The 56,076-nt window shown below is 72.2% G+C and carries 40 protein-coding genes and 1 pseudogene (1 of these 41 only partly in view); 17 read left to right on the forward strand and 24 right to left on the reverse strand.

The window, feature by feature from the left end; translation table 11 throughout:
* Positions 1–675, reverse strand: partial view of a von Willebrand factor type A domain-containing protein gene (locus ABZ945_RS12260; protein WP_361267377.1) — the 5' end (the start) only. 915 nt of this gene lie to the left of the window's left edge; the window shows 675 of its 1,590 coding nt (coding positions 1–675); its start codon is at positions 673–675; its stop codon lies beyond the left edge, outside the window.
* Positions 676–1,146: 471 nt separating this feature from the next.
* Here ABZ945_RS12260 and ABZ945_RS12265 point away from each other — a divergent pair, with 471 nt between their 5' ends.
* The gene (locus tag ABZ945_RS12265; protein WP_361267379.1) at positions 1,147–1,860 is read left to right on the forward strand and encodes a DNA-binding response regulator; all 714 of its coding nucleotides are present in this window, start codon (positions 1,147–1,149) and stop codon (positions 1,858–1,860) included.
* A 38-nt stretch (positions 1,861–1,898) separates the two neighbouring features.
* On the opposite strand, the gene ABZ945_RS12270 is transcribed toward ABZ945_RS12265, so the two are convergent.
* Both ABZ945_RS12270 and ABZ945_RS12275 read right to left on the reverse strand, forming a co-directional pair.
* Positions 1,899–2,711 carry an ABC transporter permease gene (locus ABZ945_RS12270; protein ID WP_361267478.1) on the reverse strand — a complete coding sequence of 271 codons (813 nt, stop codon included), beginning with the start codon at positions 2,709–2,711 and terminating at the stop codon, positions 1,899–1,901.
* Positions 2,712–2,896: 185 nt separating this feature from the next.
* Entirely contained in the window at positions 2,897–5,881 is a 2,985-nt protein-coding gene (locus ABZ945_RS12275) for an alpha/beta fold hydrolase (RefSeq protein ID WP_361267381.1), read from the reverse strand.
* A gap of 139 nt (positions 5,882–6,020) precedes the next feature.
* Here ABZ945_RS12275 and ABZ945_RS12280 point away from each other — a divergent pair, with 139 nt between their 5' ends.
* Entirely contained in the window at positions 6,021–6,446 is a 426-nt protein-coding gene (locus ABZ945_RS12280; RefSeq protein WP_361267383.1) for a GNAT family N-acetyltransferase, read from the forward strand.
* Here ABZ945_RS12280 and ABZ945_RS12285 read toward each other — a convergent pair.
* Positions 6,368–7,090: a DUF4291 domain-containing protein gene (locus tag ABZ945_RS12285; protein ID WP_361267385.1), complete on the reverse strand. Its 723-nt coding sequence runs from the start codon at positions 7,088–7,090 to the stop codon at positions 6,368–6,370. The two genes, ABZ945_RS12280 and ABZ945_RS12285, sit on opposite strands and share 79 nt — an antisense overlap.
* 146 nt (positions 7,091–7,236) lie before the next feature.
* On the opposite strand from ABZ945_RS12285, the gene ABZ945_RS12290 reads away from it, so the two are divergent.
* Positions 7,237–7,623: a hypothetical protein gene (locus tag ABZ945_RS12290; protein ID WP_361267387.1), complete on the forward strand. Its 387-nt coding sequence runs from the start codon at positions 7,237–7,239 to the stop codon at positions 7,621–7,623.
* Between the two features lie 15 nt (positions 7,624–7,638).
* Positions 7,639–11,082: a hypothetical protein gene (locus tag ABZ945_RS12295; RefSeq protein ID WP_361267389.1), complete on the forward strand. Its 3,444-nt coding sequence runs from the start codon at positions 7,639–7,641 to the stop codon at positions 11,080–11,082.
* 44 nt (positions 11,083–11,126) lie between these two features.
* On the opposite strand, the gene ABZ945_RS12300 is transcribed toward ABZ945_RS12295, so the two are convergent.
* The 4 genes from ABZ945_RS12300 to iolC form a co-directional block, all read right to left on the reverse strand.
* Complete coding sequence (locus ABZ945_RS12300) at positions 11,127–12,629, reverse strand: CoA-acylating methylmalonate-semialdehyde dehydrogenase (protein ID WP_361267391.1); 1,503 nt, start codon at positions 12,627–12,629, stop codon at positions 11,127–11,129.
* Between the two features lie 71 nt (positions 12,630–12,700).
* Entirely contained in the window at positions 12,701–14,605 is a 1,905-nt protein-coding gene (gene iolD, locus ABZ945_RS12305; RefSeq protein ID WP_361267393.1) for a 3D-(3,5/4)-trihydroxycyclohexane-1,2-dione acylhydrolase (decyclizing), read from the reverse strand.
* A complete protein-coding gene (iolB, locus tag ABZ945_RS12310) occupies positions 14,602–15,495 on the reverse strand; it encodes a 5-deoxy-glucuronate isomerase (protein ID WP_361267395.1) in 894 nt (297 codons plus the stop codon). Before iolB ends, iolD begins: the two co-directional genes overlap by 4 nt.
* Positions 15,496–15,552: 57 nt before the next feature.
* A complete protein-coding gene (gene iolC / locus ABZ945_RS12315) occupies positions 15,553–16,557 on the reverse strand; it encodes a 5-dehydro-2-deoxygluconokinase (RefSeq protein WP_361267397.1) in 1,005 nt (334 codons plus the stop codon).
* A gap of 182 nt (positions 16,558–16,739) precedes the next feature.
* Here iolC and ABZ945_RS12320 point away from each other — a divergent pair, with 182 nt between their 5' ends.
* The 3 genes from ABZ945_RS12320 (at position 16,740) to ABZ945_RS12330 (ending at position 18,886) form a co-directional block, all read left to right on the forward strand.
* Complete coding sequence (locus ABZ945_RS12320; RefSeq protein WP_361267399.1) at positions 16,740–17,717, forward strand: sugar phosphate isomerase/epimerase; 978 nt, start codon at positions 16,740–16,742, stop codon at positions 17,715–17,717.
* 279 nt (positions 17,718–17,996) lie between these two features.
* Positions 17,997–18,194, forward strand: coding sequence for a MerR family transcriptional regulator (locus tag ABZ945_RS12325; RefSeq protein ID WP_248631721.1), 198 nt, complete (start codon positions 17,997–17,999; stop codon positions 18,192–18,194).
* Positions 18,195–18,562: 368 nt separating this feature from the next.
* Positions 18,563–18,886, forward strand: coding sequence for a heavy-metal-associated domain-containing protein (locus ABZ945_RS12330; RefSeq protein ID WP_361267402.1), 324 nt, complete (start codon positions 18,563–18,565; stop codon positions 18,884–18,886).
* Positions 18,887–19,675: 789 nt separating this feature from the next.
* Here ABZ945_RS12330 and ABZ945_RS12335 read toward each other — a convergent pair.
* A complete protein-coding gene (locus ABZ945_RS12335; protein WP_361267404.1) occupies positions 19,676–20,965 on the reverse strand; it encodes a citrate synthase in 1,290 nt (429 codons plus the stop codon).
* Between the two features lie 187 nt (positions 20,966–21,152).
* Positions 21,153–23,462 carry an ATP-dependent RecD-like DNA helicase gene (locus tag ABZ945_RS12340; RefSeq protein ID WP_361267406.1) on the reverse strand — a complete coding sequence of 770 codons (2,310 nt, stop codon included), beginning with the start codon at positions 23,460–23,462 and terminating at the stop codon, positions 21,153–21,155.
* A 263-nt stretch (positions 23,463–23,725) separates the two neighbouring features.
* Here ABZ945_RS12340 and ABZ945_RS12345 point away from each other — a divergent pair, with 263 nt between their 5' ends.
* The 5 genes from ABZ945_RS12345 to ABZ945_RS12365 all read left to right on the forward strand — a co-directional run bounded on the left by ABZ945_RS12345 (position 23,726) and on the right by ABZ945_RS12365 (position 31,065).
* Complete coding sequence (locus tag ABZ945_RS12345; RefSeq protein WP_361267408.1) at positions 23,726–24,139, forward strand: SseB family protein; 414 nt, start codon at positions 23,726–23,728, stop codon at positions 24,137–24,139.
* Complete coding sequence (locus tag ABZ945_RS12350; RefSeq protein WP_361267410.1) at positions 24,136–24,783, forward strand: hypothetical protein; 648 nt, start codon at positions 24,136–24,138, stop codon at positions 24,781–24,783. Before ABZ945_RS12345 ends, ABZ945_RS12350 begins: the two co-directional genes overlap by 4 nt.
* A complete protein-coding gene (locus ABZ945_RS12355; protein WP_361267412.1) occupies positions 24,783–29,639 on the forward strand; it encodes a putative T7SS-secreted protein in 4,857 nt (1,618 codons plus the stop codon). The genes ABZ945_RS12350 and ABZ945_RS12355 overlap by 1 nt, the downstream gene beginning before the upstream one ends.
* 187 nt (positions 29,640–29,826) lie before the next feature.
* Entirely contained in the window at positions 29,827–30,240 is a 414-nt protein-coding gene (locus tag ABZ945_RS12360; protein WP_361267414.1) for a contact-dependent growth inhibition system immunity protein, read from the forward strand.
* 627 nt (positions 30,241–30,867) lie between these two features.
* Positions 30,868–31,065, forward strand: a complete 198-nt coding sequence (locus ABZ945_RS12365; RefSeq protein ID WP_361267416.1) for a hypothetical protein — start codon at positions 30,868–30,870, stop codon at positions 31,063–31,065.
* A 26-nt stretch (positions 31,066–31,091) separates the two neighbouring features.
* Here ABZ945_RS12365 and ABZ945_RS12370 read toward each other — a convergent pair whose 3' ends face one another.
* Genes ABZ945_RS12370 through ABZ945_RS12385 form a run of 4 tightly spaced genes read right to left on the reverse strand, consistent with a single transcriptional unit; the run spans position 31,092 to position 34,904 of the window.
* Positions 31,092–31,586 carry a GNAT family N-acetyltransferase gene (locus ABZ945_RS12370; protein WP_361267418.1) on the reverse strand — a complete coding sequence of 165 codons (495 nt, stop codon included), beginning with the start codon at positions 31,584–31,586 and terminating at the stop codon, positions 31,092–31,094.
* A gap of 11 nt (positions 31,587–31,597) precedes the next feature.
* A complete protein-coding gene (locus ABZ945_RS12375) occupies positions 31,598–32,431 on the reverse strand; it encodes a sugar phosphate isomerase/epimerase family protein (RefSeq protein WP_361267420.1) in 834 nt (277 codons plus the stop codon).
* Positions 32,432–32,487: 56 nt separating this feature from the next.
* Positions 32,488–33,747 carry a dihydrodipicolinate synthase family protein gene (locus tag ABZ945_RS12380; RefSeq protein ID WP_361267422.1) on the reverse strand — a complete coding sequence of 420 codons (1,260 nt, stop codon included), beginning with the start codon at positions 33,745–33,747 and terminating at the stop codon, positions 32,488–32,490.
* Positions 33,744–34,904 carry a Gfo/Idh/MocA family oxidoreductase gene (locus ABZ945_RS12385; RefSeq protein WP_361267424.1) on the reverse strand — a complete coding sequence of 387 codons (1,161 nt, stop codon included), beginning with the start codon at positions 34,902–34,904 and terminating at the stop codon, positions 33,744–33,746. The genes ABZ945_RS12380 and ABZ945_RS12385 overlap by 4 nt, the downstream gene beginning before the upstream one ends.
* Positions 34,905–35,181: 277 nt before the next feature.
* Between ABZ945_RS12385 and ABZ945_RS12390 the strand changes: the two genes are divergently transcribed.
* The 4 genes from ABZ945_RS12390 to ABZ945_RS12405 all read left to right on the forward strand — a co-directional run bounded on the left by ABZ945_RS12390 (position 35,182) and on the right by ABZ945_RS12405 (position 40,169).
* A complete protein-coding gene (locus ABZ945_RS12390; RefSeq protein WP_361267426.1) occupies positions 35,182–36,255 on the forward strand; it encodes a LacI family DNA-binding transcriptional regulator in 1,074 nt (357 codons plus the stop codon).
* Between the two features lie 61 nt (positions 36,256–36,316).
* Positions 36,317–36,886 carry a Uma2 family endonuclease gene (locus tag ABZ945_RS12395; protein ID WP_361267428.1) on the forward strand — a complete coding sequence of 190 codons (570 nt, stop codon included), beginning with the start codon at positions 36,317–36,319 and terminating at the stop codon, positions 36,884–36,886.
* A 195-nt stretch (positions 36,887–37,081) separates the two neighbouring features.
* The gene (locus ABZ945_RS12400; RefSeq protein ID WP_361267430.1) at positions 37,082–37,909 is read left to right on the forward strand and encodes a sugar phosphate isomerase/epimerase family protein; all 828 of its coding nucleotides are present in this window, start codon (positions 37,082–37,084) and stop codon (positions 37,907–37,909) included.
* A gap of 388 nt (positions 37,910–38,297) precedes the next feature.
* Positions 38,298–40,169, forward strand: a complete 1,872-nt coding sequence (locus tag ABZ945_RS12405; RefSeq protein ID WP_361267432.1) for a glycoside hydrolase family 3 N-terminal domain-containing protein — start codon at positions 38,298–38,300, stop codon at positions 40,167–40,169.
* Positions 40,170–40,330: 161 nt separating this feature from the next.
* Here the strand turns inward: ABZ945_RS12405 and ABZ945_RS12410 are convergent, their stop codons facing one another.
* From ABZ945_RS12410 to ABZ945_RS12440, 7 genes are all read right to left on the reverse strand, one after another.
* Positions 40,331–41,785, reverse strand: a complete 1,455-nt coding sequence (locus ABZ945_RS12410) for a S28 family serine protease (protein WP_361267434.1) — start codon at positions 41,783–41,785, stop codon at positions 40,331–40,333.
* Positions 41,786–41,983: 198 nt separating this feature from the next.
* Positions 41,984–42,292 carry a hypothetical protein gene (locus ABZ945_RS12415; protein ID WP_361267480.1) on the reverse strand — a complete coding sequence of 103 codons (309 nt, stop codon included), beginning with the start codon at positions 42,290–42,292 and terminating at the stop codon, positions 41,984–41,986.
* Positions 42,293–42,929: 637 nt separating this feature from the next.
* Positions 42,930–46,742, reverse strand: a complete 3,813-nt coding sequence (locus ABZ945_RS12420) for an ABC transporter ATP-binding protein (RefSeq protein ID WP_361267436.1) — start codon at positions 46,740–46,742, stop codon at positions 42,930–42,932.
* A 295-nt stretch (positions 46,743–47,037) separates the two neighbouring features.
* A complete protein-coding gene (locus ABZ945_RS12425) occupies positions 47,038–47,958 on the reverse strand; it encodes a serine hydrolase (RefSeq protein ID WP_361267482.1) in 921 nt (306 codons plus the stop codon).
* Between the two features lie 300 nt (positions 47,959–48,258).
* Positions 48,259–49,941, reverse strand: a complete 1,683-nt coding sequence (locus ABZ945_RS12430; RefSeq protein WP_361267438.1) for a thiamine pyrophosphate-binding protein — start codon at positions 49,939–49,941, stop codon at positions 48,259–48,261.
* A complete protein-coding gene (gene speB / locus ABZ945_RS12435) occupies positions 49,938–50,933 on the reverse strand; it encodes an agmatinase (protein ID WP_361267440.1) in 996 nt (331 codons plus the stop codon). The genes ABZ945_RS12430 and speB overlap by 4 nt, the downstream gene beginning before the upstream one ends.
* A gap of 144 nt (positions 50,934–51,077) precedes the next feature.
* Positions 51,078–52,556: a sodium:solute symporter gene (locus ABZ945_RS12440; RefSeq protein WP_361267442.1), complete on the reverse strand. Its 1,479-nt coding sequence runs from the start codon at positions 52,554–52,556 to the stop codon at positions 51,078–51,080.
* 181 nt (positions 52,557–52,737) lie between these two features.
* On the opposite strand from ABZ945_RS12440, the gene ABZ945_RS12445 reads away from it, so the two are divergent.
* Complete coding sequence (locus tag ABZ945_RS12445) at positions 52,738–54,195, forward strand: PucR family transcriptional regulator ligand-binding domain-containing protein (RefSeq protein ID WP_361267444.1); 1,458 nt, start codon at positions 52,738–52,740, stop codon at positions 54,193–54,195.
* 489 nt (positions 54,196–54,684) lie between these two features.
* Here ABZ945_RS12445 and ABZ945_RS12450 read toward each other — a convergent pair whose 3' ends face one another.
* From ABZ945_RS12450 to ABZ945_RS12460, 3 genes and pseudogenes are all read right to left on the reverse strand, one after another.
* Positions 54,685–55,107 (reverse strand): CPCC family cysteine-rich protein, encoded by a 423-nt coding sequence (locus tag ABZ945_RS12450; RefSeq protein WP_361267446.1) that lies wholly within the window; start codon positions 55,105–55,107, stop codon positions 54,685–54,687.
* Positions 55,091–55,360, reverse strand: coding sequence for a hypothetical protein (locus ABZ945_RS12455; RefSeq protein WP_361267448.1), 270 nt, complete (start codon positions 55,358–55,360; stop codon positions 55,091–55,093). The genes ABZ945_RS12450 and ABZ945_RS12455 overlap by 17 nt, the downstream gene beginning before the upstream one ends.
* Positions 55,361–55,398: 38 nt before the next feature.
* A pseudogene (locus ABZ945_RS12460) lies at positions 55,399–56,076 on the reverse strand (transposase family protein); the annotation flags it as partial.

Genomic DNA, 56,076 nt, shown 5'->3' on the forward strand with positions numbered 1-56,076 from the left:
GAAGGTGACCAGGGCCACGGAGTCGTCGTCGCGCAGCTGGCCGGTGAGGACGCCGAGGGAATCCTTGACCAGGTCGAGCCGGCCCGGGTCGCCCATCGAGCCGGAGACATCGACGACGAAGGTCAGGGCGGCGGGCGGCCGGGGGCCCTGCCGGTCGGCGGTGCGGGTGGCCATCCCGACCCGTACGAGTGACCAGTTGCCGGCCTTGGTGCGGGCACCGTCCACGGTCACCGTGAAACCGGACCCCTCGGGCTGCGGGTAGTCCTGGCGGAAGCTGTTGACGAACTCCTCGGGGCGGACGGTTTCCCGGTCGGGCAGCCGGCCGTCGGCGAGGACGCGCCGCGCGTAGCCGTACGAGGCGGTGTCCACGTCCAGCGCGAAGGTGGACAGCATCCCGGCGGGCGGCGCCGGACGGAACCGCTCGCCCGCTCCGCCCTCACTGCCCTTGGCGGCTTCTCCGCCCTTGCCGTCCTGGGGCGCGTTCGGGGCGGGGGGCGCGTAGGCACCGGAGCTGCCTCCCCCGCTCTTCCGCGCGGCGCGGTCCGCGGTGCCGGTGCCGCCCTGCTCACCGGAGCAGCCGCCGAGCAGCAGGGCGGCGGCGAGCAGGGGGACGGCGGCGGCTCGCGGACGCCGCCGAGCCGGCGTGGGTGTCGTGGTGCGGTGGCGTGTCGTCATCCGGGTCCCCCGTCAGTGTGGTGTCCCCGGCCACCGGGCCGGGGTGCCGGTTCTGTCTGGGAGTGTGACGGTGGCGGTCGGCCGGCGGTGCCCGCGGACCGGTTTCGGAAGCGTCTCGATGCCGCAACGGACCGTCTACGGAAGAGCCTTGCGGGTGGGGCGGGGCGGCAGGACCGAGGTGGGAGGAGAGGTGCCGGAGGGGACGGGAATGGCGAGGACTAGCCAACCCTGAGCTGGCTCTTGTCACGGTGAGCTATCACATGAGTACATGGAGTTGTGTGAGTTCCAGCCGATGCCAAGGGGATGACGGGGGTGGTCATCATGGCCAACGTTCCGGGCGCCGTACTCGGCCGGACGGATAGAAGGAGTACGGACGGAAGGAGTACAGACGGAAGGGATACGGAAGGAAGGGATACGGAGGCGGTGGTGCGGGTGTTGCCGCTCCGGTCGCCTCGGCCGTCCGGGCAGCCCGTGCTCGGCACCAGGCAGATCTGCGCGGCGCTCGCCGCGCTCGCCGAGTCGGCCCGGCGCGAGCTGCTGACCTTCGACGATCCGGTGGCGTCCCCGGCGCGCTCGCTGCCGACGTCCTTCCTCCAGTTGGCGGGAGACTGCGCGCGTACGGCGGGTGAGCGGGTCCCGACGGTGCGCCGGGTCCTGCCCCGCCACGCGCGGGACGCGCTCACCGCCCTGTGCGGGCCCTCCGGCTCGGGGCCGCCGCCCGGTCAGGCCCGGCTCACGGACTCGATCCCGTTCAAGATGATCGTGGTGGACCGGACCGTGGCCGCCGTCCCCCTCGATCTCGAACTGCTCTACAACGGCATGCTGCTGATCCGCGACCCGGTGGTGGTGCACGCCCTGGTCCGGGCCCATCAGGCCTGGTGGGAGTCGGGTGAGGAGCTGCTGACACACCGGATCCCGCTGCCGGGAGCGCGGGCACCCGGGGCGGGGGCGGGGGTGGGAGGGGAGGCGGGGCGCGCGGCGGGGTCGGAAGCGGGGGCCATGCCGGAGCATCTGAGACCGGTGCTGGACGCGCTGCTGGCCGGCCTCACCGACGAGGCGGCCGCGGCCCGGCTGGGGATATCGGGCCGCACCTACACCCGCCGGGTGGGCGAGCTGTTCGCGGCCCTCGGCACCACCAGCCGGTTCCGGGCCGGAGCGGAGGCGATGCGCCGTGGCTGGCTCTGACGGTGCCCCTGGCCGCCCCCCGGGGAGAGGCCGACCGGTCAGGACACGATGTCCTTGCGGGCGAAGCCGCGGAAGGCCAGGGCGAAGAGGACCAGGGCGTACGTCACCGAGACCGCCGCTCCCTTGACCATCCCGCCCCACTCCAGTTGCGGCTGGAGGGCGTCCGCCCAGGCGAACTGCCAGTGCGCGGGCAGCAGTTCCCGCCAGTCGCCGAGGGCAGTGACCGCGTCCAGCACATTACCGATGATCGTCAGGCCCACCGCGCCGCCGACCGCGCCGAGCGGGGCGTCGGTCCGGGTCGACAGCCAGAAGGCGAGCCCCGCCGTGACCAGTTGGGAGACGAAGACGAACGCGACGATCAGCGCCAGCCGGGGCAGTGCCTCGCCCAGGGGCAGGGACCCGCCGGTGGGGATGCGCAACGGGCCCCAGCCGTAGGCGACCGAGCCCGCCGCGAGGGCGACGGCCGGCAGCAGCACCATCGCCGCCGCGCTGAAGCCCAGCCCCACCGCCAGTTTCGACCACAGCAGCCGGGACCGGGGCACCGGTGCGGCCAGCAGATAGCGCAGCGAGGACCAGTTCGCCTCGGAGGCGACCGTGTCACCGCAGAACAGCGCCACCGGGATCACCAGGAGGAAGCCGGCGGAGACGAAAAGGCAGGTCGCGGCGAAGTTGGCGCCCGACGCGGTGGCGGTGTCCATCAGGTTGATCCGGCGCCCGCCGCCCTCGCCACCCGGGTCGCCGCCGATGGCGAAGGCGGCGATCAGGACGAACGGCAGCGCGGTCAGGATGAGACCCATCACCAGGGTGCGGCGGCGCTTCAGCTGGCGCACGGCCTCCACCCGCAGCGGCAGGGTGCGGCCGGGGCGGTAGCCGGAGGCCGGCGGGGGCGGAGTGCCGGCCCCGGGGGGTGGGGTACCGGCTCCGGGGGGCGGAGTACCGGCTCCGGGGGACGACGGTGGCGGGGTGCCGGGCGCCGATGGTGCGGGGCCGCCGGGCGGCGGCGATGCGGGGCCGCCGGGGGGCGGGGTGACGGCGGTCATGCGGAGCCTCCTCCTCCGATCAGGGTGAGGAACGCGTCCTCCAGCCGGCGGTGCGGGCCGACTCCGGTCAACGGCACATCGAGGCGGACCAGTTCGGCGATGAGGGCGGCGGGGGTGGTGCCGCCGTCCAGCCGGACGAGCATTCCGCCCTCGGTGGGCACCGCCGAACCGATACCGGGCAGCGCGGCGACCTTGCCGGCCACCGCCTCGTCCACCTCACCGTCGGTGGTGACCAGCAGGGTGTCGCTGCCGCCGGTGATCTTGGCGACCGGTCCGGCCTGGACCAGGCGCCCCCGGTCCATGACCACCAGATGCGTACAGGACTGCTCGACCTCGGAGAGGAGGTGGCTGGAGACGATGACGGTCCGTCCACCGGCCGCGTACCGGATCATCACGTCCCGCATCTCGCGGATCTGCGGCGGGTCGAGCCCGTTGGTCGGCTCGTCCAGGATGAGCAGATCGGGCAGGCCCAGCATGGCCTGGGCGATGGCGAGGCGCTGCCGCATGCCCTGCGAGTACGTGCGCACCGCGCGGGCCAGGGCGTCACCGAGGCCGGCGATCTCCAGGGCCTCGTCCATCCGGGAGTCCTCGGCGGGGCGGCCGGTGGCCTGCCAGTACAGCTCCAGGTTCTCCCGCCCGGACAGATGCGGGAGGAAGCCGGCGCCCTCCACGAAGGCGCCCACCCGGGACAGCACCGGCGCGCCGGGCCGGATGGCGTGGCCGAACACCCGGATCTCCCCCGCGTCGGGGGTGATCAGACCCATCAGCATGCGCAGGGTCGTGGTCTTGCCGGCTCCGTTGGGCCCCAGCAGGCCCAGGACCTGGCCCTTTTCCACCCGGAAGGAGAGTTCGTGTACGGCGTAGCGCACATCGGTGGAGCCCGCGTAGCGCTTGGTCAGCCCGGTGATGGTCAGCGGTACGGCGGCCAGGGCCGGGTCGGGCGCGGGGGCGGCGGTACGGCGGCGGGCGGTCAGCAGCAGGAGGGCGGCGACCACCGCACCCCCGGCCGGCATGCCCCAGACCCACCAGGGCAGTACGGCGGCCTGGCCGCGTACACCGGGAGCGGTCGGCACCGAGAGCCCGCCACCGGCCAGGGTGACGATGTAGTTCGCGGGGGCGGCCGGAGAGGCGTAGCCGAGGTCGGTGGCGGCCAGCACCAGCCGCAGCCGGTGCCCGGCCTCGACCTCGTGGTCGATGGCGGGGAGGGTGAGCTCGACGGTCCTGGCCCGACCAGGGGCCTTGTCGGAGCCGGTCCCGGCCCTACCGGTCCCGGCCCTACCGGACGCGGCGGTGTCGGACGCGGCGGTGTCGGAGGCCGCGCTCGCCTTGCCGGTCGCGGCGGTGCCGGTCCTGCCGGATCCGGGGCCGGTCTTGCCCGACTCGGCGGTGCCCGAGCCCTCGATACGCACCGGGGTGACGAGTTGCGCGGGCAGCACCTGCTGCCGCCCGTCCGGGCCGACGTCGTACACCTTGCCGAACAGCACCGCGTCGCCGCCGTCGGAGCTGACCGAGACCCGGACGGTGGGCGAGCCGGTGATCCGCAGCGGCTCGCTCAGCGGGGCCGAGTCGAAGCGGGTGTGCTGGCCGGGGAAGTCGAGCGAGAGACCGCCCACGCCGAAGGAGGACAGCTGGGAGAGTCCGCCGCCGAGACCGGGCACCGAGGAGATGGCCGGCGGGGTGCCGCCCGCCGGATTGCGGAAGGGCACGGCCGGGCCGGTGAGCGGGATGTCCCGGGTCCCGTCGCGCAGTCCGGGATAGCGGTCCGCGGTGGCGCCGCGCAGCTGGGCCTGCCCGTCGGTGGAGTCGACACCACCGGTGCGGCTGGTCCGGAAGGCGGGCCCGGTGTCGGCCGCACCATCGCCCTTCAGATAGCGGTCGAACCAGTGGGTGATCCGCTGCTCGACCCGGGCGGTCTCGCGGTCGCCTCCGTCATGGCCGCCGACGGTCCAGTCGACGGCGACCGGGGCGCCGTTGGCGCGGATCGCCTTGGCCATCGCGTCGGCGTGCGAGAGCGGGAAGAGCGAGTCGGACTTGCCCTGCACGATGAGCGCGGGGACCTTGATCCGGTCGCCGACGGCGGACGGGCTGCGCGCTTTGAGCAGTCGCCGGGCGGCCGCGTCCGGGGTGCCGCTGACGGCGACCCGCTCGTACATCTCGCACAGGACGTCCTGGAAGCGCCCGCAGGCCGCCGGGGCGGCCGCGGCGGCAGCCGCGCGTGCCGCGGCCCGGCGGTTCGCTCCCTCGGAGCCGCCCGCGTCGTCTTGCGACTGCTCACCGGCGCCTGTGCCCTGCTGCTCGCCGGTGCCGGGACCCTGGTCCTCGGTGTCCGGGCGAGCCGGGGCGGCGGCCGAGGCCGTGGTGCCGGTGGAGAAGAAGATCCCCGCCCACAGCTTCTTGAAGACACCGTCGGGGAAGAGCGCGTCCGCCAGGTTCCAGTAGGTGATCTGCGGGGCGATGGCGTCCACCCGCGGGTCGTACCCGGCCGCCAGCAGCGAGATCGCCCCTCCGTAGGAGGAGCCCGACACCCCGACGCGCGGGTCCCCGGCCTTGTCGAGCCGCACCTCCGGGCGCTTCGCCAGCCAGTCCAGCAGCCGCGAGACGTCCTTGACCTCATAGGCGGGGTCGTTGAGGCCGATCCGCCCGGTCGAGCGGCCGAAGCCGCGCGCGGACCAGGTGAGCACGGCGTACCCCTCGCGGGCCAGCGCCTCGGCCTGCGCGCGCACGTCCTCCTTGCTGCCCCCGAAGCCATGGCCGAGCAGCACCGCGGGCCGACGGCCGTCCCCGTCCTCGCTCCCCTCCCCGTCTCCGTCCCCGGCGGTGAAGTAGGAGGTGTCGATCCTGGCCCCGTCCATCGCGAGCACCTGGTCCGCGCGGTGCACGGGCGGCGGGTCGTCCGAGGCGGCGGCGGTCCAGGTGCCGGTGCCCACGAGCACCGCGAGCACGCCGGTGACCGCGGCCCACCGCGGAAGTCGGATTCGCATGACCGTCAGCCTAGACGGGGTGCTCACCGGTCCCCGGCGGCGCCGGGCGGAATGCGGAGGCAGCCTCAGGTCGTACCCGCTACCGTCGCCGTACCGCGATCGCGGTATGCCGGAGAGCCGAAGGTGGGGACGACGGGGTATGGACATCCGCCGCGCGACGACGGTCGGCGAACTCCTCGCCGCCCAGCACCTCTACGACGGACCGGCCCGGCGGGAGTGGGCCGAGCGGTTCCTCGCCGCGCCCGGGCATCTGATGCTGATCGCCTATGTGGACGGCTTCCCGGCCGGGATGGTCTCCGGCGTCGAGATGCTGCACCCGGACAAGGGCACCGAGCTGTGCCTCTACGAGCTGTCGGTGGACGAGGCCCACCGGCGGCGGGGCATCGGGCGGGCGCTGACCCAGGCGCTGGCCACCGAGGCCCGGCGGCGGGGCTGCTACGACATGTGGGTCGGCGTGGACACCGGCAACGATCCCGCCCTGGCGACCTACCGCTCCACCGGGGCGGCGGACGACGGCGAGTTCGCCATGCTGACCTGGGACTTCGGCGACATCGATCCCGAGTAGCGGTCGGCGGCGAAATCCGTGGCGCCCGTGGTGAGGTGGTCGAGCAGGCCGTCGGCCACCGGGTACGGAGGCTCCTGCGGGAGCAGCCGGGCTGCGGCCTCCATCTCGCCGGCGCGGACGAGCTCATGGACCCGGTGGGCCAGCGGGGTCACATCCCTGATGGCGACGGTCCACTCGTCCGCGTACCGCCGGGACGCCTCGCCCGCCAGGCCGAGCTGGAGCGAACGGTGGGGCAGCGGCCCCAGTCGCAGGCTCCGCTCGGGGTCCCACTGCACCCGGGCCGGGGCCTCGCGCAGCCGCCGTTGCCACCCCGCGCGGTCGCCGTGCAGCGCCGGGACGTGGTGCGAGAGGCAGGCATGGCGCAGCGCCCACTCGAAGCCGTCCCGGCGGATGTCGACGGCCAGGACCGTCTCCTGGCCGGGCTTGGTGGCCCAGCCGCAGCGGTACATCATCCAGAGGAAGGAGGGCTTGATCCAGGTCATCCGGTCCCGCTTCCAGACCTCCGGGAACCGGCCGGTGCGGGCCGCCGGGGCGCCGATCTCCGGGCCGTACGCCTGGTAGACGGTGACGGTGTCCTCGGTGTGGGCCGCCCGGATGCGGAATCGGGGCTCGGGTTCGGAGTCGGTCGGGTGGTCGTGGTCCATGGCTCCATCCTTCGCGGAGCGCTCGGGCATCGGCCACCGATTTAGCCGGCCGTTGATTCGGGCGGTTGTGGCGTGGGAGTCCGTCGGCTAACCGCCCTCCGTACGCCCGTTGAACGTATCGTTGGCACCTCGGGCGGGTGCATTCCGTGGGGGTGGGAACCGTGGTCGGTGGCCGACGGGTCGTGCTGGCGGTGACAGGACTGGCGATCGGGGTGCTCGCGGGTGTGCTGGCCTTCCTGAGCTGGGAGCGGGCCGACCAGGTGGCCGGGGTGGTCTCCGCCTTCGTCAGTCTGGCCGCATTGGGGGCCAGTGTGTACGCGGTCCTGTCCGGGTCCGGGCAGTCCGCGTCCTCGTCCTCCGGCGTCCGGGTGTCGAGGACGGGGAAGGCCACGGCCTCCGGCGGTGGCACGGCCAACACGGGCGTCGTGACACCGTCGTCCGGTGAGGCAGGCGGCCCGGTGTCCGTCGAACGCACCGGAGACGCGGAGTCGGACGGGGGAAGTGCCAACACCGGCTTCCGGCAAGGGCCGTAGCGGAGCAGGCCATGGGTGGACGAGGAGCGGTACACGATGGTCGACGGTGGGCGGACCTCGGTCAGGTCGTCCGGCGGAGCGTCCGCCCACGGGCGGCTGTCGCTCGCCAACAGCGGGGTGATCAACGGCTCCGTGCACCTCGCGGAGCGGCGCGTCGCCATGTCGGGGTATCTGACCCAGGTCGAGGCGATCTCCGCCGCCGACTTCCGAGGACGTGAGAGCGAGCTCTCGGAGATGGCCGCCTTCTGCACGGCCGCCGATGGCACCGAGGTGTCGGCCGATCCGGGTGCGGGCTACTGGCGCTGGCTGGCTCCGGCCTGGACGGGGAAGTCGGCTCTGCTGGCCCATTTCGTGCTGCACCCGCCGCCCGGGACCGATCTGGTGGCGTTCTTCATCACCTCCCGGCTGGCACGGCAGAACGACGCGGCCGCCTTCTGCGAGGTGGTCCAGCGGCAGCTGTACGCGCTGCTGGACGAGGAGGAGCCGCTGACCACTCCGTACACCCGCGACGAGCAGCTGAGACTGGCCATGAACCGGGCGGCGGAGCTGTCCGCGTCCCGGGGGCGGCGGCTGGTGCTCGTGGTGGACGGCCTGGACGAGGACCGCGGGGTGACCCCGGGCCCGGACTGCCACGGCATCGCCGCGCTGCTGCCGCGGGTCCTTCCGCACGGCATGCGTGTGGTGGTGGCCGGTCGCCCGCACCCTCCTGTCCCCGGTGACGTGCCCGGGAACCACCCGCTGCGGACCAGGGAGATCGACCACTGGCTGGAGCGGTCGGAGCACGCCCAGGCCGCGCGCTGGGACGCGGAGCAGGACCTGCTCCGGGTGCTGGACGGGGACGGACTCGGGCGGGACCTGGTGGGGCTGACGGTGGCAGCCGGCGGTGGCCTCAGCGCACCTGATCTGGCGGAGTTGACGGGGAGCAGGCAGCGGCTGGTGGAGCGCGAGCTGTCCGCGGTCACCGGGCGCAGCTTCCGGCGGCGGACCGCGCACTGGGAGGCGGCAGGACCCGGGGTGTATCTACTGGCGCACGAGGAGATCCAGCGCAGTGCGGCGGAGCTGGTCACCGACGAGGAGTTGGCGGAGTACCGGTCACGTCTGCACCGGTGGGCGCGGCGCTACCAGGAGGCGGGCTGGCCGCCGGAGACGCCCGAGTACCTGCTGCGCGGTTACACCCAGGTGCTGCGCGAGGCCGGGGAGGTCGAGCGGCTGGTGGCACTGGTCTGCGACGCCGGGCGGCAGGAGCGGTTGTGGCAGGTCACCGGGGCGGATCTGGAGGCCCTGGGCGAGATCGCGGCGGTCTTCGATCAGTTGGTGGGTGGTTCGCACAGTGCTGACCAGGGTGTCGAAGCCGCCCTGCGGCTCGCGGATGCCCGGGATCAGCTCCATGCGCGAAGTGCCGGGCTTCCCCCCGAGCTGATCGCCCTGTGGGCACGGCTCGGGCACGTCGAGCGAGCGGTGAGCATGGCGCACTCGCGGCGGGAGCGCTACGACCGGGTGCGAGCCCTGAGTGCGATCGCCGGAGTGCTCGCCGCCGCCGGCGCACCGGATGAGGGCTTCGCGCTGGCCGAGGGCTTCGACCGCCCTGGCGAGGTGGACCGATTTATGGAGGCCATCTCCATCGGACTGGCGAAATCCGGTCGGCACGATCTGGCGATCCGGACGGCACGGCGGGTGCAGGACGCGGCGTCGAGGGCGCAGGCGCTCGTCGCCGCCGTCGAGGAACATGCGAAGACCTACCCGATCGACAAGGAGAAGGACACCACCGCTCCACCCGCCGTGTCCGGTGCCACGCCGCTGGCACCGGACACGGCAGAGATCGTCGCCACTGTCGAGGAAGCGCACGATCAGATCACGGCGGCAGTCTTCTACGCGGCTCTGGCTGCCGCGCGCTCCCGGCTGGGTGACGATCGTCAGGCACGGGAGTTGCTGGAACGCGAGGGCGCCGCCCATGCCTCGCTGACGACGGCCTTCCAGCAAGCACAAGCGCGGGCGCTGGCCGCTCGGCACCTGGCCACCGCACCACGACTCGCGGTTCAGGCGTCCGACGCGGCCTTGTTGTCGGCGAAGGCGGCACTGACGCTGGACGACCCCGTCGATATGCGGTGGGTCCTCCCCATTGTCGCCCGCGGCCTGGCGGCGACGGGCCACCTCGATCGGGCGAGATCGCTGGTCGACCGTCTTCTCGGTCAGGGGGTCGACGGTGACGAGGCGATGTCCCAGATCGGCGTGGCGATCGCGGAGACGGGCGACCTCGACACTGCGGTGGTAGTCGGCGAGGAGATCAGCAGTCCGATTCGGCGGATGCGGGTGATCAATGCCGTCGGCGCGGCGGCGGCCCGGTCCGGAGACGTCTCGCGGGTTCTCGCCCAGCATCAGCAGAGCCTGTCCGCGGTCCGGAATGTGAGCGGTCCGGGTTGGCCGACGCAATTGCTGGTCGAGACAGCCGACTTCCTCCACCAAGCCGACTGTGACGACCAAGCTCTGGCCGTCGTCGCGCTGGCCACCGACCTCGCGCGCGGCTGGTCCAACGGAGTCCGGCAAGGGAACCTGGTCGAGATCGTCAGAGTCGCAGAGCTACATGGGCAACCCGACGTGGCGCAGCGACTCGTCCAGAGTCTTCATCGGATGGCAGCGGAGTTCGGACCACACGAGATCGAGACGCTCACCGCCGTCGCACAGGGCATGTACCACGTCGGACGCCGCGAGGAGGCGGAAGGGTTACTCGACGAACTCGTTCCGCGGGTTTCCGAGCACATGGATGAGGACGAGCGCTTCGACGTCCTGGCAGACATAGCCGAGTTGCTTGGGGAGATGGGCAGTGCGGAGGCAGCTCGGGAAGTAGCTCGGGACATCCTCCGGCAGGCACACGTCCTCACCAGTTCATCGCGAAGGAGCTGGGCCCGCTCCTCAGCCGCCAGGGCGTTCCTCGCGGCCGGTGATGCGGAGACCGCCATGGAAGTCACCCGCACCCTGCCTGGTCACGAGGTATCCGAGATCCACTCCTACGCCGTGGACAGACTGGTCGGTCGGGGTGAGGGGGACAGCGCTCTGCGGATCGCCGAGGCGATCGATGACACCCGCCTACGCGAGCGCGCCCTCGCCACAGTCGCCCAGGGTTTCGCCGCCGCCGGTGACGTCGGGCGGGCCCGGCAGCTACTCGACCGGGTCAGTGCCTCCGACGTGCGGGAGGCGGCCGCGCCTGCGCTGGTCGGCGCCATCTCCCGGGCGGGGGCCTACGAGGAGGCGCGCCGTGCGGCGGACGCGGTCACCGACCCCGCTCGCCGGAGCAGGACGCTGGCGGCGCTCGCCCAGTCGCTCGGTGCCACCGCGCGGGGGCGGGCACTGCTCGTGGAGGCGCTGGCCCTCGGGCCGTGGGACAGGCTCGTCGCGGAGATCGCCGATGTGGTTCCGGAGCACCTGCCCTGGATGGCAGATCCGGTCTTGGGAGAGGAATAGGCCGAGCGGCCGGGAGCGGGGAACCACCCCCGGCCACCGGGGTCTCAGTGGTTGCGGGGGAAGCCGAGGTCGACGCCGGCCGGGGCGTCGGAGGGGTCGGGCCAGCGGGTGGTGACGACCTTGCCGCGGGTGTAGAAGTGCACGCCGTCGTTGCCGTAGATGTGGTGGTCGCCGAAGAGCGAGTCCTTCCAGCCGCCGAAGGAGTGGTAGCCCACCGGGACCGGAATCGGGACGTTCACGCCGACCATGCCGGCCTGGACCTCCAGCTGGAAGCGGCGGGCGGCGCCGCCGTCGCGGGTGAAGATCGCGGTGCCGTTGCCGAACGGCGAGCCGTTGATCAGGGCGACACCGTCCTCGTAGGTCTCGGCGCGCAGCACGCACAGCACCGGGCCGAAGATCTCGTCGCGGTAGGCGTCGGAGTCGGTGGAGACCTTGTCCAGCAGGGACAGGCCGATCCAGTGGCCGTCCTCGTGGCCGTCCACGGTGTAACCGGTGCCGTCGAGGACGACCTCGGCGCCCTGGGCGGCGGCGCCGGTGACATAGGAGGCGACCTTGTCGCGGTGGGCGGCGGTGATCAGCGGGCCCATCTCGGAGGCCGGGTCGTTGCCTGGGCCGATCTTGATCTTCTCGGCGCGTTCGCGGATCTTCGCCACCAGCTCGTCGCCGATCGCGCCGACCACGACGACCGCGGAGATCGCCATGCAGCGCTCACCGGCGGAGCCGTAGGCGGCGGAGACGGCCGCGTCGGCGGCGGCGTCCAGGTCGGCGTCGGGCAGCACCAGCATGTGGTTCTTGGCGCCGCCGAGGGCCTGCACCCGCTTGCCGTTGGCGGAGGCGGTGGTGTGGATGTACCGGGCGATCGGGGTGGAGCCGACGAAGGAGACGGCGGCCACGTCCGGGTGGGCGAGCAGGGCGTCCACCGCGGTCTTGCCGCCGTGGACGACGTTGAGGACGCCGTCCGGCAGACCCGCCTCGGAGGCCAGCTCGGCGAGCAGGTTGGCGGCCGAGGGGTCCTTCTCGCTCGGCTTGAGGACGAAGGTGTTGCCGCAGGCGACGGCCAGCGGGAACATCCACATCGGCACCATGGCCGGGAAGTTGAACGGGGTGATGCCGGCGACCACACCGAGCGGCTGGCGGATCGCGGCCACATCGACCCGGTTGGACACCTGGGTGGACAGCTCGCCCTTGAGCTGGACGGTGATCCCGCAGGCCAGCTCGACGATCTCCAGGCCGCGCGCCACCTCGCCCAGGGCGTCGGAGTGCACCTTGCCGTGCTCGGCGGTGATCAGCGCGGCGATGTCGTCCCGGCGGGCGTCCAGCAGCGCCCGGTAACGGAAGAGGACGGCGGTCCGCTGCGCCAGCGAGGAGGTGCCCCAGGTGGCGTACGCGTCCTTGGCCGCCGCGACGGCCGCGCCGACCTCGTCGGTGTCCGCCAGCGCGACCCGGGTGGTCACGACCCCGGTCGCCGGGTCGGTCACCGGGCCCCACTCCCCCGACGTCCCCTCGACGGTCTTGCCCCCGATGTAGTGGTGGACGGTCTTCGTCATGTCGATCGTGCTCCTCTGCAGGGACTGCGCTCACGGGGCCGGGCGGACGGGGTGTGTCGGGGTCTGGGGATTCACAGGTGGCGGCGGCGGAGCGCCGCGTTCCGGTCGTACTCGGCACGGGCCCGGACCGCGGACGTGCGGGACGCCACCTCGGCCACGGGCACATCCCACCATGCCCCGCCGGTGGGCGGGGGCGACACTGTGTCTGCCGTTTCGGTCTCCGTGTAGACACATGTGGGAACGTCGGCGGCGCGGGCCTCGGCGAGGGCTTCCCGCAGGTCATCGAGGGTGCGGGCGCGCAGGACCCGCATCCCGAGGGAGGCGGCGTTGGCGGCCAGGTCGACCGGGAGCGGCGCCCCGGTGTACGTACCGTCGGCCGCCCGGTGGCGGTAGGCGGTGCCGAAGCGCTCGGCGCCGACCGCGTCGGAGAGGCCGCCGATGGAGGCGTACCCGTGGTTCTGGAGGATGACGACCTTGATGGGGATCCGCTCCTGGACGGCGGTGACCAGCTCGGTGGGGTTCATCAGGTACGTGCCGTCGCCGACCAGCGCCCAGACCGGGCGGCCGGGCGCGGCGAGCGCGGTGCCGAGGGCGGCGGGGATCTCGTAGCCCATGCAGGAGTAGCCGTACTCCACGTGGTACTGGTCGGTGGAGCGGGGCCGCCAGAGCCGGTGCAGGTCGCCGGGGAGCGAACCGGCCGCGTTGATGAGGATGTCCTCGCCGGTGACGATCGCGTCGAGTGCGCCGAGGACCTGGATTTGGGTGGGACGGCCGGTGGGGGGCTGGGTGGGGGCGTACGCGGCGGTGACCTGGTCCTCCCAGCGGTCGCGGTCGGTGCGGTAGCCGTCGGCGTACGCCGGGGGGACCCGGTGGCCGTGGAGCGCGTCCCGCAGGGCGCGCAGGCCCTCCCGGGCGTCGGCGACGAGGGGGTGCGCGGCCAGCTTGTGGGCGTCGAAGCCGGTGATGTTGAGGTTGACGAAGCGGACGCCCGGGTGGGCGAAGAGGGTGCCGGAGGCGGTGGTGAAGTCGGTGTAGCGGGTGCCCACACCGATGATCAGGTCGGCCTCGCGGGCGAGCGCGTTGGCGGGGGCGGTCCCGGTGTGCCCGACGCCGCCCACGTTCGCCGGATGGTCGTGGCGCAGGGTGCCCTTGCCGGCCTGGGTGCAGGCGACCGGGATGCCGGTGGCCTCGGCAAGGGCGGCGAGTTCCGGTTCGGCCGCGCTGTGCCGGACGCCGCCCCCGGCGATCAGCAGCGGGCGCCGGGAGGCCCGTACCGCCGCCGCGGCCGCGTCGAGTTCGGCGGTGTCGGGGCGGGGGCGGCGTACCCGCCAGGTCCGCTCGGCGAAGAACTCCGCCGGCCAGTCGTACGCCTCGGCCTGTACGTCCTGCGGCAGGGCCAGGGTGACGGCGCCGGTGGCGGCCGGGTCGGTGAGCACCCGCATCGCGGCGAGCGCGGCCGGGATCAGGGCCTCGGGGCGGGTCACCCGGTCGAAGTACGCGGAGACCGGGCGCAGGGTGTCGTTGACGGAGACGTCCCCGGCGTACGGGACTTCGAGCTGCTGGAGCACCGGATCGGCGGGGCGGGTGGCGAAGGTGTCGCCGGGCAGGAGGAGGACCGGCAGCCGGTTGACGGTGGCGAGCGCGGCGCCGGTGACCAGGTTGGTGGCCCCGGGGCCGATGGAGGTGGTCACGGCATGCGCGGCGAGGCGGCCGGACTGCCGGGCGAAGCCCACGGCGGCGTGCACCATGGACTGCTCGTTGCGCCCCTGGAGGAACGGCATCCGGTCGGCGTACTCGACCAGGGCCTGGCCGAGGCCGGCGACATTGCCGTGGCCGAAGATCCCCCAGGTGGCGGCGATCAAACGCTGCCGCCGCCCGTCGCGCTCGGTGTACTGGCGGGCCAGGAAGGCGACGAGCGCCTGGGCGGTGGTGAGCCGCCTTCCTTTTCCCGCCATACCGCCGCTACCGCCGCTCATCGGTATCCCTCCTCGCGGTGGTCGGGGTGGAAGGTGATCTTCCAGTCTCGATCGGCGCCGGAGCCGGGGCCGGCCATGACGTTGAGGTAGTAGAGCGGATGCTCGGGCGGGGCGATGGCGGGCCCGTGCCAGCCGTCCGGGACCAGGACCGCGTCGCCGGAGCGCACCTCGGTGAGCAGCTCGGCGCCCCCGGGCCGGGACGGGGAGATCCGCTGGTAGCCGGCACGGCCGCGCTCGGTCTCGAAGTAGTAGATCTCCTCCAGCCGCGCCTCGCGCCCCGGTACGTCCTCGTCGTGCTTGTGCGGCGGGTAGGAGGACCAGTGCCCGGCGGGGGTGATCACCTCCACGGCGATCAGCCGGTCGCAGTCGAAGGTTCCGGCGGCCGCGAAGTTGCGCACCTCGCGGGCGCAGACCCCGCTGCCCCGCGCCTCGACCGGGACCTCGGAGGCGGAGCCGTAGCGGGCGGGGAGCCGGCGCTCGCACCTCGCTCCGGCCAGGGCGAAGCGGCCCCCCGCGCCGGAGGCGATCTGGGCATGGGCGTCTCGCGGCAGATAGGCGAAGTCACTGGCCTCGGCGAACACGCTCTTCCGGCCCTGGAGCTCGATGATCTCGCCCGCCAGGTGGACGGTGCATCCTCCGGTGAGCGGCAGCAGGATCCACTCGCTGCCCCCGGTGGCCAGCGGGTGCAGGCCGCCGGGCGGCAGTTCGAGGACCCGGAGGGAGGAGTAGCTCCAGCCCGCGCCCGCCGGGTCCACGCTGAGGGCGTACGGCTCCTCGGCGGCCCCGCCGGCCGGCAGATACAGCCGCGACCGGTTTCCGTCGCCGGTGTCCTGGCCTGGGGAGATGGTGGTGGGGCGGCCGCCCCGTGCTTCGGTGCTCGGATGGTCCATGGCCGTCCCCTACCCCGTTCGGAAGCCTCCGGCCCAAGCCAAGCCCGCCCCGGCGCCCTATCCCCCGCCCTTCTCCCCGCCCTTCTCCAGCAGCGCGTCGATCTCCTCCGGGCGCGGCATGGCGGACGAGCAGGCGAGCCGGGAGGCGACCAGCGCGCCCGCGCCGCCGGCGTACCGCAGCACCCGCTCCAGTTCCCAGCCGGCCAGCAGCCCATGGCAGAGCGCCCCGCCGAAGGCGTCGCCCGCACCCAGGCCGTTGACCACCTCGACCGGGACGGGCGGCACCTCGGCGATCCGCCCGTCGGCGGCCATCGCGAGCACGCCTTCGGGCCCCTGCTTGACCACCGCCAGTTCGACCCCGGCGGCGAGCAGGGCGCGGGCCGCGGCGTACGGCTCGCGCTCTCCGGTGGCGACCTCGCACTCCTCCCGGTTGCCCACGGCCACGGTGGCGTGCCGCAGCGCCTCCCGGTACAGCGGCCGGGCGCTCTCCCGGTCGGGCCAGAACATCGGCCGCCAGTCGAGGTCGAAGACGGTCACCGGCCGCCGGGAGCGGTGCGCGAGCGCGGTGAGCGTGGCCGTACGGCTCGGCTTCTCCGACAGCCCGGTGCCGGTCACCCAGAAGACCCGGGCGGCGGCGATGGCGGGCAGGTCCAGTTCCTCCGGACGGATCTCCAGGTCGGGCGCCTTGGGGCGGCGGTAGAAGTAGAGCGGGAAGTCGTCGGGCGGGAACATCTCGCAGAAGGTGAGGGGCGTCTGGTACGCGGCGACGGGCGTCACCCACCGGTCGTCCACCCCGAACGCCCGCAGCTCCTCGTGGAGGTACGCCCCGAAGGGGTCGTCGCCCGTCCGCGACACCAGCGCCGTACGGCGGCCGAGCCGCGCGGCGGCGACCGCGACATTGGCCGCCGACCCGCCGAGGAACCGCCCGAAGGTCTCCACCTCCGCCAGCGGGACGCCGGTTTGGAGCGGGTACAGGTCGACGCCCAGCCGTCCCATGACGACGAGGTCGTACGCCTCCGCGCCCCCTTCGCCCCCGTGCGGGGCTTCCCGCCGCTCCTCCATCTGTGCCCCTTCACCTCGTCGTGGCCGGGCGTCCGTGCACCCCGCTCCCCGTGGCGGTGATCCGTACCCGGCGTCCGCCCCGCCATGTGGCGGTACGCCCGTCCCACCTGTCCGTCCGTACGGTTCCCCGTCCGCGCGGGTGTCCTTGACGGTCTGTCCGGGGCGTGGTCAAGCTGGCCCGCATGACGCCGTCGCCGCAGCCGCCGCCACTGCCGCCGTCCCACCGGTCGAGTCCGGAACTCCCCGGCCCCGGTCCTGGGGCGGGCGCGCTCTCCCGTATCCGGGTCGGCTCGGCGCCCGACTCCTGGGGGGTGTGGTTCGCCGACGATCCCCGCCAGGTGGACTGGCGGCGGTTCCTGGACGAGGTGGCGCGGGCCGGTTACGAGTGGATCGAGCTCGGCCCGTACGGCTATCTGCCCACCGATCCGGACCGGCTCGCCGAGGAGACCGGACGCCGCGGGCTGAAGGTGTCCGCGGGCACCGTCTTCACCGGGCTGCACCACGGTGCGGCGGTCTGGGAGCGGACCTGGGCGCATGTCGCCGACAACGCCGCACTGGCCCAGGCCATGGGCGCGCGGCACCTGGTGGTCATCCCGGCGTTCTGGCGGGACGACCGCACCGGCGCGGTACGGGAGGACCGCGAGCTGACCGCAGAGCAGTGGCGGGACCTGACCCGGCTGACCGAACGGCTCGGGCGCGCGGTGCAGGATCGTTTCGGGCTGCGGATCGTCGTCCATCCGCACGCGGACACCCATATCGACGGCGAGGAGAACGTGGCCCGGTTCCTCGACGCCACCGATCCCGAGCTGGTCGCGCTCTGCCTGGACACCGGCCACTACGCGTACTGCGGCGGCGACAGCGTCAAACTGATCGAGACCTACGGGGAGCGGATCGGCTACCTGCATCTGAAGCAGGTGGACCCGGAGATCCTCGCGGGGGTGGTGGCGGAGGGCACGCCGTTCGGACCCGCCGTCGCGCGCGGCGTGATGTGCGAGCCGCCCTCCGGGGTGCCCGCGCTCGAACCGGTGCTGGCCGCGGCCCAGGCGCTGGACGTGGACCTGTTCGCCATCGTGGAGCAGGACATGTACCCGTGCCCGCCGGACCGCCCGTACCCGATCGCCGAGCGGACCCGCCGCTTCCTGCGTTCCTGCGGCGCCTGAGCCCGCCCCGCAGCCCGGACGACTGCCGGGTATGCATAAGTGGCGGACCGTTTCTGCACGTCAGAGGCGTGTATCCGCACCAGATAGGTCACCGGAGTCACCTCACGGTCACACATGTCTCCATTACGCGGGTCTTCCGTCACAGGCGCGCGACGGACACCCATGCCCTTCACTCTCCGTCGTTCTCCGGGCACAGGCTCAGTGATCGTCAGCACCGCCGCGGCTCCCCCGACGGCCCTCCCGGGCCGCCTCCGCGGCGCCCGCGAGGAGGTGCCTCAGATGACGGACAGAAGGCTCTGGTCGTACAAGGAGATCGCCGCGCACATCCGGGTGCAGCCGGACACCGTCCGGTCGTATCGCAAGCACGGGCTGCTCCCGCCGCCCGACCACCAGGAGGGAGGCAAGCCGTACTGGTACGCGGACACCATCCGTACCTGGGTGGCCAACCGCCCCGGCAACCGCGGACGCAAGACCTGACCGGCCCGACCGAACCGGCGCGACCGCCGCGACCACCGGATTCCGGCCGCACCGGACGCATCGGCCGCATCGGCCGAACCGGTGAACGCGACCGGCCCGACGGAACCGGCGAACCGACCGGACCGACAGAACTGACGGAACTGACCGAACTGACGGAACCGAGACGGAACTGACGGACCTCATCCGATGAACCACCGGCCCCGTACCTCCGCGGTACGGGGCCGGTCCCGTGCGCGCCGCACACCACTCCGGCGCACGAGATACCCGACTGGCTCTGATACCCCCTAGGGGTATAAAGTGGCGCCAGTGCAGAGCGCGGGGTCGCAACTACGCCCCCGACGCCATCGACGTACGACGAGGAGAACGCCATGACCGCGGCCGACGCCAAGACCGAACTCCCCCAGGCCACCGGCTCCTGCTGCTCGCCGAGCGGCTCCTGCCACGACGGCGCGGCGGCCGAGACCGGCCGATCGGCCGGGGTGACCACCGTCTACCAGGTCACCGGAATGACCTGCGGCCACTGCGAGGGCGCGGTGAGCGAGGAGCTCTCCGCACTGCCGGGCGTCACCTCGGTCACCGCCGTCGCCGCGACCGGCCAGGTCACCGTGGTCTCGGAGGCGGCGCTGGACGAGGCCGCGGTGCGCGAGGCGGTGGACGAGGCCGGGTACGAGCTGGCGGGCCTGGCCTCCTGACCCGGGGCATGATCCGGGATCCGGGGCACGATCCGGGATCCCCACCCGGGGGCCCGGCCCCTACCCCTTGCGCGCGCCGACACGCCGCCGCACACTCCCCGTAGACCGGCCGTGCCACCACACCTCCACGACCGGCGGCCGAAGACTTCCGGCCACGGGGAGCCGACACCCGGCGCCCCGCCCCGCCCCTTCCTCAGGCGGCACCCGGTCACCACCGGCAACGCCGATCACCCCGGCAGCCCTGGTAGCCGGCCGCCCGGTCACGGTGGGTCCCCAGGTGACTGCGGATGCGTGATTTCACCTTCACGTGACTCACAAGTCCTTCACAAGGAGACCTAGATCACAGATATTGGGGGGTAACCATTCGGTCGGCTCGCGAGTCTGAATGGTTGATGCCAGAACGTCTTGGGGGACGTTCATGGGATGTCTTGGGGGACGTCCCTAAATGGCAAGCGTTGGCCGGGGCACGTGCACCGGGGAGCTTTGAGCGGCCCTCCCGTACGTACGTACCCCGGCAGATCGCACCGCGAGCCTCTGCTGTAATCCGGCAGACGCCCGGACCCGGATCCCGTGGGGGGAATCCGCTCCGGGGATATGGGAAGCGCCCCGCTCGCCGACCCGTGGGGGGATCGGCGGCGGGGCGCTTCTGCACGCTGTGCCTTCGCGCGGAGGGAGCCGGACCGGCTCAGCGCTCCGGACTCAGCCCACCCGGACTCAGCCCACCCGGACTCAGCCCACCCGGACTCAGCCCACCCGGACTCAGCCCACCCGGACTCAGCGCTCCTGGTCTCAGCGCTCCTCGACCGGGACGAAGTCGCGCAGGACCTCGCCGGTGTAGATCTGGCGCGGGCGGCCGATACGGGAGCCCGGCTCCTTGATCATCTCGTGCCACTGGGCGATCCAGCCCGGCAGCCGGCCGAGGGCGAACAGGACCGTGAACATCTCGGTCGGGAAGCCCATGGCCCGGTAGATCAGGCCGGTGTAGAAGTCGACGTTCGGGTAGAGGTTGCGCGAGACGAAGTAGTCGTCGGCGAGCGCGTGCTCCTCCAGCTTGAGCGCGATGTCCAGCAGCTCGTCGGACTTGCCGAGGGCCGAGAGGACGTCGTGGGCGGCCGCCTTGATGATCTTCGCCCGGGGGTCGAAGTTCTTGTAGACGCGGTGGCCGAAGCCCATCAGCCGGACGCCGTCCTCCTTGTTCTTCACCTTGCGGATGAAGGAGTCCACGTCGCCGCCGGAGGCCTGGATGCCCTGGAGCATCTCCAGCACCGACTGGTTGGCGCCACCGTGCAGGGGGCCCCACAGCGCGGAGATGCCGGCCGAGATCGAGGCGAACATGTTCGCCTGCGAGGAGCCGACCAGGCGCACGGTGGAGGTGGAGCAGTTCTGCTCGTGGTCCGCGTGCAGGATCAGCAGCTTGTCGAGGGCCGCGACCACGACCGGGTCGAGGTCGTACTCCTGGGCGGGGACCGAGAAGGTCATCCGCAGGAAGTTCTCCACATAGGAGAGGTCGTTGCGCGGGTAGACGAACGGGTGCCCGATCGACTTCTTGTACGCGTACGCCGCGATCGTCGGCAGCTTGGCGAGCAACCGGATCGTGGAGAGGTGACGCTGCTTCTCGTCGAACGGGTTGTGGCTGTCCTGGTAGAACGTGGACAGCGCGCTGACCACCGAGGACAGCATCGCCATCGGGTGGGCGTCGCGCGGGAAGCCGTCGAAGAACCGCTTGACGTCCTCGTGCAGCAGCGTGTGCTGGGTGATCTCGTTCTTGAAGCCGGCCAGCTCGTCGACCTGCGGCAGCTCGCCGTTGATCAGCAGGTACGCCACCTCAAGGAAGGTGGAGCGCTCGGCGAGCTGCTCGATGGGGTAGCCGCGGTAGCGCAGGATGCCCTGCTCGCCGTCCAGATAGGTGACCGCGGATTTGTAGGCGGCGGTGTTGCCGTAGCCGCTGTCCAGGGTCACCAGACCGGTCTGGGCGCGGAGCTTCCCGATGTCGAAGCCCTTGTCGCCTACGGTGCTCTCGACCACCGGGTAGGTGTACTCACCGTCCGCGTACCGCAGTACTACAGAGTTGTCGCTCACGTCATCCCTCACCGACGTAGTGCCTCTTCTTCGAGGTGCCCTGACTGTCTCTACCATCCCCCACTTGGCCCAGCAGAGTGCACTCGGGGTCGGCCTTTCGGCCTTTTGGCGGCACTCAGTGCCGTCAACCTGCTCATCCTGCCCCCTTCGCCCCGGTTGCGAAAGTCCCGCCGGGCCCTGGGGCCCCTCAGGTGATGTTTCCCACGAATGATCGATCATCACCGCTGCCGGAACCGGCCCGGCCGCCCGCCAGCCGGTGGTCCAGCGCGGTGTGGCGGCGGCCGGCCGACACCGTGCGCACCGCCTGCGCGATGGCCTTGCGCGAGCCGACCAGCACGACCAGCTTCCGGGCCCGGGTGACCGCCGTGTACAGCAGATTGCGCTGGAGCATCATCCACGCCCCGGTGGTCACCGGGATGACCACCGCCGGGTACTCGCTGCCCTGCGAGCGGTGGATGGTGACCGCGTAGGCGTGCGCCAGCTCGTCCAACTCGTCGAAGTCGTAGCCGACCTCCTCGTCCTCGTCGGTGAGCACGGTGAGCCGCTGCTCGACCTCGTCCAGGGCGGTGACCACGCCGACCGTGCCGTTGAAGACCCCGTTGGCGCCCTTGTCGTAGTTGTTGCGGATCTGGGTGACCTTGTCGCCGACCCGGAAGACCCGGCCGCCGAAGCGCTTCTCCGGCAGGTCGGGGCGGGCCGGGGTGATCGCCTGCTGGAGCAGCCCGTTGAGGGTGCCTGCCCCGGCCGGGCCCCGGTGCATGGGGGCGAGGACCTGCACGTCCCGGCGCGGGTCGAGGCCGAACTTCGCCGGTACGCGGCGGGCGGCGACGTCCACCGCCAGGCGCCCGGCCTCCTCCGTCTCGTCCGCCACGAAGAGGAAGAAGTCGTCCAGCCCCTGGGTGACCGGTTGCAGCCCCTCGTTGATCCGGTGGGCGTTGGTGACCACGCCGGACTGCTGGGCCTGGCGGAAGATCCGGGTCAGCCGCACCGAGGGGACCGGGCTGCCGGGGGCGAGCAGATCGCTCAGCACCTCCCCCGCCCCTACGCTCGGCAGCTGGTCCACGTCCCCGACCAGCAGCAGATGGGCGCCCATCCCCACCGCCTTGACCAGCTTGTTCGCCAGCAGCAGGTCCAGCATGGAGGCCTCGTCCACCACCACCAGGTCGGCGTCGAGCGGGCGGTCCCGGTCGTAGGCGGCGTCCCCGCCGGGCTTCAGCTCCAGCAGCCGGTGCACCGTGGACGCCTCGGCCCCGGTCAGCTCGGCCAGCCGCTTCGCGGCCCGCCCGGTGGGCGCGGCCAGCACCACCTTGGCGCCCTTGGCCCGGGCCAGCTCCACGATGGACCGGACCGTGAACGACTTGCCGCAGCCGGGGCCGCCGGTCAGCACGGCCACCTTCTCGGTCAGTGCCAGCCGTACCGCCTGCTCCTGCTCGGGCGCCAGCTCCGCCCCCGTACGGCTCGCCAGCCAGGTCAGCGCCCGCCCCCAGTCCACGTCCCGGAACCCGGGCATCCGGTCCTCGTCACTGCGCAGCAGCCTCCGCACCTGCCCCGCCAGCGACAACTCGGCCCGGTGGAACGGGATCAGGTACACCGCGGTGACCGGCTGCCCGTCCGCCCCCGGCACCTCCTCCCGTACGACCCCCTCCTCATCGCCCGCCAGCTCCCCCAGACACTCGATGACCAGCCCGGTGTCCACCTGGAGCATCTTCACCGCGTCCGAGATCAGCCGCTCCTCGGGCAGGAAGCAGTGCCCCTGGTCCGAGGACTGCGACAGCGCGTACTGGAGTCCCGCCTTGACCCGGTCCGGGCTGTCGTGCGGAATGCCCACCGCCTGCGCGATCCGGTCCGCCGTCAGGAAGCCGATGCCCCACACATCGGCGGCGAGGCGGTACGGCTGGTTCTTCACCACGCCGATCGAGCCGTCCCCGTACTTCTTGTAGATCCGCACCGCGATGGAGGTGGAGACCCCCACCCCCTGGAGGAAGACCATCACCTCCTTGATCGCCTTCTGCTCCTCCCAGGCCGCCCCGATCAGCTTGGTCCGCTTCGGCCCGAGCCCCGGCACCTCCACCAGCCGCCCGGGCTCCGTCTCGATCACGTCCAGGGTGTCCACCCCGAAGTGCTCGGTGATCCGGTCCGCGATCCGCGGCCCGATGCCCTTGATCAGCCCGGAGCCGAGATAGCGGCGGATGCCCTGGACGGTGGCCGGGAGCACGGTGGTGTAGTTCTCCACGGTGAACTGCCGCCCGTACTGCGGGTGCGACCCCCACCGCCCCTCCATCCGCAGCGACTCCCCCGGCTGCGCTCCGAGCAACGACCCGACCACCGTGAGCAGTTCACCCCCGCCGCGCCCGGTGTCCACGCGTGCGACGGTGTAGCCGTTCTCCTCGTTGGCGTAGGTGATCCGCTCCAGCACGCCCTCCACCACGGCGAGCCTGACGCCCTGCCCCGGGACGTCGGCCGGCCGCGTTGCCGGTGTGGACGATGACGACGACATGCCCCGACCGTATCGCCCGCCTCGGACACCGGGGCGGGGGTTGCCTCTCCGGTAGGCCGGGACGTGCATCCGAAAACCGGATGCCCACGTTGCTCGCGAAAACGTCGTTTGGCAGCATTTCCCGGGTGGTTGAGAACGGGGACGACGACATACGCCCGGCCACCCGTGCCTCGCGGCTCGCGGGTCTCACACGGCTGGTGGAACCGGATGACGAGACGGCGCCGCCCGGCGCGCCCAGGGAGGCGGGGCCGGCGCGGCCTCCGATGGACCCTGGAAGCGGCGGAGCCCGGGCCGCGGCGGGGGCGGACGAGTCCGAAGTCCGCGCGGCCGAGCGGCACTTCGCGCGTCTGCTCGGGGAGTTCCGGCGCGGGGCGGTGCTGGTGCCGCTGGACGCGCAGGGCAGTCTGTGGACGGCCGACTCCGGTGGTGTGCGGTGGATCTGCGCCTTCTCCGACGAGCATGCGCTGGCCCGGTTCGCGTACGCCCGTGGCGAGGCCGGGCGGGAGTGGCCCTATCGCACCGTCTTCGGGGCGAGGCTGCTGGATGTGATGGTGCCGATGCTGCCCGGTCCGGCCGGAGTGGCGCTGGACGCGGGTAGTGCCGATGGAGTGCTCTTCCCGCCGGTCAGGGGCGTGGTGCCCGACGCGGTGGCAGTGGATCTCGGGGGGATGGGATGAACGGCGGGGAACCGGTTCTCGCGGCGTCGGCGGAGGGGCTGGCCGACATCGCGAAGGGGATCGACCTGGCTCACGCGGAGCTGAAGGACCTCGGCATGATCGGTCAGGCGACGGCCGGGCGGGGGTTCTCCGATCTGGGGCTCTCCGCGCTGGAGTTGGGGCATGGCGCACTGGCGGCGGAGTTCACGGCGTTCTGCGAGCGATGGGAGTGGGGGGTGCGCGCACTGACCCTGCGCGGGAACATGTTCGCGCAGGGCGTGGGGCTGTCGGCCGGTTCGTTCGCCGAGCAGGAACGTTACGTCAAGGACAGCATCAAAATCGGGGTGAACTCGCTCAACGGCAATCCCCATCTGTCCGAGGACGAGGTCAAGCAGCTGAGTTGGGAGACCGTCCGCAACCAGCGAGCCACGGACAACGCGGACTGGAGCGCGAGTTCCATGGTCGCGGCGCAGGGCGAGATCGCGCAGACCTGGCGCAACACCACCTATGACGTCGAGGACTCGATGCTGGACTCGATGGAGCGCAACGGGCTGGTGGATTCGGAGTACCGCGAGGCGTTGGACGGTGAGCTGCGCGAGCAGCTGAGTCCGGACCAGGCGACCGTGGACCTGGCCGAGCAGCCCCGTTGGGGGGAGAGCCGCTGATGCCCGACTGGGGACCCGTCGGGGACGTCACCGGCAAGTTGGTGGACAAGGCCGTCGACACCGTCGACCGGGGCATCGACAAGGGGAAGGAGGTCGTCGGCGAGGGAGTCGACTGGACCACGGACAAGGTCGGCGAAGGACTGCGCCACTACGGCCATGACGCGGTCGCGGAGGTGGTCGAGGAATGGGGTGACGAGACCGCCTCCTCGCTCGGCGCCGCGGTCGGTGAGAAGCAGCTCGGCCAGAGCGAGGACCCGAAGGACCTGATTCGCGGGAAGGCGGAGAAGATCACCGCCACCGTGCGGAACCTGCGGGATTTCCAGCGGGCCTACGACCTGGTGGGTGCCGGGCTGAGGAAGCTGGACCCCGGCGGCTGGAAGGGCGAGGCGGCCGGCGCCTTCCGGGAGAAGTTCCAGCTTCTGCCGGCGGACTGGCTGCGTGCCGCCGACGCCTTCGGGGACGCGGCCGACGCGCTGGACACCTACGCCGCGGCGGTCACCGGCGCCCAGGGCAAGGCCGGGGAGGCCATCGCCCTGTACCGGGAGGGCCGGCAGCAGAGCGAGGCAGCGGTCACCGCGTACAACAAGAAGGTCGACGCCTACAACGCGGCGCGCACCGGCGACGACCCGCTGCCCCATCCGGGCGAGTTCTCCGACCCGGGCAAGGGGAAGCTGGAGCAGGCGCAGGAGGTGCTGGCGGCCGCCCGGCGAGCCCGTGACGAGGCGGCCGAGACGGCCACATCCGCGGTCACGGCGGCGATGGCGCACGCGCCCAAGGAGCCGACCGGTGTCGAGAAGCTGAAGCTGGAGTTCCTGGACCAGAACATCAGTTTCGGCGTGGAGAGCACACACCTGCTCGGCGGTGTCGCGAAGGGCACGGCCGGGCTGGTCACCTTCGTACGCTCCCTCAACCCCTACGACGCCTACAACGTGACCCATCCGGCCGAGTACGCCAAGGGCGTCAACACCACGCTCGCCGGGCTGGTGTCGACCGCCGCCAACCCGGACCGGGCGTTGAAGAACTCCTGGGAGGCGGCCAAGAGCGACCCGCTGGAGTTCGGGGGCCGGCTGCTGCCGGAGGCGGTGGGGCCGAAGGGGCTGGGCGTGGTGCGCGGGGGCGCGCGCACGGTGGTGAACTCGGCGGGGCGCCTGCCGGATGTGCCGACTTCCCGGGGCCGACTTCCGGAGGGCCACGCTCCGGAGAACCCCTCCACGGTGCAGCCCCCCGTGGGGATGCCGTTCACGGGGAAGTCCCACCCGCCCCTCCCGGGCAAGGTCGCGGAAAGGCCGGACAAGGTCGCGGAGAAGGAGCCGGACAAGGTCTCCCCCGCCCGGGCGGGGGTCGAGGAGCCGCACCATCCCTCCCGGACCGAGGACTCCGTCGTCTCCAAGGACTCGGACCCGATCGACTTCGCGTCCGGGGCGATGTACCTGCCGCAGACGGACGTCGTACTGCCGGGCCTGCTGCCCCTCGTCTTCCGCCGCCGTGTCGCCTCGGACTACCGGGCCGGCCGCTGGTTCGGCCCGTCGTGGTCCTCGACCGCCGACGAGCGGCTGGAGATCGACTCGGAAGGGATCGTCCACGTCCGCGAGGACGGCCTGCTGCTCGCCTACCCGCACCCCGCGACCGGCGTACCGGTGCTGCCGAGTCATGGTCCGCGATGGCCGCTGGACCGCTCCCCGGACGGCGACTACACCGTCCTGGATCCGATCAGCGGGCAGGTGCGGCGGTTCAGCCCGCACGGCGAGGACCAAGCCCTGCTCACCCAGGTCGACGACCGCAACGGCAACTGGATCGCCTTCGACTACGACGAGGCCGGCGCCCCGGTGTCCATCGTCCACCACGGCGGCTACCACCTCCGGCTCACCACGGCGGACGGCCGCGTCACCGCGCTGCGCCTGGCGGGCGCGGCGGCGGACGGCGGCGACCAGGAGCTGCTGCGCTACGGCTACACCGGCGGACACCTCACGGAGGTGGCCGACTCCTCCGGCCTGCCGCTGCGGTTCGCCTATGACGACCGCGGGCGGGTCACCTCGTGGACGGACACCAACGGCAGCCGGTACGACTACGTCTACGACGAGCGGGACCGCTGTGTCGCCGAGGGCGGCGCGGCCGGCCATATGGCGCTGCGCGTCTCCTATGACGGTGTCGACGAGGAGACCGGGTACCGGGTCACCACGACCACCACCCCTTCCGGGGCCGTCAACCGGTTCGTCGTCAACGACGCCCACCAGGTCGTCCGGATCATCGACCCGGTGGGCGCGGTGACGGCGTTCGAGCGCGACCATCGCAACCGGCTGGTCAGCGAGACCGACCCGCTGGGCCGCACCACCCGCTTCGACTACGACGAGGCGGGGCGGCTGCTGAGCGCCACACGGCCCGACGGCCGGAGCATGACGGTGGAGTACGGCGCGCCCGGGTGGCCCGTGCGGGTGACGCACCCGGACCGTACGGTGGTCCGGCACAGCTATGACGAGCGGGGCAACCGCACCGCCACCACCGACCCGAGCGGGGCCGTCACCCACTACTCCTATGACGAGGCCGGACGCCTGCGGTCGGTCACCGACCCGCTCGGCCACACCACCCGCGTCGAGTGCGACCCGGCCGGTCTGCCGCTGCGCCTGACCGACCCGCTCGGCGCGACCACCCTGGTGGACCGGGACCGCTTCGGCCGGCCCACCACCCTCACCGACGCACTCGGTGCGGTGACCCGGATGGAGTGGACGGTCGAGGGGAGGCCCGCCCGCCGGGTGGACGCCGACGGCGCGGAGCAGTCCTGGACCTACGACGGGGAGGGCAACTGCCTCGCGCACACCGACGCCCTCGGGCAGGTCTCGCGGTTCGAGTACACCCACTTCGACCTGCTGACCGCCCGGACCGGACCGGACGGGGTGCGCTACGAGTTCGGCCACGACCACGAACTGCGGCTGACGCAGGTCCGCAACCCGCAGGGCCTGAGCTGGGATTACGGCTACGACGCAGCCGGACGGCTGGTCTCGGAGACGGACTTCGACGGCCGGGCGCTGGTGTACGAGCGGGACGCGGCGGGACGTCTGATCTCGCGGACCGACGCCCTCGGGCAGACCACCCGCTACGAGCGGGACGCACTGGACCGCGTGATCCGCAAGGACGCCGCCGGAGCCGTCACCACCTACGCCTACGACGTCTTCGACCAGCTCGCCGAGGCGGTGAACGGTGACGCCCGTGTCACCCGCCTCCGCGACCGGTACGGACGCCTGCTCGGCGAGACGGTCGACGGCCGCGTCCTCTCCTACACCGTTGACGCGCTGGGCCGCCGTACCGGCCGTACCACGCCCACGGGCGCGGTCAGCACCTGGAGACACGACGCCGCCGGACGCCGCTCCTCCTATACGGCCTCCGGCCGGACCCTCACCTTCGAGCGGGACGCGGCCGGTCAGGAGAGCGCCCGCCACATCGGCGACGCCGTCTCCCTCGCCAGCACCTACGACCCGCTCGGTCGGCTCACCGGCCAGCAGGTCACCGGCGCCGGCCGCGCCATCCAGCGCCGCGACTACGCCTACCGGGCCGACGGCCACCTCACCGCGCTCACCGACCAGCTCACCGGCACCCGCACCTTCGATCTCGACCCGGTGGGCCGGGTCACCGCCGTGCACGCGGCCGGATGGAGCGAGCGCTACGCCTACGACGCGGCGGGCAATCAGACCCACGCCGCCTGGCCCGCCTCCCACCCCGGCCAGGAGGCCGTCGGCAGCCGCGACTACACCGGCACCGCCCTCACCCGGGCCGGCAGCGTCCGCTACGAGCACGACGGCCTCGGCCGCGTCACCCTCCGCCAGAAGACCCGCCTCTCCCGCAAGCCGGACACCTGGCACTACACCTGGGACGCAGAAGACCGCCTCCGCTCAGTGAAGACCCCGGACGGCACCCTCTGGCGCTACACCTACGACCCCCTCGGCCGCCGCACTTCCAAACAGCGCATGGCCGCCGACGGGACGACGGTCGCCGAGCGGACCACCTTCACCTGGGACGGCACCACCCTCTGCGAGCAGACCACGGACGCGGCCGAAGTCCCCCGCCCGGTGACCCTGACCTGGGACCACGACGGCCTGCGCCCCCTCACCCAGACGGAGCGCATCCTCCCCGCGGACACCTCCCAGGAGGCGGTGGACGAGCGGTTCTTCGCCATCGTCACCGACCTGGTCGGCACACCGTGCGAACTCGTGGACGAGGCCGGCGACATCGCCTGGCGGGCGCGCGGCACCCTGTGGGGGACGACGGCGTGGGCGGCGGACAGCACGACGTACACGCCGTTGCGGTTCCCGGGGCAGTACTTCGACCCGGAGACAGGGCTGCATTACAACTATCTGCGTTATTACGACAGCCAAATTGCCACATATATATCTGCGGACCCGCTCGGATTGGCTGCAGGATCAAACGATCGCACCTATGTCGAGAATCCGCAGGGCATGTCGGACGCCTTGGGCCTTGCGCCAGATGTCTGCCCACGGGCTCTCGGCCTCAGCGCCGGAGCCCAGAACGCTATCGAGAAATTGGCCAACGTCCTGGACGATCCCGTCGGCAGGATCAACTCCGAGCCGAATCACAATCACTATGACGCAGCCAGACGAGAGGCAAATGGAGAGGTAGTGGCCCGAAAATCCTCTGGAGTGCCATTCGATCACATTCAAGACCTCAAACAAGGAGCCCAAGCGCTAGAAAAGATCAAACGAATCCTCGACGCCGAGGCGAATCGCCTACCTGACACCGTGACGGAACGAGGGCTTGAGGTTCTGCTGAAGAAGCGCAATGAGGTCAATTGGCATCTCAACAGACTGGCCGGATTCCTGCACCAGATCGGCCATCCTCACAAGTAGCCGGCCATCAGAACGTCAACATGCCGGCAGATAGTTCAGCTTGGCTCCCAGGAACGCCGAAGTAACACCGTTCGGCACTCCATACGAGTCCAGTCGAGAGGGTCATCAGATAAAGGCGGGCAAGGAACACGAGACCTAGTAGACTGCCCATCTCACCACCCACTCGATACCGCCCAGCTGGGGAATCATGACTCGATCAGATGTGAGATCTTTTTCCATCGAAGCATTGGAAGGCACGGCCTGGACTGAGCCGACCAGCCCTGAGTCGGGGTTGGTCTCGGCGATCCATCGATTGCGCAAGGTACCCATCGGAGAACTCACCGCGTGGGACATGACGCGCTTGATCGGCCAGAACGAAGGACTTGAATGGCTTGTTCCGGCGGCTCTGCAAATTCTGAGCGACGGCATTCCCGAGCAAGTCAAAGGCGGGTGGTACGAGGATGACTTGCTCTTTGCACTCCTCACGCGATCAGAGGATTTCTGGGATGAAAATCCAAGTTGGGAGGCCGGCCTGAAGACGATCATCAGTCAACTTGCAGACCTAACGCCCGCGATACAGGGAACGATTAGATCATTCGAGAATAGGAAAGGTCGGCCATAGACCGCACCTGGCCCGAGAAAGTAACGTCAACTTAATCGTCTGACCAATCAGCTTGCCAGGGCCAGCGACACCGAAGGCGCAGGTTCCCCGGGAGAGCGGGAATGTGACGAGCGGACCACCCGCGTCCCCTCGGAACAGCTCGCAACCGTTCTCACCGCGGTCGAGTCCCGGAGTGACGCGGTGCGGACGCTGCTCGCCGAAGCAGAGGCTCGGGCGGCCGTACTTATCAGCGGGTACGCGGGGAATGGCGCTCAGGTCGTGCTGTCCGCAGCCGAGATGTCCCGGCTGGCGCAGTTGGCGGTTCCGCTCGTCCTCGCGCCGAGTCTCAGCGAAAGGTGAACGGCATCACCGGACAGACGTCACCTTCCGGCTCCGACGCTCCTCAGGAGTGGCGCGAGACCACTGTCTCGCTGGTGGTGGCCAAACCTTGTCTCGTACCGTCCGAGGTGGAGCAGACACTGCGCGGCATGCCGCTCGGGGAGGCTGGTGGCGCAGGGGCGAGTGACCGCACAGAGCCGGGCGAGTGGGCCCTACTCGGTTGATCACCGTCAGGCGGACAGCTTGGAAGAGCGCGTGGCGGCGCTCGTCGCAGATCTCACGCCCGGCTTGGACGGCCTCCGTTCTCTTGTGGAGCGGGGGTACTCCGTACTGGTCGCCGCTTCCGGCGTCGTTGAACCGGGTCCCGAGTGGTGGCCGCCATGGCTCCGGCTCACGCTCTCCCCGCGGTCCGCCGCCCGACTGGCGGCACTCGGGCTGCCCGTGTCCTTCACCGTGCTCGCCCGGAACGGCGAGGCCGCCGAGGGCCCTCTCGCCTGGCTCGACTGAGCCTTCGTGCCGGGCTTTCGTGCCGGCTAGAGCTTCAGGACGCCGACGGTCTCGCCTTCCGCGTCCTCGCCGGTCTTCTCGAAGCCGAGGCCCAGGTAGAAGGCCTCGGGGCCGTTGTCGCCGGGCTCCCAGGTGACGTAGAAGCGGTCGGTGCCGCGGGCTCGGAGTTCGGCGGATACGGCCCCGACGGCGAAGCGGCCGTAACCCTTGCCCTGTTCGTCGGCCGCGATGTTCAGGCGCCAGAGGCCGGAGCGTATGTCGCCTGAGCCGTCCTCCTTCCAGTCGGTATCCAGGAAGGCCATCAGGAAGCCCACCGCGCGGTCGCCGTCCATGATCAGGCGCGGCCAGGCCATGTCGCCATGGACGTAGGCCTCCGCCAGGGACTTGACCACGGGGGCCACCGCGAACTCCTGGTCCGGGCGCACCTTCACGGCGAGGGCGGCGCCGAGGTTCTTGGGGGTGATCGGCTCAAGGTGAGGAGCGGAGGGAGAGGAGAGGGAGGGGGAGGGGGAGGGGGTCATGGTCGGGGAGCTTAGAGGGGGAGGGACGGGGGGCGCTCGTCAATTGATTCGGGCACCTCTGGTCCGAGGACCTCTCGTACGTATCGCTGGGCCGTCTCGGCCAGGACCTCGATGCCGTCCCGGGCCCACAGTTCGTCGTTGAAGAGTTCGACCTCGATGGGGCCGGTGTAGCCGGCCGCGTCGACCAGGCGGCGCCAGGCGCGGAGGTCGACGCAGCCGTCGCCGAGTTGGCCGCGGCCGGTGAGGACGCCGGCCGGGAGGGGGACGGTCCAGTCGGCGAGCTGGAAGGAGTGGATACGGCTCTGGGCGCCCGCCCGGGCCACGGCGGCGGGCGCGCGGTCGTCCCACCAGACGTGGTAGGTGTCCACCACCACACCGACCTGGGAGGCGGGGAAGGGCTCGGCCAGGGCGAGCGCCTGGTCCAGGGTGGACACGGCGCAGCGGTCGGCCGCGTACATGGGGTGCAGCGGTTCGATGGCCAGACGGATGCCCCGTTCGCCGGCGTAGGGGGCGAGTTCGGCGAGGGCGTCGGCGATACGGGAGCGGGCGAAGGCCAGGTCGCGGCCGCCGGGCGGCAGTCCGCCGGAGACCAGGACGAGGGTGTCGGTGCCGAGGGTCGCGGCCTCGTCGATGGCGGCCCGGTTGTCGTCCAGGGAGGTGGCGGTTGTGGTGAAGAAGCCGCCTCGGCAGAGGGTGGTGACGGTCAGCCCGGCGTCCCGTACCAGCTTGGCGGCGGCCTCCAACCCATACGAGTGGACCGGTTCACGCCACAGGCCGACGCCGGGGATGCCGAGGCGGGCGCAGGCTTCGGTGAGGACGGGCAGGGAGAGCTGCTTCACGGTCATCTGGTTGATGCTGAAGCGGGAGAGAGCGGGGAGGGGAAGGGCGGGGACGGGGGCGGTCACTGGGGGACTCCGTGGACGGTGAGGAGGGCTCGCATACGGTGCTCGGCAAGGGCCGGGTCGGGGAACAGGCCCAGGCGGTCGGCCAGTTCATAGGCGCGGGCGAGGTGCGGGAGGGAGCGGGCCGACTGGAGTCCGCCGACCATGGTGAAGTGCTCCTGGTGCCCGGCCAGCCAGGCGAGGAGGACGACTCCGGTCTTGTAGTAGCGGGTGGGGGCGGCGAAGAGGTGCCGGGAGAGCGGGACGGTCGCGTCCAGGGCTGTCCGGAAACCGTCGCGGTCGCCGGTGTCGAGAAGCCGTACGGCCTCGGCGGCCAGTGGGCCGATGGGGTCGAAGATGCCGAGCAGGGCGTGGCTGAAGCGGGGGTCGGGCAGCGACGGATCGTCGCCGGCGATGAGTTCGGGGTAGTGGAAGTCGTCGCCGGTGTAGCAGCGGACACCCTCGGGGAGGCGGCGGCGGAGGTCCACTTCGCGGTCGGCGTCGAGGAGGGAGACCTTCACCCCGTCGACCTTGTCCGGATGCGCGGCGATGACCTGGAGGAAGGTCTCGGTGGCGGCGTCGAGGTCGGACGAGCCCCAGTAGCCGGTCAGGGCCGGGTCGAACATCGGGCCCAGCCAGTGCAGGATCACCGGTTCCCGGGCCTGGCGGAGCAGTTCGCCGTAGACGGTGAGGTAGTCCTCGGGGCCGGTGGCGGTGGCGGCCAGGGCACGGGAGGCCATCAAAATGGGCTGGGCGCCGGCGGACTCGATGTGCGCGAGCTGCTCCTCGTACGCCTTGCTGACCTCCGCGAGGGAGCTGGGCGGGGTGGTGAGCTGGTCGGTGCCGGCCCCGGCGGAGATCCGGCCGCCGCAGGCCCGCGCCTCGGCGGCGGAACGGGTGATCAGCTCGGCGGCCCGCGGCCAGTCCAGTCCCATGCCGCGCTGGGCGGTGTCCATGGCCTCGGCGACCCCCAGCCCGTGCGCCCAGAGGTGGCGGCGGAAAGCCAGGGTGGCGTCCCAGTCCAGGGCCGCGGGGCCGTCGGGGGTGGTGTCGGCGTATGGGTCGGCGACGACATGCGCGGCGGAGAAGACCGTACGGGAGGAGAGGGGTGGGGGTGGGGAACCCGGTCCGGTGCCGGAAGAGAGGGATGGGGGTGAGGGTGGGGATTGCGGGTCGGTGCGGGAGGAGAGGGGTGGGGATTGCGGTCCGGTGCGGGAGGAGAGGGCGGGGTGCGGGTCGGTACGGGGGTGGTAGCGGCCGTATGGGAGCTCGATGGTCACAGGGACAGCTCCGGGACCTCGTGGCGGCGGCCCTCGGCCGAGGACTTCAGGCCCAGCTCGGCCAGTTGGACACCGCGGGCGCCGGCGAGCAGGTCCCAGTGGTACGGCTCGTCCCGTACGACATGGCGCAGGAACAGCTCCCACTGCGCCTTGAAGCCGTTGTCGAACTCGGCGTTGTCCGGAACCTCCTGCCACTGGTCGCGGAAGGCGTGGCTTACCGGGAGGTCCGGGTTCCACACCGGCTTGGGGGTGGCCGAGCGGTGCTGCGCACGGCAGCCGCGCAGCCCGGCGACGGCCGAGCCATGGGTGCCGTCCACCTGGAACTCGACCAGCTCGTCCCGGTGCACCCGGACCGCCCAGGAGGAGTTGATCTGCGCGGTGATCGGACCGTCCGGCCCGTCGATGCCGAAGATGCCGTACGCGGCGTCGTCGGCGGTGGCCGCGTACGGCTTGCCCTGCTCGTCCCAGCGCTCGGGCAGATGGGTGGCGACCTGGGCGGTGACCGAGGTGACCCGGCCGAACAGCTCGTGCAGGACGTACTCCCAGTGCGGGAACATGTCCACGGCGATGCCGCCGCCGTCCTCGGCCCGGTAGTTCCAGGAGGGGCGCTGCGCCTCCTGCCAGTCGCCCTCGAAGACCCAGTAGCCGAACTCCCCGCGGACGGAGAGGATCCGGCCGAAGAAGCCGCCGTCGACCAGCCGCTTCAGCTTGAGCAACCCCGGGAGGAAGAGCTTGTCCTGGACGACGCCGTGCTTGATCCCGGCGTCGCGGGCCAGCCGGGCCAGTTCCAGGGCCCCGGCCGTGTCGGAGGCGGTCGGCTTCTCGGTGTAGAGGTGCTTGCCGGCCGCGATCGCCTTCTTCAGGGCCTCCGGGCGGGCGGCGGTGACCTGGGCGTCGAAGTAGACCTCGGTGCGCTCGTCGGCGAGCACGGCGTCCAGGTCGGTGGACCACTCGGTCAGCCCGTGCCGCTCCGCCAGCGCGCGCAGCGCGTGCTCGCGCCGGCCGACCAGGACCGGCTCCGGCCACAGCACCTCCCCGTCGCCGAGGTCAAGACCGCCCTGCTCGCGCAGGGCGAGGATCGAGCGGACCAGGTGCTGGCGGTAGCCCATGCGTCCGGTGACGCCGTTCATGGCGATGCGGACCGTTCTGCGAGTCATGGCGTGCGTCCTCCGGGAGCGGGTTCAGGGAGAGGCGGTGAGGTGGGGCGGCGGTGAGGTGGGGCCGCGCTGGGTGGGGCGGTGCCGGGTGGGGCGGTGCCGGGTGGGGCGGTGCCGGGAAAGGATGGTAAGCGCTTTCTATGAAGGGGGACGCTAGCCTGCGGACAGCGGCCCGGACAAGGGCCCCACCGGGTGACAGCCTTTTCCGGTCTCGGGTCGAGGGCTCCATCCCCCGAATAAGTCCTCCGAATGAGTCCTCCGAATAAGAAGGAGCACGATGACCGTCACGCTGGCCGACGTGGCCGCCCGCGCCCGGGTGTCCCCGGCCACCGTCTCCCGGGTGCTGAACGGCAACTACCCGGTCGCCACCGCCACCCGGGAGCGGGTGATGCGCGCGGTGGACGAGCTGGACTATGTGGTGAACGGCCCGGCCAGCTCGCTCGCCGCCGCCACCTCCGACCTGGTGGGCGTCCTGGTCAACGACATCGCCGACCCGTTCTTCGGGATCATCGCCGGGGCCGTCCAGTCGGCGATGGGCCCGGCCGGCGGCGGGGGCGCGGTGGGCGGAGGGGAGAAGCTGGCGGTGGTGTGCAACACCGGCGGCTCCCCGGAGCGGGAGCTGACCTACCTCACCCTGCTGCAGCGCCAGCGCGCGGCGGCCGTGGTGCTCACCGGGGGCGCGGTGGACGATCCCGGCCACGGCACGGCGGTGGCCGCCAAGCTCGCGCGGCTGACGGCCGCCGGGACGCGGGTGGTGCTGTGCGGCCGCCCGCCGCTGCCCGCCGCCGCGGAGGGCACCGGGGCCGTACTCGCCACGCTGACCTTCGACAACGAGGGCGGTGCCCGGCGGCTGACCGAGCACCTGCTCAGCCTCGGGCACCGGCGGCTCGGCTATGTGGCCGGACCGGTCGAGCGGACCACCACCCGGCAGCGGCTGGAGGGGCACCGCGCGGCGATGACCGCGGCGGGCCTCAACACCGACCTGGACCGGCTGACCGTGCACGGCCCGTACGACCGGCGCTCCGGCTACGAGGCGGCCTGCGAGCTGCTGCGCCGGGAGCCGGGGCTGACCGCGCTGGTCGCGGCGAACGACACGGTGGCGCTGGGCGTCTGCGCGGCCCTGCGCGACCGGGGGCTGCGCATCCCGGACGACGTGTCGGTGGCCGGCTTCGACGACCTGCCGTTCTCGGTGGACGCGGTACCGTCGCTGACCACCGTACGGCTACCGCTGCACGAGGCGGGCGCGCGCGCCGGCCGGCTGGCCACCGGTACGGAGGCGCCGCCTCCGGGCGGCCTGGCGACGATGGGCGGCGAGCTGGTGGTCCGCGCCTCCACGGGGCGTGCGCGGTGAGCCATGCCACAGTGACCGGGACCGCCCTATCGTGGTTGAGCACCGGCATACGGAGGTTCGCATGACGACGACCATCACCATGAACGTGGCCAGCGCATGGGACGCCCTCGACGGCGTGAACCTGCCGAACGGCTACCGCGTCGAGATCACGGACGGGAAGATCATCATGACACCGCAGGGGGAGAGCCAGTCGGACGTCCTCGTCGAGGTGGCGCCGCAGGTCAAGCAGCAGTTGGCCGGCCAGGGGCGGATACTGATGGATGTCATGATCGACTTCCCGTCCAGCCTGTACGGGTATGCCCCTGACCTGGCCGTTGTCGCGCCTGGCTCCGAGCACAACAGCCGAGGCCGCTATGAGTGGCACCACCTGGACGTCGTACTGGAGGTCGTCTCCAAGAGCACCCGGGACAACGACTTCACCAAGAAGTTCCGTATGTACGCCGAGTGCGGCATTCCGGTGTACGTGATCGTGGACCCCTCGGACGGTATGTGCACCGTGCACAGCCACCCCACCCGGACCGGCACCTACGCCGAGGCGCGCGAGGTGCCCTTCGGGGAGGACCTGGTGCTGCCGGTCACGGCTCGGGAGATCACCGTGCGGACGGACGGGTTCCCGCGCGAGGGGCGCTGAGCGGCCCCTCGGAGTCGGTGGGGCGGGCCGCCCGGAGGCGGTGGGGCGGGCCCGTGGCCGCGGCGGGGCCATGACGGGGCGGTCGCGGGGTACGTTGCCGGGGGCCGGACCGGTGCCGGTGCCGCGTCGCGGGTACGGCGGGGTGCGCGGGGCCGTCGGGCGTGCCGACATGTCGATGTGTTGAGGAGCCCCGCCGTGAAGTACGCGTTCTCCACCCTCGGTGTCCCCGGGACGCCGATTCCCGAGGTCGTCCGCCTCGCCGCAGAGAACGGCTACCAGGGGGTCGAGCTGCGGGCCCACCCCGAAGAACCGGTGCATCCGGGGCTGGTGGCGCACGAGCGGCGCGCGGTGGCCGAGGAGTTCGCTCGGGCGGAGGTGTCGATCCTGGCCGTCGCCGGATACGCCCGGGTCGCCGAGCCCGGGGACGACGAACCGGTCTACGAGGAGTTGCACGGGCTGCTGCATCTGGCGGCCGATCTGGGCGCGCCGCATGTCCGGGTGTTCCCCGGTGGTGGGGAGCTGGACCGGGCCGAGGCGGACGCGATCGCCGCCCGGCGGCTGGGCGCGGCGGCGGAGGTCGCCGCCGAGTTGGGCGTCCGCATCCTGCTGGAGACCCATGACTCGCACCGTACGGGGGCGGACATCGCCCGGGTGGTGGGCGCCGTCGGGCACAAGAGCGTGGGCGCCCTGTGGGACGTACTGCACCCCTGGGCCGCCGGTGAGGCCCCGGCCGCGACGCACGCGGTGCTCGCCCCGTACCTCGGCTACCTCCAGGTGAAGGACGCCGCCTCGGCGGTCGAGACCGCTCCGCTGGCGCTGGGCGAGGGCGCGGTGCCGCTCGCCGAGTGCCTGGCGCTGGTGGACGACGCCCGGACGAGCAACGCCCTGCTGGACGACGCGCTGCTGGAGGGCGGCGAGGTGTGGGCCTGCTGGGAGTACGAGAAGCGCTGGTACCCGGAGGCCGCCGAGCTCCCGTCCCTGCTGGCGCCCGGTCTGGAGCATCTGCGCTCGCTGACGAAGTGAGGCGGTGAGGCGGGGGCGTGGCCGTCCTCGGGCGGTCGGCCCGCACGTCCCGGCCGGGGCACCGCCGCCGGCTCAGCTCGCGGCGATCCGGCAGGCCCCGGTTGATGCCGGCTGAGGCCGCCCTGCGGTCAACGTCCGGTCGTCCGTCCAGGCGTCCGTCCGGGCGTTCGTCCAGGCGTCAGTCCAGGCGTCAGTCCAGGCGTCCGTGGCGGCCGGCGGACCAGAGCCGTTGCGGCACCGGGCCGGGCGTGCCGTGCGCACCTCCTTGACCTGGCAGTTATTTTCCGGCTATGCGTGAATCCCTGGAAGTTTCCTTCACCCTGAGGAGATCTCCCAGGGCCGTTTCCTCCCTCACGAGCCCCCTCACGTACGGCCGGAAGGAGCACCAGTGCACCACCGCGCCAACCTCTACCCCACGCCCTCGGCACCCCCCTCCTCCCCCGCCCCCTCCAGACGGGCCGTCCTCGCCGCGAGCGCGGTGGTCGCCGCGACCGCCGGCGGGGTCGCCGCCACCGCCGGGACCGCCGCCGCGGCTCCCGCACAGGGCGCCGCGACCCGCCGCCGGCTGCTCCGGCTGATCTCCCGGATGAGCCTGGAGGAGAAGGTCGGCCAGCTCTTCGTGTCGCGGGTGTACGGGCACTCCGCCACCGATCCCGACCAGGCCGACATCGACCTGAACATGAAGGAGCTGGGTGTCCGCACCGCCGCCGAGCTGGTGGCGAGGTACCACGTCGGCGGGATCATCTACTTCTCCTGGGCGCACAACACCCGCGAGCCGCACCAGATCGCCGACCTCGGCAACGGCATCCAGCGCGCCGGGCTCGCCCAGCCCACCCCGTTGCCGCTGCTGATCTCCATCGACCAGGAGCACGGGATCGTCGCCCGGATAGGGAAACCCGCCACCCTGATGCCCGGCGCGATGGCGCTGGGCGCGGGCGGTTCGCGCGGCGACGCCCGCCGGGCCGCCAAGGTCGCCGGGCGGGAACTGGCCGCGATGGGCGTCCGCCAGAACTACGCCCCGGTCGCCGACGTCAACGTCAACCCGGCCAACCCGGTCATCGGCGTACGCTCCTTCGGCGCCGTGCCGTCCGCCGTCGGGGACCTGGTGGCCGCGCAGGTCGCCGGCTACCAGGGCGGGGGTGTGGCCGCCACCTGCAAGCACTTCCCGGGGCACGGCGACACCGAGACCGACAGCCACTACGGGTTGCCGGTCATCACCCACACCCGCGAGGAGTGGGAGCGGCTGGACCGGCCGCCGTTCGCGGAGGCCGTACGGGCGGGCATCGACTCGATCATGACCGCGCATATCGTCGTACCGTCACTCGATCCCAGCGAGGACCCGGCGACGCTCTCCCGGCCCATCCTCACCGGCGTGCTGCGTGAGGAGCTGGGCTACGACGGGGTGGTGGTGACCGACTCGCTCGCCATGCAGGGCGTACGGACCAAGTACGGCGACGACCGGGTGCCGGTGCTGGCCCTGAAGGCGGGCTGCGACCAGCTGCTCAACCCGCCCTCCATCGCGGTGGCGTGGAACGCGGTGCTCGCCGCCGTACGGGGTGGTGAGCTGACCGAGGAGCGGATCGACCGGTCTGTTCTGCGCATCCTGCTGCTGAAGGACCGGCTGGGGCTGCTGCGCGACCCGTACGCCTCGCACCGGGAGGTGGACCGGACCGTCGGCACCGCCACCCATCTGGCCACCGCGGACCGGATCGCCGAGCGGACCACCACCCTGCTGGAGAACGCGGGCGGGATGCTGCCGCTCAACCGCCGCCGTCAGCCGAGACTCCTGGTCGTCGGCGCGGACGCCAACTCGCCCTCCGGGACGACGGGGCCGCCGGTGCCGGTACTCGCCGGGGCGCTGACCGAGCTGGGCTTCACGGTGACCGCGCTGCCGACCGGCACCAACCCCGTCCCGGCGAAGATCGACGAGGCGGTGGCGGCGGCGGCCGGGAAGGACGCGGTCGTCGTCGCCACGTACAACGTCACCGCGGCCAGTGCCCAGCGCACGCTGGTCTCGCGGCTGGCGGCGACCGGGGTGCCGGTGGTGGCGGTGGCGATCCGCAACCCGTACGACGCCGCCCGGCTCACCGGCCAGCGCGCCGTGCTCGCCACCTACTCGTGGACGGATGTGGAGCTGCGGGCCGCCGCCCGGGTCATCGCGGGCCGCGCCCGCCCGCGCGGCCGGCTGCCCGTACCGGTGCAACGGGCCGACGACCCGGCACGGGTGCTCTACCCGGTGGGGCACGGCCTGTCGTACTGAGGGCACGGTCCGAGAAGGCCCTGAGGGCACGGTCCGAAAGGGCCCTGGGGGCATGGTCCGAAGGGTCCCGGCGGCCGCCCGACCAAGAGGCCGGCGGCCGCACCCCCTCCTCGTGGGAGCGGGGTGCGGCCGCCGGTCGTGTGCTCCGTTCCGCGGTGCCGCTACGGGCGCAGGGTGCGCGCCCGGTCGAGCTGCTGGCTCTTGTCCAGCCGCGAGTCGTACGTCCGCAGCGGCGCGGCCCGCTCCGCCTGCGGCGCGGAGACTCCGGCCCAGGTCAGGATGCGCTCGGTGGCCTTGGTCCGCTCGGCCTCGACCAGACCGGCCACATTGGCGCCGTGGTTGGCGCCGGGCGCGGTGTACACATACGAGTCCCTGGCGCCCCGGTCCACCCGGAACCGCTCGGCGCCCCACGGGTCGTTGCCGCCGTAGACGAAGAGCATCGAACGGGCCCGCGTACGCACCCAGGAGTCCACGTCCGCCATGGCCAGCGGCTTGAAGCGGATCGGGATGTCCTTCGGCACGAAGTTGCGCGCGGGCTGGTAGCCGTACCGGGTCAGGCCCTTGAGGTGCTTCATTTTCAGGCTGGGCGAGCCCATCTCGGTGGCGGCCTGGTAGTAGTACGGCGTGTAGCCCGCCAGGCTCTGGTCGGTGTACGCGGACCAGCCGGAGTACTGGTCGATCACGTCGTACACCTCCTGGTCCGAGGCGGTGGCGGCGGCCGGGAGGTCCGCGCACTGGGCCTCGCCGGAGTACTGCCAGAACGCCCAGACGAAGTCGAGGACGACCGCCTCGTACGCCTTGTCCAGCGTGCCGACCGTGGTGAAGGTGGCGCCCTCGGCCTCGGCCCAGGCCTTGTACGTGGCCTGGAGCGGGGCGCGGCGGATCAGGGCCTCGCGCTGGAAAGCGTTCAGCCGGTCGCGGCACTCCTGGGTGGAGACGGTGGCGAAGAACCGGTCGTACCGGGAGTCCTCGTGCTCCACCACGTCGTTGGGCGCCACATAGGCGACGATGCCGTCCATGTCGCGGGGGTAGAACCGCTCGAAGTAGGTCGCGGTCATCCCGCCCTTGGAACCGCCGGTGGCGATCCACTTGCGGTCGTAGATCTTCTTCAGTGCGGTGAAGACCCGGTGCTGGTCGCTGGCGCCCTGCCAGATGTCCAGCTTGGACCAGTCGGCCGGCTGGGGACGGGACGGGGTGAAGAAGCGGTACTCCATGGAGACCTGGTTGCCGTCCACGATCCGGGTCGGCTCGGATCGGCTGGGCGAGGTCCGGACCGAGTACCCGCTGGTGTAGAAGACGGTGGGGCGGCTGGTGTCCTTGTGCAGCAGGGTCAGACGCTGCTGGAAGGTCCCCTTGCGGGGGTTCCGGTGGTCTACCGGCTGGGTGTAGTTGAGGACGAAGAAGCGGTAGCCGGGGTACGGCTGCTCCTCGATCAGGCTCATCCCGGGGATGGCCAGGATCCGGTCCTTGATGTCCGCCTGCGGCCCGGCTCCGGGGCCGGACGAGGCGGCGGCGGTGGTGCTGTCGGGGGCCTCGGCGGCGGTCGCCGTGCCGGCCGTGCTCGCGGCGCCTATGAGCACGACGAGTGACAGCAGCCATCTGAGCGCGTTGCGCATGCACCCTCCACGTGGGTTCGCGATGGTCGTCGCGAACCTAGCGGGGGCAACACCCGCCCCGCCAGCCCCGATTGCGACGCGGGACGTGGGGCTCGTGTGAAGGTTGGGCCGCCGTGTGTGGCGGTGACGGGCTGTCAGGCGTCCTGGCCATGGCGGGAGAGGTCAGACGGCGGCCCGCCTCGCGACCGCATCACACCGCTAGCAGCCGAACCAGCCGGTCGCCCCGGACCGTCCTGCCACCGAACCGGTCGCCCGGACGCAGCGGTTGAGCGCGTGTACGGTGACGGGCCCGGCCTGCCGGGTGAAGCGCCCCCGGTCCACGGCCGCCCGGCCGCCCCGGGCCTGCACGGACACGGCCATGGCCCGGCGCGCGCCGGGCTTGGCGGCCAGGGTGAGGGCGCAGACGTACTGGCGGTTGCGGTAGACCCGCAGCTCACCGGTGGCGAACGTGATCCGCTTGACGAGCCGCCCGGCGCAGGAGGCAGCGGCGGCTTGCGCGGTGGGCACACGGGTGGTGTGAACCGCCGCGTACGTGCCGGCGTGAGCGGAGCCGCGAGCGGAGGAGGCGCCGGCCGCGTGGGCGGAGGAGGCCACCGGACCGGCCAGGACGATCAGGCTCACGGCGGTGAGCAGCGCCGTGAGCCCGGCCAGTGCCTGTACCCGCCGCGGGCCCGGCGCCCGGCCTCTCCCCGAGCCTTCCGCCCGGACCGGCCCCACGGGGCCCGCTACCCGGGCCGGCCCATCGACGAACGGACGACGGCCCGGCCCATTGACGGACGGACGACGGTCCGGCCCATCGACGGACGGACGACGGTCCGGCCGACCACCGCTCCGGGGTACCACTGCCCAGCCGAACACGACCACCTCCGCACGTCCTTCCGCCGTTCAGCTGATCCACCGGCACGGCTGCCGCGCACCGCGCCCGCCCGTGAGCCGGGTCCGCCGGCCCTCACCGGGGGCGGGGAGCAGGGCGGCCCTCGGTCTCACCCGGTGTACGACCCGCACTCGTGTACGACGCACCCGACCGGCACATGGTTGCGCGCCCTTGTATCGACAGGCCTCTCCCTCGTATCCGTACGCGGGGTGTGGCGGGTCCTGGTCCTCCGCCGCCCGCGCCCTGGTGTCCGTACGCGGTGCCCCCGGGTCACACCGAGACCGGCTCGTCCTCGCCTATCCCTATGAATGTCCGCCACAGCTCGGCGTACCGTCCGCCCCGGGCCAGCAGCTCGTCATGGGTGCCGTCCTCGGCGACCCGGCCGTGGTCCATCACCACGATCCGGTCGGCGCGGGCCGCGGTGGTCAGCCGGTGGGCGACCACCAGGGTCGTACGGCGGCCCGCCAGCCGATCGGTGGCCTGGTTGACCTGTGCCTCGGTGGCGAGGTCCAGCGCGGCCGTCGCCTCGTCGAGGAGCAGCACATCCGGGTCGACCAGCTCGGCGCGGGCCAGCGCGATCAGCTGGCGCTGGCCGGCCGACAGGTTCCGTCCGCGCTCGGCGACCTCGTGCAGATAGCCGCCGTCGAGGGTGGCGATCATGTCGTGGGCGCCGACCGCGCGGGCCGCCGCCTCCACCTCGGCGTCGCTCGCCGCGGGCCGCCCGTAGGCGATGGCGTCCCGGACGGTGCCGGGGAAGAGGTACGCCTCCTGCGGAACGACGCCGAGGCGGTGCCGGTACGCGGTGAGGTCCAGCTCGCGCACATCGGTGCCGTCGGCGGTGACCCGGCCGCTCGTCGGGTCGTAGAACCGGGCGACCAGCTTGACCAGGGTGGACTTGCCGGCGCCGGTCTCACCGACGAAGGCCACGGTCTGCCCGGCGGGGATCCGCAGATCGACGCCGCTCAGCGCGCGCTCCCCGCCGTCCTCCGCTCCATAGACGAACGAGACGTTCTCGAAGGCGATCTCGCCGCGGAGCGCGCCCACCGGCCGGGGGTCGGCCGCGGGGGCCGTGGAGGTGGGTTCACGCAGCAGCTCCTGGACGCGGCCCAGCGAGACCGCGGCCTGCTGGTAGCCGTCGAAGACCTGGGAGAGCTGCTGCACCGGGGCGAAGAACAGGTCGATGTAGAGCAGATACGCCACCAGCGCGCCCGCGCTGAGCGTGCCCGCCTCGATCCGGCCCGCGCCCACCACCAGCACGGCGGCCGCGGCCAGCGAGGCGAGCAGCTGCACGAACGGGAAGTACACCGAGATCAGCCACTGGCCGCGGACCCGGGCCGAGCGGTAGGCGTCGCTGCGCTCGGTGAACCGGTGGGCGCCGGAGCGCTCCCGGCCGAAGGCCTGCACGATCCGCAGCCCGGCCACCGACTCCTGAAGGTCGGCGTTGACCACGCTGATCCGCTCACGGGCCAGCTCGTAGGCCTTGACGCTGGAGCGTCGGAAGAACACGGTGCCGACGATCAGCACGGGCAGGGTCGCGAACACCACCAGGGCGAGCTGCCCATCGAGGACGACCAGCGCGACCATGATCCCGAAGAAGGTCACCAGGGAGACGAACGCGGTGACCAGTCCGGTCTGGAGGAACGTGGAGAGGGCGTCCACGTCGGTGGTCATCCGGGTCATGATCCGGCCGGTCAGCTCGCGCTCGTAGTAGTCGAGCCCGAGCCGCTGGAGCTGGGCGAAGATCTTCAGCCGCAGTGCGTACAGCACCCGCTCGCCGGTCCGGCCGGTCATCCGGATCTCACCGGTCTGGGCCGTCCACTGGACCAGGACGGCGAGCAGCGCCAGGGCGGAGGCCGCCCAGACCGCGCCGAGGGCGGCGCGCTGGACGCCGTCGTCGATGCCGTGCCGGATCAGGATCGGCAGGGCGAGGCCCATACCGGCGTCGACCGCGACCAGTCCCAGGCTGACGAGGAGTACCGATCCGAAACCGCGCAGCAGCCGACGCAGCCCGTAGGAGTCCTCGGGGGTGACGGCGCGGACCTCGTCCACCTCGGGGGTGTCGGTGGCCGGGGGCAGGGCGGCGAGCTGGGCCAGCAGCTCCGGGGTGGCCCCGCTCTCCGTGCCAGTGTCGGTGTCATCGCCGGTGTCGGCCCTGCCGGCTGCGCCGGCCTTGGCTCCCCCGCCGGCCTTGCCGGCCGCTCCGGCGCGGTCGGCGTCGCGTTGCCAGAGGGCCGGGGTGATACCGCGCTCGGCGTCGAACTCGGCGTCCAGCTCCTCGCGCAGCCCCTCGGCCACGGCGTCGTCGTCCTCGCGCGGGAGGGCGGGCCGGGTGTGGCCCGGGGAGACGCCGCCCAGCTCGTCGGGGTCGGTCAGCAGCCGCCGGTAAAGCGGGGAGCGGGCCTGGAGCTCCTCGTGGGTGCCGAGGTCGGCGAGGCGGCCGCCGTCCAGGACGGCGATCCGGTCGGCGAGGTTCAGGGTGGAGCGCCGGTGCGCTATCAGCAGGGTGGTGCGGTCCGCCATGACGGAGCGCAGCGCGTCGAAGATCTCGTGCTCGACCCGGGCGTCCACGGCCGAGGTGGCGTCGTCCAGGACGAGGATGCGGGGGTCGGTGAGGATGGCGCGGGCCAGGGCGACACGCTGGCGCTGGCCGCCGGAGAGGGTGAGCCCGTGCTCGCCCACCGTGGTGTCGTATCCGTCGGGGAGCTCGGCGATGAACCGGTCGGCCTGGGCGGCGCGGGCGGCGCGGCGGATCTCCTCGTCGGTGGCGTCGGGGCGGCCGTAGGCGATGTTGGCGCGGATGGTGTCGGAGAACAGGAAGCTGTCCTCGGGGACCATGCCGATGGCCTGGCGCAGCGAGGCGAGGGTCAGCTCGCGCACATCGTGGCCGCCGACGAGCACCGCGCCGCCCGACACGTCGTAGAAGCGGGGCAGCAGCAGCGAGACCGTGGACTTGCCGCTGCCGGAGGCGCCGACGACGGCGACGGTCTCGCCGGGCCGGATGCTCAGCGAGAACCCGTCGAGGACGGGGCGGCCGTCACCGTAGGCGAAGGAGACGTCCTGGAACTGGACGCCCGCCGGTTCGCCGGCCGGCAGTTCCTTCGCACCGTCCGTCAGCGTCGGCTCGGTGTCGATCAGCTCCAGTACCCGTTCCACGCCGGCCCGGGCCTGCTGGCCGACGGTGAGGACCACGGCGAGCATCCGGACCGGGCCGATGAGCTGGGCGAGATAGGTGGAGAAGGCGACGAAGGTGCCCAGGGTGATCTGGCCCCGGGTGGCGAGCCAGCCGCCGAGCGCCAGCATGGCGACCTGTCCGAGCGCGGGCACGGCCTGCAGGGCGGGGGTGTAGCGGGCGTTCAGCCGGATGGTGCGCAGCCGGCCGGCGAACAGCTTGCGGCTCGCCGCGCGGATCTTTCCGGTCTCCTGCTCCTCCTGGCCGAACCCCTTGACCACCCGGACACCGCTGACGGCGCCGTCCACCACCCCGGCCACCTGTGCGGCCTGGGCCTGGGCGTACCAGGTGGCGGGGTGGAGCCGGAGCCGGCTGCGTTTGGCGATCACCCAGATCGCCGGGGCGACGGCGAGTGCGACCAGGGTCAGCGGCACCGACAGCCAGGCCATGATCACCAGCGAGATCAGGAACAGCAGGACGTTGCCGATGGTCATCGGCAGCATGAAGAGCAGGCTCTGGATGAGCTGGAGGTCGCTGGTGGCGCGGCCGACCACCTGCCCGGTGGACAGCTCGTCCTGCCGCCGCCCGTCGAGCCCGACGATGGTGTCGTACATCTCGGTGCGCAGGTCGTGCTGGACGTCGAGGGCGAGCCGCCCGCCGTAGTAGCGGCGGACGTAGGTCAGGGCGTAGACGACGACCGCGGCGACGACCAGCAGCCCGGTCCACAGGGCCAGCGAGCCGGTGCCCTCCCCGATGACGTCATCGATGACGATCTTGGTGATCAGCGGGACGAGGGCCATCACGCCCATTCCGGCGAGTGACGAGCCGAGCGCGAGCACCACATTGCGCCGGTACCGCCAGGCGTACCCGGACAGTCTCCGCGCCCAGCCCTGCTCTGCCTGCCCCGCCGCCACGGTGGCCTCCCGTCGTCCTGTGGACCCGTCCCGGTCCCCATCGGCTCAGGCGCCGTCCGGAGCGGCCCCGCCGGGGCCCGTCCCGTCCGCGACCGCCCTGTTCAAGGGGCCGGCGACGGACCTGATCTTCCGAGAGGCACCAACGCGCCCCGGAGCGGATTTCATCCTTCCGCAACAAACCCCGGCCCGAAGTCCCACCGGGCCGGGACCCGGGTCCTAGGACCGGCGCTGCTCCGGGCCGGGGTGGAGGCGGCTCCGGCCCGGGGCGGCGTGGGGTGCGCGGGGGCTTGCGGGGTTACCGCGGGGCCGTTACCGAGTCCTCGGCGGGCTGGTCCGGGGTGGCGGGGATGGACTCGGCCGGGGCGGCGGGCGGGACGAAGCCGACGTGGGCCCGCCTGGCGCTGCGGGCGGGGAGGGACGCGGCGGCGAGGTCGCTGTGCACCACCTTGGCGATGGCCTGGATGGTGTTGATACCCGCCTGCCAGTCGGCGTTGCCATGGGTGAGGACGGTGATCTGGTGATCGTGCTTCGTGCCGGAGAAGGCGCCGATGGAGTGCACCCGCCAGCCGAGGGTCTTGCGCGGCAGCCAGCCGTTCTTGACGTGGATCCTGGCGTCCTTGGAGGCACCGGCCGGGGTGCCCCAGCGCTGGTCGGCGACGACCTCGTTCATCAGCTTGAGGATGTAGGCACGGGAGGCGTCGGTGAGGACCGCGTTCTTCGCGGTGATCAGGCCCAGCAGCACCTGCTGGTCGCGGGCGGTGATCTGGGTGAGGCCCCAGTATCCGTCGGCTCCGGGCACGGTCTTGGTCATCCCGGCGGCCTTGAGGAAGCCCGTGATCTTGGTGGTGCCGAGTTGACGCCACAGCGCGCTGGTGGAGTCGTTGTCGGACCTGGTGATCATGGCCGTGGCGCGGGACTTCTCGGTCGCGGTCAGCGAGCGACGGGTCTTCTGGGCGTCCCAGAGCAGGGTGGCGAGCACGGTCGTCTTGACCACGCTGGCGGAGTCGAACTTCTGGTCCGGCCGGAGGGTGCAGCTGGTCTTGGTCCGGCGGTCGTTGACGACGACGGCGATGGTGCCCTTGCGGCCCTTGACGGCCGCGGTGATGTCCTTGGTCAGCTTGGCGGCGAGACCGGGCGTCTTCGAGGTGCAGGCCACGGAGTCGGCCGCGGCGGCGGCCGGGGTGGCCGTCGCGGCGACGGCGGCGGGCAGCAGCAGGCCGAGGGCGAGCGCGGTGGACAGGGTCCCGGTTCCGGAGCGGCGGGCGCTCGCGCGGAGGGAGGTGCGGGGGGCCGCGGGCCCCTCGGCTATGGACGGGGCTATGGATCGGGCTATGGAGAGGTGTCTTTTCACATGACGAAGGACTCGGCGTGCGGCGGAAGGTTGTACGTACGCCGGGTCCCTGCGGTGGCTCGTTACCGGTCCGTGACGGATCGGACGGCTCCGTGACCGGCGGGCCCCGCCCGGGCTGCCTTGTCGCAGGTCAGCCCGGGCGGGAGAGGCCGGGAGGGACGGGGGTCAGAGGTGGGTGGGGGCGAACATGCGCAGGACGGCGGGGAGGACGACGACCGAGGGGCCGGGGGTGGAGAGGGCCTTGGCCAGGTCCTCGCGGAGGGCGTCCGGGCTGGTGCGCACCGCGGGGACGCCGAAGGACTCGGCGAGGGCGGTGAAGTCCGGGCGGGCCAGTTCGGTCCCGGTCGCCTCGCCGAAGGCGTCGTTCATGTACTCGCGCAGGATGCCGTAGCCGCCGTCGTCCACGATCAGCCAGGTGACATCGAGGCCGTACTGCTTGGCGGTGGCCAGTTCGGCGAGGGAGTACATGGCGCCGCCGTCGCCGGAGACGGCGAGGACGGGGCGGCCCGGTTCGGCCGCGGCGGCGCCCAGCGCGGCCGGGAAGCCGTAGCCGAGGCCGCCCGCGCCCTGGGCGGAGTGCATGGTGTTGGGGCGCCGCGCGTCGAAGGCGGACCAGGCCCAGTAGGCCAGGATCGTCATGTCCCAGAAGCTGGGCGCGTCGTCCGGCAGGGCCGCCCGGATGTCGGCGAGGAGCTGCTGCTCCAGGGTGAGTTGCTGGGCGTCGATGCGGTCGCGGACCGCGGCCAGGACCGTGCGTACCCGCTCGGCGTCGCCCCGGTCGGGGCGGGGCTCGGCGGTCTCCAGCAGGGCGGTGAGGGCGAGCCGGGCGTCGGCGTGGATGCCGAGCGCCGGGTGGTTGGACTCCAGCTTCCCGGCGTCAGCCTCGATCTGGATCACCCGGCCGCGCGGGGCGAAGGTGTGGTAGTTCGAGGAGAGTTCGCCGAGGCCGGAGCCGACGACCAGCAGGACGTCGGCGTCCTCCAGGAAGTCGGTGGTGTGCCGGTCCTCCAGCCAGGACTGGAGGGAGAGGGGGTGCTCCCAGGGGAAGGCGCCCTTGCCGCCGAAGGTGGTGACCACGGGGGCGTTGAGGCGTTCGGCGAGGGCCAGCAGCTTGCCGGAGGCGTCGGCGCGGACGACCCCGCCGCCCGCGATGATCGCCGGGCGTTCGGCGTGGGCCAGCAGATGGGCGGCGACGGCGGTGAGCTCGGGCCGGGGCACCACCTCGTCCGGGGTGGCGTCCAGGGCGGTGACGACCGGCAGGGTGGTCTCGGCGAGCAGGACGTCCTGGGGGATCTCCACCCAGACCGGGCCGTGCGGCGCGGTGAGCGCGGACTGCCAGGCGGCGGCGATCGCGGAGGGGATCTGCGACGGCGTCCGCACGGTGTGCACGGACTTGACGATGTCGCGGAAGGACGCCTGCTGGTCGCGGAGTTCGTGCAGATAGCCGTGGCGCCCGCCGCCGAGCCCGGCGGCCGGGACCTGGCTGCCGATGGCGAGGACCGGCGCGCTGGCGGCGGCCGCCTCCTGGAGGGCGGCCAGCGACATCAGCGCGCCGGGGCCGGTGGAGAGCAGCAGCGGGGCGGCCTCGCCGGTGATCCGCCCGTAGGCGTCGGCGGCGAAGCCCGCGTTGTTCTCCACCCGCAGACCCACGTACCTCAGATCCGAGCGGCGCAGCGCGTCGAACATGCCGAGCGCGTGCTGTCCGGGCAGCCCGAAGACGGTGGTGGCCCCGAGTCCGGCGAGCGTCTCGACGACGAGGTCGCCGCCGTTGCGGCCCGCGGGAGGGTTGAGGGCCGCCTCGGTCTGGGCGGCGGTGGGCCGCAGGACGAGGTCGTGGTCGTGGGTCACTTGCCGTCAGCCTCCTTGGGGGCGCGCGCGGCGGCGATCTGCCGGGACATGATGGTGGTCAGCTCGTACGCGGTGTGCGAGGCGGCCACCGAGGTGATCTCGGCGTGGTCGTAGGCCGGGGCGACCTCGACCACGTCGGCGGAGACCAGGTTGCAGGAGGCCAGCCCGCGCAGGATCTCCAGCAGTTCGCGGGAGGTCATGCCGCCCGCCTCGGGGGTGCCGGTGCCGGGGGCGTGCGCCGGGTCGAGGCAGTCGATGTCGATGGAGATGTAGAGCGGGCGGTCGCCGATGCGCTGGCGGAGCTGGTCGGCGACCTCGTCGGCGCCGCGCCGGTAGACGTCGGCGGAGGTGACGATGCCGAAGCCCATCTTCTCGTCGTCGGTGAGGTCCTGCTTGCCGTACAGCGGGCCGCGGGTGCCGACGTGGGAGAGGGCGGAGGTGTCCAGGATGCCCTCCTCCACGGCCCGGCGGAACGGGGTGCCGTGGGTGTACTCGGCGCCGAAGTAGGTGTCCCAGGTGTCCAGGTGGGCGTCGAAGTGGAGCAGGGCGACCGGGCCGTGCTTCTTGGCCATCGAGCGCAGCAGCGGCAGCGCGATGGTGTGGTCGCCGCCGAGGGTCATCATCCGGGCGCCGGTGGCGAGCAGGTCGTCGGCGGCGGCCTCGACGGTCTCCACGGCCTCGTTGATGTTGAACGGGTTGACCGCGATGTCGCCGCCGTCCGCGACCTGGGCGAGCGCGAACGGGGAGGCGTCCTGCGCCGGGTTGTACGGGCGCAGCAGCCGGGACGCCTCACGGATGGCGTTGCCGCCGAAGCGGGCGCCGGGCCGGTAGGAGACGCCGGAGTCGAAGGGGACGCCGACCACGGCGACGTCGGCGCGGCCGACCTCGTCCAGGCGCGGCAGCCGCGCGAACGTCGCCGGTCCGGCGTACCGCGGAATGCGGGACGAGTCGACGGGGCCGCGCGGCGTGCCGTTGCTGCCGGTGCTGCTCATGTCCAGGGCCTTCCTCTACTGCTGCGTTTACCGCTGCTGCGTTGCTGCGGCGGCCACGGGCGTTCCCGTACCGCTTGTTGGCTTATCCGACCTTTTGGGTCCGGTACTGAGGGTAGTCGCGTCCGGCCCGTGCTCCGGCCGCCGTCACGAGGTGGCCCGCGCCGCTGCCGCGTCCTCGGCCGGGTCGTGCCCGGCCAGCCGGGCCTTCCAGACGGCCAGCACCGCGGGGTCGGTCGGCGGGGTGGCGAGGGAGACGGCCAGGTAGGCGACGAGCGAGGCGAGCAGCCCGTAGTAGATCGGCTCGGTGGCCAGCACCCCGAACGCGGCCATCAGCCCGACCACGGTCAGCCCGCCCACCGCGACCGCCGCCAGCGCCCCGTACACCGTGCCGCGCTTCCACAGCAGCCCGCCGAGGATGGGCACCAGCAGCCCGCCGACCAGCAGGTTGTAGGCGACGGTCAGCGCCTCGACCACGTTGTTGAGCGCGATGGAGATCAGGATCACGGCGACGCCCATGAGGAGGATGAAGGCCCGGTTGTCCTTGACCTCGTCCCGGGCGGACTCCGGGGAATCGGCCCCGCCGTCCTGGCGCACCGCGCCCTTCAGCCGCGCCCAGATGTCGTTGTTGGCGACGGTGGCGCAGGCGATCAGGGCACCCGAGGAGGTGGACATCACCGCGGCGAGCGCGGCGGCCAGCACCAGCCCGCGTGCGCCCACGGGCAGTTCGTCGGTGACGATGGTGGCGAAGGCGTCGTCCGGGCTGCCGAGGTCGGGGTACATCACCTTGGCCGCGGTACCGATCACCGCGCCCGCGATCGCGTACACCAGGCAGTACGTTCCGGCCACGGTGCCGCCCCAGCGGGCCACCTTGTCGTCCCGGGCGGTGAACACCCGCTGCCAGATGTCCTGGCCGATCAGCATGCCGAAGGTGTAGATCAGCACATAGGTGAAGATCGTCTGGCCGCCGATGCCGAAGGGCGCGAAGTAGTCGGACGGCAGCTGCGCCTTCATCTCGGCCCAGCCGCCCGCCTTGACGATCGCGATCGGCAGCAGCAGAAGCAGGACGCCGATGGTCTTGACGACGAACTGCACCATGTCGGTGAGGGTGATCGACCACATGCCGCCGAGCGTGGAGTACGCCACCACGATGGTGCCGCCCAGGACGATCGCCGCCCAGCGCGGCAGGTCGAACAGCACGTCGAAGATGGTGGCGTACGCGATGGTCGAGGTGACCGCGAGCATCAGGGTGTACGCCCACATCACCACGCCCGAAATGACCCCGGCCCGGCCGCCGTAACGCAGGTCCAGCATCTCGGAGACGGTGTACACCTTCAGCCGGGCGATCCGCGCCGAGAAGAAGAGGGAGAGGGCGAGCAGGCCCAGGCCGATGGTGAAGACCATCCAGGCGCCGGACAGGCCGTGGGTGTAGCCGAGGCCGACGCCGCCGATGGTGGACGCGCCGCCGAGGACGATGGCGGCCATGGTCCCGGAGTACATCCCGGGGCCGAGCCGGCGTCCGGCGACCAGGAACTCGCTCTTGGACTTGGCGCGGCGCATGCCCCACCAGCCCATCGCCAGCATCCCGGCCAGATAGACGACGATCACTGCGTAGTCGACGGCCATGGGGCCTCCTTCGCTCACCTCGGTGGCGTGTCGTGCAAGGGCGTACTGCTCGGACGGCGGTGCTTGCGGGGACATCCGCCCGTACCCGCGGCCGCCGGTCGGCACGACCTTAGGTGGCCGGAAAGCAACCCTGAAGTGTACGTTTCCTCCACTGATGGGGGAACGAATGGAGGAACCATCCATGGCGTCGTCCATGACCGGGCCGGCGGCCGACGGGCCGGAGGGCACTTCCGCCCCCTCCGTACCGCCGCCCGGCCCGGCGATCGAGCTGTCCGCCCTGCTCGCCGACGAGGAGCTGGGGCTGCGGCTGATCGCGGGCGCCGAGGACCCGGCGGCCGTGGCGGTGCACTGGGTGCACACCTCGGAGATGGCCGACCCCTTCCCGTATCTGCTCGGCGGGGAGCTGCTGCTGACCGCCGGGGTGCAGCTGGCCGAGCCGGAGCGCGGCGCCCGGGCGTACGCCGAGCGGGTCGTGGCGGCGGGCGGCGCGGCGCTCGGTTTCGGCCTGGCCCCGGTGTACGACACGGTCCCGGACGCCTTGGTCGAGGCGTGCGCGCAGACCCGCCTCCCCCTGCTTGAGGTGCCGCCGCGGACCACGTTCACCGCGGTGGGCCGGGCGGTGTGGCGGCTGATGGGGCAGGCCCGCCACCGGGAGCTGCGCCGGGTCACCGAGGCGCAGCAGGCGCTGGCCACGGCGGCGGCCCGCCCGGACCCGGTCCCGGCGGTGCTGCACGCGCTGGCCTCCCGGCTGCCGGGGCGGGCGGTGCTGTACGCGGGCGACGGACGCCGTTACGCGGAGGCGGGCCGCGCGCTGCCGGAGGGCACCGAACAGGCCCTGGCCGGCCTCGCGGCCCGGGTGGCCAGAGGGACCGCCTCCGCCGCCGACACCGTGGACGGGCGGCACCTCACCGCGTACGCCCTCGGCGGCACCCGCGGCCTGGCGCTGGCCCTCGCCACCGGCCCCCGCGAGCCGGGCGACCACACGGTGGCCGGGGTCGCCGTGGTGCTGCTCTCCCTGCTCACCGCCCGCCACCAGGGCGCCGACGAGGCCACCCGCACCGCCGCCCTGGTCCGGCTGCTCCTGGGCGCCGACCCCGACGAGGCCGCCGCCGCCCTGGGCCCGCCGCCCTGGACCGTCGTCCACGCCCACGGCGAGGGCCCGCCGCCCGCACTCGGCACCCCCCTGGTCGACACCGGCGACGGCACCGTACGGGCCCTCCTCCCCCACGGGCACGAGGTGTCCGAGCACCCCGGCTGGACCCTCGGCGTCAGCGCCCCGGCCGCCCCGGGCGACCTGCCCGCCGCCGACGCCCAGGCGGCCCGCGCCCTGCGCCGCGCCCGCGCCGCGCACACCCCGCTCGCCCGCCACCGCGCCTCCGGCCTCGCCGCCCTCGTCGACCCCACCGAGGCCGCCGCCCACGCCGCCGCGCTCCTCGCCCCCCTCGGCGGCGCCCCCCTCACCACCACCCTGCGCGCCTGGCTCTCCCTGCACGGCAGCTGGGACCGCACCGCCACCGCCCTCGGCGTCCACCGCAACACCGTCCGCCAACGCATCACCCGCTGCGCCACCCTCCTCGACACCGACCTGGACGACCCGGACATCCGGATGGAGCTGTGGTTCGCGGTACGGGAGGAGTGAGGCCGGTGACCGATACCGGAGGTGAGGCGGCGGCCCATTCCGCCTCCCACCGGAGGTACTCCGATTTCGCCCCGTTCTCTTACGAGAATTCAGCACCCATCGAGGCGTGCCCGCCTCTGGGGGGGGGAGGCGGGGACGTTACATGACTGCGCAAGCCCGTGCCTTACGCTTGGCCGACCATCACGGATAAGACGTCTGACCGTCAAGCTTGCGGAAGCTAGGGACGGAGCCGGCGATAGAGTCAGCGACGGGGCGGCCCCGTGCGGCTGAGGTCGGTCGAACGCACGCCGCCGGTGCCAAGCAATCGCCGCTGCCACTTCCCGCGGCGTTGTCGTACGATGCTGTAGGGGCGGTCTCGTCGAGACCGCCCCTACAGCATCGATGTTCACCTGGAAAAGTAGCGACCTCAACCGGGCCTCAACCCAACGCTACCCTTCCGAGATGATTGGCCCACGACCGTGAGGAACGGATCAGGGCGTAGGCCTTGCGTCAGCCCTCGCGCAACCAGAAGCGGTTCGTCCACCAGTACATGACAGTGCGATCCGGCGGCCACGGCGCAACCTGCATGTCCTCCTCCTCAAAGGCATCCCGAGCCAGGTCAATAGGCCGCCATCCGGATGGCGCTTCCTCGCCATCGGTTCGCTGCCGCGCGCTTCCTGCGAACCGCGGTTCCGAAGCCCCGGATGTCAGGAAACTCTGCTGGGCTTCCAGGAGGGATGCACGGTTCGCACCCTTCCTCAGCGTCGGCCAGCGAAGTTGCGTGATGTCGTCCTCCCATTTGCAGACCGGACAGATCATCGAGGATCCTGGAGGATCTTCGAACACCCTGGAGCCGCAACACACACAGGGATAGCGGTCTGCGGCCTGCCTGGCCCGCTGAGTCTCTCGTTCAAAGTCAGTTGTGTCGGCCACTTCGTCGCCTCCGTCTTCTGGGGCGTATGGTGCCCGGCATGTTCTTGAACTTCTGCAATCCGCCATCGAGTTTATAGAAGGTAATGATATCCTTCTTAACCTTCATTCCGAACTCACCGCTCTCGCGGTCGAAGAATCGCACCGTGCCGTCGTCAGCTACGTCCTTGACCAGCACACCTGGGCGTCCGCCATCGCACTCGCACATGAGGTCCTTGGCCGCCTCCTCGTACTCGATCTGCGAGTCATAGCCCATCTCCGGACCGTGCTTGGCGTAGTGAGCCTTTTCCAACCTCACGCTGACGCGTGGTGAAGGACGAGGACAGCTTGGACGATCGCTGTGATGCGGTTGGTGCTGCAGCGGAGCTTCAGCAGGAGGCGCCAGCCCTTCAGGGTGGCCATGGCCTGCTCGCCGAGGCAGCGGATCTTGGCGTGGGTGGTGTTGTGGCGACGCTGCCACCGCTTGAGGCGCCGGCCTCGAAACGGGACCCGGACGGGTCCGCCGGCGCCTTGGTACGCCTTGTCCGCCCAACATTTGAGTCCTGCTTCGGTCAGCGCCCCGATGGATCCCGTGATCTCGCGCGGCGGTCAGGTCGTGGGTCGAGCCGGGCAGCGCCGGTGAGGCCCAGAGCAGCCGTCCGAACGGATCGGTGAGGACCTGCACTCTCATGCCGTGCCGCTTGTGCTTCCCGGAGTAGTACGGGGTGTCGGCGGCGATGCGGTCGATCGGTAGCAGGGTGCCGTCGAGGATGACGAACGCCTTCTCCCGCATCGTCCGCATCGCCTCGTCCAGGGACGGGGCAAGGCCGGCCAGGACCTCGACGGCTTCACGTAGGTAGCGGTACACGGTCGCGATCCCGATGCCGAACCCGGCGGCCAGCTGGGCGTAGGTATCGCCCCATCGAAGGTGGGCCAGGGCGAGCAGGGCCTGTCGCGAGGCGGGAAGGCGTCGCCAACGCGTCCCGATCTCCC

The sequence above is a fragment of the Streptomyces sp. NPDC046887 genome, from assembly GCF_040644755.1.
Lineage (GTDB): Bacteria > Actinomycetota > Actinomycetes > Streptomycetales > Streptomycetaceae > Streptomyces > Streptomyces lichenis.

What these genes read in the sequence shown, in the direction of transcription:
- ABZ945_RS12275 (WP_361267381.1), bottom strand. Translation starts at nt 5,881, where the DNA reads ATGCGAATCCGACTTCCGCGGTGGGCCGCGGTCACCGGCGTGCTCGCG.
- ABZ945_RS12280 (WP_361267383.1), top strand. Translation starts at nt 6,021, where the DNA reads ATGGACATCCGCCGCGCGACGACGGTCGGCGAACTCCTCGCCGCCCAG.
- ABZ945_RS12285 (WP_361267385.1), bottom strand. Translation starts at nt 7,090, where the DNA reads ATGGACCACGACCACCCGACCGACTCCGAACCCGAGCCCCGATTCCGC.
- ABZ945_RS12300 (WP_361267391.1), bottom strand. Translation starts at nt 12,629, where the DNA reads ATGACGAAGACCGTCCACCACTACATCGGGGGCAAGACCGTCGAGGGG.
- iolD (WP_361267393.1), bottom strand. Translation starts at nt 14,605, where the DNA reads ATGAGCGGCGGTAGCGGCGGTATGGCGGGAAAAGGAAGGCGGCTCACC.
- iolB (WP_361267395.1), bottom strand. Translation starts at nt 15,495, where the DNA reads ATGGACCATCCGAGCACCGAAGCACGGGGCGGCCGCCCCACCACCATC.
- iolC (WP_361267397.1), bottom strand. Translation starts at nt 16,557, where the DNA reads ATGGAGGAGCGGCGGGAAGCCCCGCACGGGGGCGAAGGGGGCGCGGAG.
- ABZ945_RS12320 (WP_361267399.1), top strand. Translation starts at nt 16,740, where the DNA reads ATGACGCCGTCGCCGCAGCCGCCGCCACTGCCGCCGTCCCACCGGTCG.
- ABZ945_RS12325 (WP_248631721.1), top strand. Translation starts at nt 17,997, where the DNA reads ATGACGGACAGAAGGCTCTGGTCGTACAAGGAGATCGCCGCGCACATC.
- ABZ945_RS12330 (WP_361267402.1), top strand. Translation starts at nt 18,563, where the DNA reads ATGACCGCGGCCGACGCCAAGACCGAACTCCCCCAGGCCACCGGCTCC.
- ABZ945_RS12340 (WP_361267406.1), bottom strand. Translation starts at nt 23,462, where the DNA reads ATGTCGTCGTCATCGTCCACACCGGCAACGCGGCCGGCCGACGTCCCG.
- ABZ945_RS12345 (WP_361267408.1), top strand. Translation starts at nt 23,726, where the DNA reads ATGGACCCTGGAAGCGGCGGAGCCCGGGCCGCGGCGGGGGCGGACGAG.
- ABZ945_RS12350 (WP_361267410.1), top strand. Translation starts at nt 24,136, where the DNA reads ATGAACGGCGGGGAACCGGTTCTCGCGGCGTCGGCGGAGGGGCTGGCC.
- ABZ945_RS12355 (WP_361267412.1), top strand. Translation starts at nt 24,783, where the DNA reads ATGCCCGACTGGGGACCCGTCGGGGACGTCACCGGCAAGTTGGTGGAC.
- ABZ945_RS12360 (WP_361267414.1), top strand. Translation starts at nt 29,827, where the DNA reads ATGACTCGATCAGATGTGAGATCTTTTTCCATCGAAGCATTGGAAGGC.
- ABZ945_RS12370 (WP_361267418.1), bottom strand. Translation starts at nt 31,586, where the DNA reads ATGACCCCCTCCCCCTCCCCCTCCCTCTCCTCTCCCTCCGCTCCTCAC.
- ABZ945_RS12375 (WP_361267420.1), bottom strand. Translation starts at nt 32,431, where the DNA reads ATGACCGTGAAGCAGCTCTCCCTGCCCGTCCTCACCGAAGCCTGCGCC.
- ABZ945_RS12385 (WP_361267424.1), bottom strand. Translation starts at nt 34,904, where the DNA reads ATGACTCGCAGAACGGTCCGCATCGCCATGAACGGCGTCACCGGACGC.
- ABZ945_RS12390 (WP_361267426.1), top strand. Translation starts at nt 35,182, where the DNA reads ATGACCGTCACGCTGGCCGACGTGGCCGCCCGCGCCCGGGTGTCCCCG.
- ABZ945_RS12395 (WP_361267428.1), top strand. Translation starts at nt 36,317, where the DNA reads ATGACGACGACCATCACCATGAACGTGGCCAGCGCATGGGACGCCCTC.
- ABZ945_RS12410 (WP_361267434.1), bottom strand. Translation starts at nt 41,785, where the DNA reads ATGCGCAACGCGCTCAGATGGCTGCTGTCACTCGTCGTGCTCATAGGC.
- speB (WP_361267440.1), bottom strand. Translation starts at nt 50,933, where the DNA reads ATGAGCAGCACCGGCAGCAACGGCACGCCGCGCGGCCCCGTCGACTCG.
- ABZ945_RS12440 (WP_361267442.1), bottom strand. Translation starts at nt 52,556, where the DNA reads ATGGCCGTCGACTACGCAGTGATCGTCGTCTATCTGGCCGGGATGCTG.
- ABZ945_RS12445 (WP_361267444.1), top strand. Translation starts at nt 52,738, where the DNA reads ATGGCGTCGTCCATGACCGGGCCGGCGGCCGACGGGCCGGAGGGCACT.
- ABZ945_RS12455 (WP_361267448.1), bottom strand. Translation starts at nt 55,360, where the DNA reads ATGGGCTATGACTCGCAGATCGAGTACGAGGAGGCGGCCAAGGACCTC.